This is a genomic window from Stutzerimonas degradans (assembly GCF_024448505.1).
Taxonomy (GTDB): Bacteria; Pseudomonadota; Gammaproteobacteria; order Pseudomonadales; family Pseudomonadaceae; genus Stutzerimonas; species Stutzerimonas degradans.
Window position 1 is genome coordinate 106,149 of the sequence record NZ_JAMOHV010000003.1, and the last position, 54,883, is coordinate 161,031.

58 protein-coding genes (1 of these 58 running past the window's edge) are annotated in these 54,883 nt (G+C 63.6%); 27 read left to right on the forward strand and 31 right to left on the reverse strand.

Annotated elements, in window-relative coordinates; translation table 11 throughout:
• Positions 1–1,565: the 5' portion of a carbon starvation CstA family protein gene (locus NAV27_RS05625; protein ID WP_102827666.1), read on the reverse strand. It extends 493 nt beyond the left edge of the window; 1,565 of the gene's 2,058 nt are visible here — the first part of the coding sequence; the start codon lies at positions 1,563–1,565; the stop codon falls past the left edge of the window.
• A gap of 213 nt (positions 1,566–1,778) precedes the next feature.
• On the opposite strand from NAV27_RS05625, the gene NAV27_RS05630 reads away from it, so the two are divergent.
• From NAV27_RS05630 to NAV27_RS05645, 4 genes are all read left to right on the forward strand, one after another.
• On the forward strand, positions 1,779–3,128 hold the full coding sequence (locus NAV27_RS05630) for a cache domain-containing protein (RefSeq protein ID WP_102827665.1): 1,350 nt from the start codon (positions 1,779–1,781) through the stop codon (positions 3,126–3,128).
• Positions 3,129–3,161: 33 nt separating this feature from the next.
• A complete protein-coding gene (locus NAV27_RS05635) occupies positions 3,162–3,794 on the forward strand; it encodes a response regulator (RefSeq protein WP_102827664.1) in 633 nt (210 codons plus the stop codon).
• 73 nt (positions 3,795–3,867) lie between these two features.
• A complete protein-coding gene (locus NAV27_RS05640; RefSeq protein ID WP_102827663.1) occupies positions 3,868–4,329 on the forward strand; it encodes a methyltransferase family protein in 462 nt (153 codons plus the stop codon).
• A 58-nt stretch (positions 4,330–4,387) separates the two neighbouring features.
• Positions 4,388–4,756: a PilZ domain-containing protein gene (locus NAV27_RS05645; RefSeq protein WP_008567455.1), complete on the forward strand. Its 369-nt coding sequence runs from the start codon at positions 4,388–4,390 to the stop codon at positions 4,754–4,756.
• A 3-nt stretch (positions 4,757–4,759) separates the two neighbouring features.
• Here the strand turns inward: NAV27_RS05645 and radA are convergent, their stop codons facing one another.
• Positions 4,760–6,121: a DNA repair protein RadA gene (gene radA, locus NAV27_RS05650; protein ID WP_077682600.1), complete on the reverse strand. Its 1,362-nt coding sequence runs from the start codon at positions 6,119–6,121 to the stop codon at positions 4,760–4,762.
• 116 nt (positions 6,122–6,237) lie between these two features.
• Here radA and NAV27_RS05655 point away from each other — a divergent pair, with 116 nt between their 5' ends.
• Entirely contained in the window at positions 6,238–6,672 is a 435-nt protein-coding gene (locus tag NAV27_RS05655; RefSeq protein WP_043298011.1) for a CopD family protein, read from the forward strand.
• A 57-nt stretch (positions 6,673–6,729) separates the two neighbouring features.
• Here the strand turns inward: NAV27_RS05655 and NAV27_RS05660 are convergent, their stop codons facing one another.
• Entirely contained in the window at positions 6,730–6,999 is a 270-nt protein-coding gene (locus NAV27_RS05660; protein ID WP_008567452.1) for an HP1242/YdcH family protein, read from the reverse strand.
• A gap of 219 nt (positions 7,000–7,218) precedes the next feature.
• Here NAV27_RS05660 and mscL point away from each other — a divergent pair, with 219 nt between their 5' ends.
• Positions 7,219–7,635, forward strand: a complete 417-nt coding sequence (gene mscL, locus NAV27_RS05665) for a large-conductance mechanosensitive channel protein MscL (RefSeq protein WP_077682601.1) — start codon at positions 7,219–7,221, stop codon at positions 7,633–7,635.
• A 58-nt stretch (positions 7,636–7,693) separates the two neighbouring features.
• Here the strand turns inward: mscL and NAV27_RS05670 are convergent, their stop codons facing one another.
• The 6 genes from NAV27_RS05670 to NAV27_RS05695 form a co-directional block, all read right to left on the reverse strand.
• A complete protein-coding gene (locus tag NAV27_RS05670; protein WP_102827662.1) occupies positions 7,694–9,706 on the reverse strand; it encodes a nitric oxide reductase activation protein NorD in 2,013 nt (670 codons plus the stop codon).
• Positions 9,706–10,527 (reverse strand): CbbQ/NirQ/NorQ/GpvN family protein, encoded by an 822-nt coding sequence (locus NAV27_RS05675; protein ID WP_284692205.1) that lies wholly within the window; start codon positions 10,525–10,527, stop codon positions 9,706–9,708. Before NAV27_RS05675 ends, NAV27_RS05670 begins: the two co-directional genes overlap by 1 nt.
• A 5-nt stretch (positions 10,528–10,532) precedes the next feature.
• Positions 10,533–11,903, reverse strand: coding sequence for a cbb3-type cytochrome c oxidase subunit I (locus NAV27_RS05680; protein WP_043298007.1), 1,371 nt, complete (start codon positions 11,901–11,903; stop codon positions 10,533–10,535).
• A gap of 42 nt (positions 11,904–11,945) precedes the next feature.
• Positions 11,946–12,815, reverse strand: coding sequence for a c-type cytochrome (locus NAV27_RS05685; RefSeq protein ID WP_043298006.1), 870 nt, complete (start codon positions 12,813–12,815; stop codon positions 11,946–11,948).
• A 190-nt stretch (positions 12,816–13,005) separates the two neighbouring features.
• A complete protein-coding gene (locus tag NAV27_RS05690; RefSeq protein WP_232249073.1) occupies positions 13,006–13,341 on the reverse strand; it encodes a cupin domain-containing protein in 336 nt (111 codons plus the stop codon).
• Positions 13,342–13,473: 132 nt separating this feature from the next.
• Positions 13,474–14,502 (reverse strand): cytochrome-c peroxidase, encoded by a 1,029-nt coding sequence (locus NAV27_RS05695; protein WP_102827659.1) that lies wholly within the window; start codon positions 14,500–14,502, stop codon positions 13,474–13,476.
• Between the two features lie 268 nt (positions 14,503–14,770).
• On the opposite strand from NAV27_RS05695, the gene NAV27_RS05700 reads away from it, so the two are divergent.
• The 4 genes from NAV27_RS05700 to bamJ all read left to right on the forward strand — a co-directional run bounded on the left by NAV27_RS05700 (position 14,771) and on the right by bamJ (position 19,069).
• Positions 14,771–17,209, forward strand: a complete 2,439-nt coding sequence (locus NAV27_RS05700; protein ID WP_102827658.1) for a Lon protease family protein — start codon at positions 14,771–14,773, stop codon at positions 17,207–17,209.
• 169 nt (positions 17,210–17,378) lie between these two features.
• Positions 17,379–17,720, forward strand: a complete 342-nt coding sequence (locus NAV27_RS05705) for a PA4575 family protein (RefSeq protein ID WP_043298002.1) — start codon at positions 17,379–17,381, stop codon at positions 17,718–17,720.
• Between the two features lie 162 nt (positions 17,721–17,882).
• Positions 17,883–18,371 (forward strand): TIGR00645 family protein, encoded by a 489-nt coding sequence (locus NAV27_RS05710; RefSeq protein ID WP_008567437.1) that lies wholly within the window; start codon positions 17,883–17,885, stop codon positions 18,369–18,371.
• An 80-nt stretch (positions 18,372–18,451) separates the two neighbouring features.
• Positions 18,452–19,069, forward strand: coding sequence for a BamJ family beta-barrel-assembly machinery protein (bamJ, locus tag NAV27_RS05715; RefSeq protein WP_043298001.1), 618 nt, complete (start codon positions 18,452–18,454; stop codon positions 19,067–19,069).
• A gap of 33 nt (positions 19,070–19,102) precedes the next feature.
• Here bamJ and NAV27_RS05720 read toward each other — a convergent pair whose 3' ends face one another.
• Positions 19,103–19,330 carry a PA4570 family protein gene (locus NAV27_RS05720; RefSeq protein WP_102827657.1) on the reverse strand — a complete coding sequence of 76 codons (228 nt, stop codon included), beginning with the start codon at positions 19,328–19,330 and terminating at the stop codon, positions 19,103–19,105.
• Between the two features lie 141 nt (positions 19,331–19,471).
• Positions 19,472–20,440 (reverse strand): polyprenyl synthetase family protein, encoded by a 969-nt coding sequence (locus NAV27_RS05725; RefSeq protein ID WP_102827656.1) that lies wholly within the window; start codon positions 20,438–20,440, stop codon positions 19,472–19,474.
• Between the two features lie 242 nt (positions 20,441–20,682).
• On the opposite strand from NAV27_RS05725, the gene rplU reads away from it, so the two are divergent.
• The 5 genes from rplU (at position 20,683) to NAV27_RS05750 (ending at position 24,349) form a co-directional block, all read left to right on the forward strand.
• Positions 20,683–20,994 carry a 50S ribosomal protein L21 gene (gene rplU, locus NAV27_RS05730; protein WP_003288024.1) on the forward strand — a complete coding sequence of 104 codons (312 nt, stop codon included), beginning with the start codon at positions 20,683–20,685 and terminating at the stop codon, positions 20,992–20,994.
• Positions 20,995–21,029: 35 nt separating this feature from the next.
• A complete protein-coding gene (gene rpmA, locus NAV27_RS05735; RefSeq protein WP_008567431.1) occupies positions 21,030–21,287 on the forward strand; it encodes a 50S ribosomal protein L27 in 258 nt (85 codons plus the stop codon).
• Between the two features lie 153 nt (positions 21,288–21,440).
• Positions 21,441–22,658, forward strand: coding sequence for an Obg family GTPase CgtA (gene cgtA, locus NAV27_RS05740; RefSeq protein ID WP_102827655.1), 1,218 nt, complete (start codon positions 21,441–21,443; stop codon positions 22,656–22,658).
• 100 nt (positions 22,659–22,758) lie between these two features.
• Positions 22,759–23,877, forward strand: coding sequence for a glutamate 5-kinase (gene proB / locus NAV27_RS05745; RefSeq protein ID WP_102827654.1), 1,119 nt, complete (start codon positions 22,759–22,761; stop codon positions 23,875–23,877).
• Between the two features lie 7 nt (positions 23,878–23,884).
• Positions 23,885–24,349: a CreA family protein gene (locus tag NAV27_RS05750; protein WP_102827653.1), complete on the forward strand. Its 465-nt coding sequence runs from the start codon at positions 23,885–23,887 to the stop codon at positions 24,347–24,349.
• Positions 24,350–24,432: 83 nt separating this feature from the next.
• Here the strand turns inward: NAV27_RS05750 and rpsT are convergent, their stop codons facing one another.
• Complete coding sequence (rpsT, locus tag NAV27_RS05755; protein ID WP_003288018.1) at positions 24,433–24,711, reverse strand: 30S ribosomal protein S20; 279 nt, start codon at positions 24,709–24,711, stop codon at positions 24,433–24,435.
• A 221-nt stretch (positions 24,712–24,932) separates the two neighbouring features.
• Here rpsT and murJ point away from each other — a divergent pair, with 221 nt between their 5' ends.
• The 6 genes from murJ (at position 24,933) to ispH (ending at position 32,351) form a co-directional block, all read left to right on the forward strand.
• The gene (murJ, locus tag NAV27_RS05760; RefSeq protein WP_102827652.1) at positions 24,933–26,480 is read left to right on the forward strand and encodes a murein biosynthesis integral membrane protein MurJ; all 1,548 of its coding nucleotides are present in this window, start codon (positions 24,933–24,935) and stop codon (positions 26,478–26,480) included.
• Between the two features lie 83 nt (positions 26,481–26,563).
• A complete protein-coding gene (gene ribF, locus NAV27_RS05765; RefSeq protein ID WP_102827651.1) occupies positions 26,564–27,517 on the forward strand; it encodes a bifunctional riboflavin kinase/FAD synthetase in 954 nt (317 codons plus the stop codon).
• Positions 27,514–30,345 carry an isoleucine--tRNA ligase gene (ileS, locus tag NAV27_RS05770; protein WP_102827650.1) on the forward strand — a complete coding sequence of 944 codons (2,832 nt, stop codon included), beginning with the start codon at positions 27,514–27,516 and terminating at the stop codon, positions 30,343–30,345. Before ribF ends, ileS begins: the two co-directional genes overlap by 4 nt.
• 21 nt (positions 30,346–30,366) lie before the next feature.
• A complete protein-coding gene (lspA, locus tag NAV27_RS05775; RefSeq protein WP_102827649.1) occupies positions 30,367–30,870 on the forward strand; it encodes a signal peptidase II in 504 nt (167 codons plus the stop codon).
• Complete coding sequence (locus NAV27_RS05780) at positions 30,863–31,300, forward strand: FKBP-type peptidyl-prolyl cis-trans isomerase (RefSeq protein ID WP_043297990.1); 438 nt, start codon at positions 30,863–30,865, stop codon at positions 31,298–31,300. Before lspA ends, NAV27_RS05780 begins: the two co-directional genes overlap by 8 nt.
• 106 nt (positions 31,301–31,406) lie before the next feature.
• Positions 31,407–32,351, forward strand: coding sequence for a 4-hydroxy-3-methylbut-2-enyl diphosphate reductase (gene ispH, locus NAV27_RS05785; protein ID WP_102827648.1), 945 nt, complete (start codon positions 31,407–31,409; stop codon positions 32,349–32,351).
• A 76-nt stretch (positions 32,352–32,427) separates the two neighbouring features.
• On the opposite strand, the gene NAV27_RS05790 is transcribed toward ispH, so the two are convergent.
• The 7 genes from NAV27_RS05790 to NAV27_RS05820 form a co-directional block, all read right to left on the reverse strand.
• Positions 32,428–32,868, reverse strand: coding sequence for a type IV pilin protein (locus NAV27_RS05790; RefSeq protein WP_102827647.1), 441 nt, complete (start codon positions 32,866–32,868; stop codon positions 32,428–32,430).
• A complete protein-coding gene (locus tag NAV27_RS05795; protein WP_232249069.1) occupies positions 32,865–36,617 on the reverse strand; it encodes a pilus assembly protein in 3,753 nt (1,250 codons plus the stop codon). Before NAV27_RS05795 ends, NAV27_RS05790 begins: the two co-directional genes overlap by 4 nt.
• Before the next feature lies 1 nt (position 36,618).
• Positions 36,619–37,134, reverse strand: a complete 516-nt coding sequence (locus tag NAV27_RS05800; RefSeq protein WP_102827646.1) for a pilus assembly PilX family protein — start codon at positions 37,132–37,134, stop codon at positions 36,619–36,621.
• Positions 37,131–38,219: a PilW family protein gene (locus NAV27_RS05805; RefSeq protein WP_102827645.1), complete on the reverse strand. Its 1,089-nt coding sequence runs from the start codon at positions 38,217–38,219 to the stop codon at positions 37,131–37,133. The genes NAV27_RS05800 and NAV27_RS05805 overlap by 4 nt, the downstream gene beginning before the upstream one ends.
• Positions 38,216–38,689: a type IV pilus modification protein PilV gene (gene pilV / locus NAV27_RS05810; protein WP_102827644.1), complete on the reverse strand. Its 474-nt coding sequence runs from the start codon at positions 38,687–38,689 to the stop codon at positions 38,216–38,218. Before pilV ends, NAV27_RS05805 begins: the two co-directional genes overlap by 4 nt.
• On the reverse strand, positions 38,686–39,174 hold the full coding sequence (locus NAV27_RS05815) for a GspH/FimT family pseudopilin (protein ID WP_102827643.1): 489 nt from the start codon (positions 39,172–39,174) through the stop codon (positions 38,686–38,688). Before NAV27_RS05815 ends, pilV begins: the two co-directional genes overlap by 4 nt.
• Before the next feature lie 102 nt (positions 39,175–39,276).
• On the reverse strand, positions 39,277–39,801 hold the full coding sequence (locus NAV27_RS05820; RefSeq protein ID WP_102827642.1) for a GspH/FimT family pseudopilin: 525 nt from the start codon (positions 39,799–39,801) through the stop codon (positions 39,277–39,279).
• Between the two features lie 68 nt (positions 39,802–39,869).
• On the opposite strand from NAV27_RS05820, the gene thiO reads away from it, so the two are divergent.
• The 3 genes from thiO (at position 39,870) to speA (ending at position 43,516) form a co-directional block, all read left to right on the forward strand.
• On the forward strand, positions 39,870–41,015 hold the full coding sequence (gene thiO / locus NAV27_RS05825; protein ID WP_305128244.1) for a glycine oxidase ThiO: 1,146 nt from the start codon (positions 39,870–39,872) through the stop codon (positions 41,013–41,015).
• A 101-nt stretch (positions 41,016–41,116) separates the two neighbouring features.
• On the forward strand, positions 41,117–41,488 hold the full coding sequence (locus tag NAV27_RS05830) for a translation initiation factor Sui1 (RefSeq protein ID WP_102827640.1): 372 nt from the start codon (positions 41,117–41,119) through the stop codon (positions 41,486–41,488).
• Positions 41,489–41,605: 117 nt separating this feature from the next.
• Positions 41,606–43,516 carry an arginine decarboxylase gene (gene speA, locus NAV27_RS05835; RefSeq protein ID WP_102827639.1) on the forward strand — a complete coding sequence of 637 codons (1,911 nt, stop codon included), beginning with the start codon at positions 41,606–41,608 and terminating at the stop codon, positions 43,514–43,516.
• Positions 43,517–43,522: 6 nt separating this feature from the next.
• Here speA and NAV27_RS05840 read toward each other — a convergent pair whose 3' ends face one another.
• From NAV27_RS05840 to NAV27_RS05850, 3 genes are all read right to left on the reverse strand, one after another.
• Positions 43,523–43,981, reverse strand: a complete 459-nt coding sequence (locus tag NAV27_RS05840) for a DUF2214 family protein (RefSeq protein WP_102827638.1) — start codon at positions 43,979–43,981, stop codon at positions 43,523–43,525.
• Position 43,982: 1 nt separating this feature from the next.
• The gene (locus NAV27_RS05845) at positions 43,983–45,362 is read right to left on the reverse strand and encodes an MATE family efflux transporter (RefSeq protein WP_102827637.1); all 1,380 of its coding nucleotides are present in this window, start codon (positions 45,360–45,362) and stop codon (positions 43,983–43,985) included.
• 89 nt (positions 45,363–45,451) lie between these two features.
• Entirely contained in the window at positions 45,452–45,745 is a 294-nt protein-coding gene (locus tag NAV27_RS05850) for a hypothetical protein (protein ID WP_008567406.1), read from the reverse strand.
• 245 nt (positions 45,746–45,990) lie between these two features.
• Here NAV27_RS05850 and NAV27_RS05855 point away from each other — a divergent pair, with 245 nt between their 5' ends.
• Positions 45,991–46,920 (forward strand): SdiA-regulated domain-containing protein, encoded by a 930-nt coding sequence (locus tag NAV27_RS05855; protein ID WP_102827636.1) that lies wholly within the window; start codon positions 45,991–45,993, stop codon positions 46,918–46,920.
• A gap of 6 nt (positions 46,921–46,926) precedes the next feature.
• Here NAV27_RS05855 and NAV27_RS05860 read toward each other — a convergent pair whose 3' ends face one another.
• The 5 genes from NAV27_RS05860 to NAV27_RS05880 form a co-directional block, all read right to left on the reverse strand.
• A complete protein-coding gene (locus tag NAV27_RS05860; protein ID WP_054093514.1) occupies positions 46,927–47,376 on the reverse strand; it encodes a DMT family transporter in 450 nt (149 codons plus the stop codon).
• An 89-nt stretch (positions 47,377–47,465) separates the two neighbouring features.
• Positions 47,466–48,026: a DUF4136 domain-containing protein gene (locus NAV27_RS05865; protein ID WP_008567403.1), complete on the reverse strand. Its 561-nt coding sequence runs from the start codon at positions 48,024–48,026 to the stop codon at positions 47,466–47,468.
• A gap of 88 nt (positions 48,027–48,114) precedes the next feature.
• Entirely contained in the window at positions 48,115–48,747 is a 633-nt protein-coding gene (locus NAV27_RS05870) for a DUF4136 domain-containing protein (RefSeq protein ID WP_102827635.1), read from the reverse strand.
• Between the two features lie 16 nt (positions 48,748–48,763).
• Positions 48,764–49,513, reverse strand: a complete 750-nt coding sequence (locus NAV27_RS05875) for a methyltransferase domain-containing protein (protein ID WP_054093516.1) — start codon at positions 49,511–49,513, stop codon at positions 48,764–48,766.
• Positions 49,510–49,815 (reverse strand): nucleotide pyrophosphohydrolase, encoded by a 306-nt coding sequence (locus tag NAV27_RS05880; protein ID WP_054093517.1) that lies wholly within the window; start codon positions 49,813–49,815, stop codon positions 49,510–49,512. The genes NAV27_RS05875 and NAV27_RS05880 overlap by 4 nt, the downstream gene beginning before the upstream one ends.
• 145 nt (positions 49,816–49,960) lie before the next feature.
• Between NAV27_RS05880 and NAV27_RS05885 the strand changes: the two genes are divergently transcribed.
• Positions 49,961–50,278, forward strand: a complete 318-nt coding sequence (locus tag NAV27_RS05885) for a TraR/DksA family transcriptional regulator (protein WP_008567394.1) — start codon at positions 49,961–49,963, stop codon at positions 50,276–50,278.
• Between the two features lie 21 nt (positions 50,279–50,299).
• On the opposite strand, the gene NAV27_RS05890 is transcribed toward NAV27_RS05885, so the two are convergent.
• The gene (locus NAV27_RS05890; RefSeq protein ID WP_102827634.1) at positions 50,300–50,608 is read right to left on the reverse strand and encodes a hypothetical protein; all 309 of its coding nucleotides are present in this window, start codon (positions 50,606–50,608) and stop codon (positions 50,300–50,302) included.
• Between the two features lie 68 nt (positions 50,609–50,676).
• Positions 50,677–52,260: a peptide chain release factor 3 gene (locus tag NAV27_RS05895; protein WP_102827633.1), complete on the reverse strand. Its 1,584-nt coding sequence runs from the start codon at positions 52,258–52,260 to the stop codon at positions 50,677–50,679.
• Positions 52,261–52,653: 393 nt separating this feature from the next.
• Here NAV27_RS05895 and NAV27_RS05900 point away from each other — a divergent pair, with 393 nt between their 5' ends.
• Positions 52,654–53,817, forward strand: coding sequence for a type III PLP-dependent enzyme (locus tag NAV27_RS05900; RefSeq protein WP_008567391.1), 1,164 nt, complete (start codon positions 52,654–52,656; stop codon positions 53,815–53,817).
• Positions 53,818–53,899: 82 nt separating this feature from the next.
• Here the strand turns inward: NAV27_RS05900 and NAV27_RS05905 are convergent, their stop codons facing one another.
• Positions 53,900–54,097, reverse strand: coding sequence for a hypothetical protein (locus NAV27_RS05905; protein WP_008567390.1), 198 nt, complete (start codon positions 54,095–54,097; stop codon positions 53,900–53,902).
• A gap of 52 nt (positions 54,098–54,149) precedes the next feature.
• Positions 54,150–54,833 carry a Crp/Fnr family transcriptional regulator gene (locus NAV27_RS05910; protein ID WP_008567389.1) on the reverse strand — a complete coding sequence of 228 codons (684 nt, stop codon included), beginning with the start codon at positions 54,831–54,833 and terminating at the stop codon, positions 54,150–54,152.
• Positions 54,834–54,883: the final 50 nt, after the last annotated feature.

Genomic DNA, 54,883 nt, shown 5'->3' on the forward strand with positions numbered 1-54,883 from the left:
GCCACGCAGCCGGCGGTGGCGACCACGTTGGCCGTCCAGGAGTCGGTGCGCTTGAGCGCCGGGATGAAGTTGCCGAGCAGGTCCTGCAGCATGAAGCGCCCGGCACGGGTGCCGGCGTCCACCGCGGTGAGGATGAACAGCGCCTCGAACAGGATCGCGAAGTGGTACCAGAACGCCATGGTGTTCTCGCCTGGCAGCACCTGGTGGAGGATCTGCGCGATACCCACGGCGAGCGTCGGCGCGCCGCCGGCGCGGTTGAGGATGCTGCTCTCGCCGATGTCGCGGGCCACGCCTTCCAGCGCTTCCGGGGTGATGGCGAAGCCCCAGTTGCTGACCGCCGCGGCCACGCTGGCGACGTCGGCACCGACCACTGCCGGCGGGCTGTTCATGGCGAAGTACACGCCCGGCTCGATCACCGAGGCGGCGACCATGGCCATGATGGCGACCATCGACTCCATCAGCATGCCGCCGTAACCGATGTAGCGGGCATGGGTTTCGTTGGCCAGCAGCTTGGGCGTGGTGCCCGAGCTGATCAGCGCGTGGAAGCCGGAGACCGCGCCGCAGGCGATGGTGATGAACAGGAACGGGAACAGCGCGCCCTTCCACACCGGGCCGGTGCCGTCGGTGAACTGGGTCAGCGCCGGCATCTTCAGTTCGGGGGCGAGGATCAGGATGCCGACGGCCAGCGCGACAATGGTGCCGATCTTGAGGAAGGTCGACAGGTAGTCACGCGGCGCGAGGATCAGCCATACCGGCAGCACTGCGGCGACGAAGCCGTAGCCGACCAGCATCCAGGTGATCTGCTCGCCGGTGAAGGTGAACACGCCAGCCCAGTACGGATCGGTGGAAATCTCCCCGCCGAGCCAGATCGAGCCGAGCAGCAGCGCCACGCCGATGATGGAGATCTCGCCGATACGGCCCGGACGCAGGTAGCGCATGTACACGCCCATGAACATGGCGATCGGGATGGTCGCCATCACCGTGAACATGCCCCACGGGCTGTGCGCCAGCGCCTTCACCACGATCAGCGCGAGCACCGCGAGGATGATGATCATGATCAGGAAGCAGCCGAACAGCGCGATGGTGCCGGGGATGCGCCCCATCTCCTCGCGCACCATGTCGCCCAGCGAACGGGCGTTGCGGCGCGTGGAAAGGAACAGAACCATGAAGTCCTGCACCGCACCGGCCAGCACCACGCCGGCGATCAGCCAGAGCGTGCCGGGCAGGTAGCCCATCTGCGCGGCGAGTACCGGGCCGACCAGCGGGCCGGCGCCGGCGATGGCGGCGAAGTGGTGGCCGAACAGCACGTGCTTGTTGGTCGGCACGAAGTCCAGACCATCGTTGTTGAGCACGGCGGGGGTGGCGCGGGTGGGGTCCAGCTGCATCACCTTGGTGGCGATGAACAGGCTGTAGTAGCGGTAGGCGACCAGATAGATCGCCACGGCGGCGACCACGATCCAGAGTGCGTTGATGGCTTCGCCGCGACGCAGTGCGACGACACCGAGGGCGACGGCGCCCAGCACTGCGAGGGCGAACCAGGCGAGCTGGCTGACCAATCGGTTCATAGAGTTTTCTCCCGCCGTCGACTGTAGGGTCTGCGGCGTCATTGTTATTGGGCATGGTGAATGCGCGCGCCTCGGGCGAGCCTTGCTACTATCGCCACAACCTGCAATCGCCGGTATTCGCAGTACTACTCAGCGTGGCTACGTAGATTTACGTAGGCGCGTCGCGAGCCCCCGACCCAGCGCATCCGCGCATTCCGATTCGCGAGACGTCCCATGCAGCTCAAGCACAAGATCGTTGCCCTCGGCATCCTGCCGCTGTTGCTGGCGGTGGCGATCATCTGCGCGCTGGTGCTGCTGCAGAACCAGCGGCTCGGCGAGCAGCAGGTGCAGCTGATCGAGAGCGCCATCCTGTCCAGCAAGCAGGCCGAGCTGAAGAACTACGTGGCGATGGCGCTGAGCGTGATCGCACCGCTGCACGATGGCGGGCGCGGCGACGCCGCGGCGCAGAAGCAGGCGCTGGATGTGCTGGGCAAAATCAGTTTCGGCGAGGATGGCTATCTGTTCGTCTACGACGACCGCGGCCGCAACCTGATGCATCCGCGCCAGGCGGAGCTGGTCGGCCGCGATCTCTGGCACATGACCGACATCCACGGCCTGCCGGTGATCCAGGCGCTGCTCAAGAGCGCCATGAGCGGCGACGGTTTCCAGCGCTACTCCTGGCGCAAGCCATCGAGCGGGCAGGAAACCGACAAGCTGGCCTACGTGACCATGCTTGACGGCTGGGGCTGGATGGTCGGCACCGGCATTTATCTGGAAGACATCGAGCGGGCCACCCGGCAGGTGCGCTCGGAGGTGGCCAGCGGTATCCGCGCGACGATGATCGCCATCGCCGGGGTCACGCTGATCGTGGTGCTGGTGGTGTTCATCGGCAGCCTGATGCTGAGCATCAAGGAGCACCGTCTGGCCGACCGCAAGCTGCAGGCACTCAACCAGCGCCTGCTCAGCCTGCAGGAGGACGAGCGCTCGCGGGTGTCGCGCGAGCTGCACGACGGCATCAGCCAGCTGCTGGTGTCGATCAAGTTCCAGTTCGAGCTGGCCGCCCACCAGCTGCAGCGCGGCGCCAGCGGCGGGCTGGACAGTCTTGAGCAGGCCATCGAACGGCTCGGCGGCGCCATCGGCGAGGTGCGGCGCATCTCCCACGATCTGCGTCCCTCGCTGCTCGACACCCTCGGGCTGTCGGCGGCCATCGGCCAGTTGGCCACGGAATTCGAGCAGCGGTGCGGATTGACGGTGGTCTGCCGTCAGCAGCTGGGCGATGCGCCGCTGCCCGACGCGGTGGCGGTGGCGCTGTTTCGCATTGTTCAGGAAGCGCTGACCAATATCGAACGGCATGCCCGCGCCAGCCTGGTTCAGATCGACCTTGCGCCGAGCGTCGATGGCGTGCAGCTGCAGGTGCGCGACGACGGCATCGGCTTCGACCCGCGCACCATCGAGCGCATGCCCGGCGGCATCGGCCTGCGCAACATCCGCGAGCGGATCGAGCACCTCGGCGGACAACTCAGTCTTTCGTCCAGCTCTGAGGGCAGCGCGATGCATGTAGTATTGCCGGTCTCGGCGAGCTGAGCCGCGAGCCACCGCCTGCCAGAAGAGTCGCCCATGAATTCCGGCACCCCGATCCGCATAGCCCTCGTCGATGACCACACGCTGGTGCGCGACGGCATTCGCGCGCTGCTGGCCGTGATGCCGCAGATCGAGGTGGTCGGCGAGGCGGACAGCGGCGCCGCGGCGCTCGAACTGCTCGAACAGGTACAACCGGACCTGCTGCTGCTGGACATCGGCCTGAAGGACACCAACGGCCTGGAGCTGACCCGGCGCCTGTGCCAGCTGTACCCGCGGCTGCAGGTGCTGATGCTGAGCATGTACGACAACCTCGAATACGTGCGCAGTTCGATCCATGCCGGTGCGCGCGGCTACGTTCTCAAGGATTCCTCCGCGCGGGAGATCATCGCCGCGATCGAAGCGGTTGCCGCCGGCGGCACCTTCTACAGCGCGGAGATCACCCGTCGACTGGCCGAACAGCGGCAGGACGCCGCCGCGCACAACCTCACCCCGCGCGAGGAGCAGATCCTGCAGATGCTTGCCCGCGGTCTGGACAGCAAGGCGATGGCGCGCGAACTGGCGATCAGCGTGCGCACCGTGGAAACCCACCGGCTGAGCATCCGCCGCAAGCTGAACATCGATGGCACGGCGGCGCTGATCCGGTATGCGCTGAGCATCGCCCCGCGCTAGGCATCAGGCGCCGCACAGCGGTGCCCCGGCGAACCGCGTAGACTGCAGCGAACCGCCCGCCCCGGAGCCTTCCATGTTCAAACGTGCCAACGGCGTCCTGCTGCCACCTCCGCTGATCTATCTGCTGTTCCTCGCCGCCGCCTGGGCGCTCGACGGGTTGCTGCCGCTCGGGCTGCCGCAGACGCTGTGGACGCACTACCTCGGCTGGGGGCTGATTGACGCCGGTGTGGTGCTGATGCTCTGGGCCGGCTTGCTGATGCTCTGGCGGCGCACCACGGTCAATCCCTACGGCACGCCGGCGAAGCTGCTGGAGGAGGGGCCGTTCCGCGTCTCGCGCAATCCGATCTACCTGGCCGACAGCCTGATCTACGCCGGCATCGCGTTGCTGTGGGGCACGCTGTGGCCGTGGCTGCTGTTGCCGCTGCTGATCCTCACCATGCAGCGCGGGGTGATCGTCCACGAGGAGCGCCTGCTGAACGAGCTGTTCGGCGATGCTTACCGCGACTATTGCCGGCGCGTGCGCCGCTGGTTGTGACGACGTGCGCCGGCGCGGCTGTCTATAGTGATTCCAGGTTTTGCGGAGTGATTTTCTGATGACTGATTCCCCCAGCGATCGTCGGCGCTTCCAGCGCATCGAGTTCGACGCCACCACCGAGCTGCGCCAGGGCGAGCGGTGCTGGCCGGTGGAGCTGCATGATCTGTCGCTCCGTGGCCTGCTGGTGCGCCGGCCGCAGCAGTGGGACGCCGACGCCGCGCAACCGTTTCAGGCGCGGGTGCGGCTGTCCGGCGACGCGGAGGTGCGCATGGAGGTGACGATGGCCCACGAGGAGGGCGAGCTGATCGGCTTCGCCTGCCAGCACATCGACCTCGACTCGATCGCCCACCTGCGCCGGCTGGTCGAACTCAACCTCGGCGACGAGACGTTGCTGGAGCGCGAGCTGGCGGCGCTGGGCGGTTTCTAGCTGTCACTCGAACAGCGCGTCGAGCGCCTGTTCCAGACGCGTCACTGCGATGATCTGCAGCCCGGTCGGCGCCTCCTTCGGCGCGTTGCCCTTGGGGACGATGGCGCGCTTGAAGCCGTGCTTGGCGGCCTCCTTCAGGCGCTCCTGACCGCTCGGCACCGGGCGGATCTCGCCGGACAGGCCCACCTCGCCGAATACCAACAGATCGGTATCCAGCGGCCGGTTGCGCAGGCTGGAGATCACCGCGGCCATCAGCGCCAGATCCGCCGCGGTTTCCAGTACCTTCACGCCGCCGACCACGTTGATGAACACGTCCTGGTCGTAGGTCGGGATGCTGCCATGGCGATGCAGTACGGCCAGCAGCATGGCCAGGCGGTTCTGGTCGAGGCCCAGGGTGACGCGGCGCGGGTTGGCCAGGTGGCTGGTGTCGACCAGAGCCTGCACCTCCACCAGCATCGGCCGGGTGCCTTCCCAGGTGGCCATCACCACGCTGCCCGGCACCGCCTCCTGGGCGCGGGTGAGGAATATCGCCGAGGGGTTGGTGACTTCCTTCAGGCCCTTGTCGGTCATGCCGAACACGCCGAGTTCGTTCACCGCGCCGAAGCGGTTCTTCACCGCGCGCAACAGGCGCAGGCGGCCGTCGGACTCGCCCTCGAAATAGAGCACCGTGTCGACCATATGCTCGAGCACGCGCGGCCCGGCCAGGGCGCCTTCCTTGGTCACGTGCCCGACGAGGAAGATCGCCGTGCCGCTCTGCTTGGCGTAGCGCACCAGCAGCGCCGCGCTCTCGCGCACCTGGGCGACGCCGCCGGGCGCGGACTGCAGCTGCTCGGTGAAGATGGTCTGGATCGAGTCGATCACCATCACCTTGGGCTTTTCCAGCCGGGCGGTGGCGATGATCGACTCGATGCAGGTTTCGGTCATCACCTTGAGTTTGTCCTGCGGCAGGTCCAGGCGGCGCGCGCGCATCGCGACCTGCTGCTGGGATTCCTCACCGGTGACGTACAGTGCCGGATAGCGCTGGGCGATGGCGCACAGGGTCTGCAGCAGGATGGTCGACTTGCCGATCCCGGGGTCGCCGCCGATCAGCACCACCGAGCCGTCCACCAGGCCGCCGCCGAGCACGCGGTCCAGCTCGCCGGAGGCGGTGGAGAAGCGCGGCACTTCCTCGACGCTGACTTCGGCCAGCGTCTTGATGTTGGCCTGATCACCGGCCCAGCCGGCACGCCCCGACGCTGCGGGAGCGGCCTCGACGACGGTTTCCACCAGCGTGTTCCAGGCGCCGCAGTCGCCGCATTGGCCGGCCCACTTGGGGAAGGTCGAGCCGCATTCGGTGCAGCCATACATGCGCTTGGCCTTGGCCATGGGAAACTCCGCGTGGGGCAAATGGAGTCGCATGATAACGGCTGACTTGATTGCCATCAGCCACAAGCGGCGCAGCAGCCGTCAGACTGTAAACAAATCGAACGGGAGTGAGCGCCATGCGTCATCTGTTGTTTCTGCACCTGCTGGGCGCCAGCGTCTGGGTCGGCGGCCATCTGGTGCTGCTGTTCGGCGTGTTGCCCAAGGCGCTGCGCCAGCGCGACCCGCAGCCGGTGCGCAACTTCGAGCAGATCTACGAGCGTATCGGCATTCCGGCGCTGCTGATTCAGATCGTCACGGGCTTGTGGATGGCCAGCCTGTGGCTACCGCATGCGCAGTGGTTCGGCGCGACGCCGGCGGCGCAGCTGATCCAGGCCAAGCTGGTGCTGCTCGGGCTGACCGCAGTGCTGGGCGTGCACGCGCGGCTGGCGCTGATTCCCAAACTCGACGCGCAACGTTTGCCGCAACTGGGCGCGCATATCGTGCTGATCACGCTGACAGCCGTGGCATTCGTCTGGGTTGGCGCGGGATTCCGCTTCGGCGGGCTGTTCTGACCGACGGCAGAAACAAAGAAGCCCGCGAATGCGGGCTTCGTGACGATCTGTCGGGCTTCAGCCGCAGCAGCCGCCGCAGCAGCTGCCACCGGCGCGCTTGAGGTCGCGGGCGATGTCGTCTTTCAGATTCACACGCTCCTGCTTGAGGGCGTTCAGCGCGGCATCGTCGAGGGTTTCGACGCCGTCTTCGACGCGGCAGATGCGCTTGTCCAGCGCTTCGTATTCATCGGCCTTGCGGGCGAAAACCGGATCTTCCTGACGCAGTTTCTGCAGCTGCTCGCGCTTTTCGGGGAAATCCTTGACCAGGGGGTGGTGTTCAACGTGCATGGAACTGCTCCGGGATGTACAGGGAAGTGCTACCTTAGCCGCGCCTCCGTGTTACTCGGTTGACGGCGATCAAGCGATTGCCGCGGCGCTGGCGACGCGCGACGAACGCGCGGTTGGTGTGGTCGACTCCCGACCGAACGCCTATGCTCTAGGACGGGCCTCGGCCGTCGCGGAGCGGCGCGCATGCTGGCACTTCTTCCTCAGCTAAGGATTTCTCATATGAGCCTGATCAGCGAATTCAAGGCGTTCGCCATGCGCGGCAATGTGATCGACATGGCCGTCGGTATCATCATCGGCGCCGCGTTCGGCAAGATAGTCTCCTCCTTCGTCGACGGAGTGGTCATGCCGCCGCTGGGGCTGCTGATCGGCGGCGTGGATTTCTCCGATCTGGCGATCGTGCTCAAGGAGGCGGTCGGCGAAACCCCGGCGGTGCTGCTGCGCTACGGCGCGTTCATCCAGACGGTGGTGGATTTCCTGATTGTCGCCTTCGCCATCTTCCTGGCGATCAAGGCGATGAACTCGCTGCGTCGCAAGGAGGCTGAAGCGCCCGCCGCGCCGCCGGCGCCGACCAAGGAGGAGCTGCTGCTCACCGAGATCCGCGACCTGCTGCGTGAGCAGAACCGCAACCAGCCCTGAGCGCATTCGCGCTGACCGAACGCCCTGCACCTGCAGGGCGTTTTCGTTTTAGCACCGCTCAGGCGGCGATCAGTCGCCTGAGCCAGTCCAGCAGCACGCGTGGCAGCAGCTCCGGCTTGGGCAGCAGGGCGTACTGGTGCACGCCGAACACGGCCGGCAGGTAGCTGGCGGCCTGACGGTCGATGGTCAGGCAGAACGGCCGGATGCCCTGCAACCGAGCCTCGGTGATCGACTGGCGCAGGTCCTCGACGCCATAGCGGCCTTCGTATTCGTCGACATCGTTGGGCTTGCCATCGGAGAGCAGCAACAGCAGCCGGTGCGTCGCCGGCTGCTGCATCAGCAGGCTGCTGGCGTGGCGGATGGCGGTGCCGGCGCGGGTGTAGTGCTCCGGTTCCAGCCCGGCAATGCGCCGGCCGACGCTTTCGCCGTAGCGCTCGCCGAAGGCCTTGAGGCTGCGCACCGTCACTGCGTTCGGTCCCTGACCGGAGAAGCTCTGCACGCTGTAAGGCTCGCCCAGCCCGTCGAGCGCCAGGCACACCAGCAGCAACGCCTCGCGCTCGACGTCGATGACCCGGCGGTGATTGCTCAGCCAGCCGTCGGTGGAGCCGCTGGCATCGACCAGCAGCATGATCGCCAGGTCATGCTGCTGCAGTCGCTGCGTCTGGTACAGCGCCTGCGGCATGCTCAGGCCGGCGCGGGCCTCGGCGAGGCCGTCGAGGTAGGCGTCCAGATCCACCTCGTCGCCATCCAGCTGACGGCGCAGACGCAGGCGCCGTGCGCTGAGCTGCTCGAACTGGCGGCGGATGGTCGCCAGCATGCTGCGATGGCGTTCGAGCGTCTGTTCGATCCACTGCTGCGGTCCGGGCGGCGCCGGCAACAGCAGCACCTGCGCGCCGGGATGGCGGTAGCTGCGGCTGCGGTAGTCCCACTCCGGGTAGCGCAGGGCGGCGGTGGCGTTCGGTGTGTCGCGCGTGCAGCGCGCGCGCGGCTCGGGTGGATCGTCGGACAGCAGGACTTCCTTCGGGCTCCCGGGGCTGACCACCAGTCGCGCCTCGTTGAGCTCGCTGAGCGAGTCGGCGAAGTCCTCGGCCGCGGTCGCCTCGTCGCGATCACTGGGGCGCTGCATGCCGAGCGGGTCCTCGGCATGTTCCAGCGGAGGCGAAGGCTGCACCATCCAGATGCCCGGCTGAGTGTCGTCGTCCTCGTCATCGGCGGCCTCGCGCACCTGCGGCCGACGCGGCAGGCGAGCGCTGCGCGGTGGTGCGGCGGCGGGGTCCGGTGCGGTCGTCGTCGCATCGAGCGGATCCAGCCGGGACGGTGCGCGCAGCTCGCCGGTCCACAGGTCGGGCAGCAGCGTGGCGCCAGCCGGTTCGCCGTGTGGATAGAGACGGGCCGCCAGCCGTGCCGCTAGCTGCAACGCCTGATGGCCGTCGAAGCATGTGGGCAGCTCGTCGGGCGCAGCGTCGCTTGGCGACTGCAGCAAGCGGCGCAGGAATGCTTCCAGCGGCTGGCGCGCGGCACTGAAGCGGGCCAGCGGCGGCCGCGCGGCCAGCAGCTGGTTGCGCTGCTGCTGTATGGCAGCGCGCAGGCCCGGCAGCTGCGCGATCAGGTGCGTATCCGCCGCCCAGGCTTCGAGCAGCACGAACAGGCTGCGCTGCAGCGGAGATTCGATGCGTTGCACAAGCGCCGCCGCGCCGCGCCGCGCGCGCACTGCCTGTTGCAGGGCGAGGGTGCGGTACAGCGTGCGGGCGTCGGCCGGATCGGCCGTGTCCAGGCGTGCCGGCAGCCAGATCGTGCGGCCATCGGTGGCCGGCACGGCGTGCTGTAGATAGGGCGCCTCGACGCGGCGGAACAGTTTCTCCAGCAACGTAGGTGGCGCCGGCGGCTGCGCCGCGCGCAGGGTGAAGCGTTGGCCGAGGCTGGCATGCAGCAGCAGGTCGAGGTGGTCGGCGACGTCCGCCAGGGTCGGCCGCGCCGGTGCCGCCGATTCACGCCGCCGGCGCCAGAGCGCCTGAACGTAAACGGTGGCGTGGCGGGCAACGTCGGTTACGACGTCTTCGGCTTCGGCCATCAGACGAACGTCAGCTCGACCAGCTCGCGCATGGCGCCGACCAGCGCGGGGTCGTCCGACAGCGGGGCGATCAGCGCGACATTGCAGGCGCTGCGCAACGCGACGCCGCTGCCGATCAGGCGGGCCGTGGCGATCAGCAGGCGGGTGCTGGGCAGCTCCGCCAGGCCGCGATCCTGCAACGCGCGCAGGCGCCCGGCGAGGCTGACCAGCGCGCGTGCGGTAGGCGCGTCGATAGCGCCTTCGCGCTCGACGATGGCGGCCTCGCGGTCGGCATCGGGAAAATCGAACTCCAGTGCGACGAAGCGTTGACGGGTGCTGGGCTTGAGGTCCTTGAGCATGCGCTGGTAGCCCGGGTTGTAGGACACCACCAGTTGGAAGCCTGGCGCCGCCTCGAGGGTTTCGCCGGTCTTGTCCAGCGGCAGGATGCGCCGGTAGTCGGTCAGTGGATGCAGCACGACAATGGTGTCCTGGCGCGCCTCGACCACTTCGTCGAGGTAACAGATCGCGCCCTCGCGCACCGCGCGGGTCAGTGGGCCGTCGATCCAGCGCGTGCCGTCAGTGCCGATGAGGAAGCGTCCGAGCAGATCGCTGGCGGTCATGTCGTCGTGGCAGGACACGGTGATCAGCGGCCGGCCGAGGCGCCAGGCCATGTGCTCGACGAAGCGTGTCTTGCCACAGCCGGTCGGCCCTTTGAGCATCACCGCCAGCTGGCGCGCGTGGCACTGCTCGAAGACCTGCACCTCGTCGGCATTCGGTTGGTACCAAGGCTCGGCGGTCGGAAACGGGAGGCGTTCGCCGCGCGGCATGGGCGAGACATTCATGTCGGTCACAGTACGTGCCGCGCCGGAGCGTTGGTCGGCTGCACCTCATTCGTCTCGACCTCGATCCGTCGCGGGTGGCGGAAGAAGTCATAGATGAACAGGCCGACGCCGGTGGCGAAGATCGAGGCGGTGGCCACCAGCATGAGGAAGTGGATCTGGATCTTCAGCTGCGTATCCAGATACCCCATGCCGAGGATGCGTTCCAGATAGACCTGGCCGATGCCGGCAGTGGCGAACGACAGGGTCATGCCGAACATGCCGGCCAGCTGCAGCCAGAACGCCCAGTAGCCGATGGTGCCGCCTTCCTCTTCGCGGCCGCGGGTCAGCGACGGCAGGGCATAGACGATCATCGCCATCACGATCATCGCGTAGGCGCCGTAGAACGCGGCATGGCCGTGCATGGCGGTGATCAGCGTGCCGTGGGTCCACTTGTTGACGCTGGGGAAGGTGTGGGCAAAACCCAGCAGGCCTGCGCCGAACAGGGTGAACACCGCGCTGCCGAGGGTCCAGTGCAGCGCCAGCTTGTTCGGATGCGCCAGGCCCGAGCGGCGCATGGCGTAGTAGGCGTACATCGCCATGCCGATCAGCGCCAGCGGCTCCAGCGCGCTGAAGAAGCCGCCGAGCGGCAGCCAGTAACCGGGTACGCCGACCCAGTAATAGTGGTGCGCGGTGCCGAGTATGCCGGCGATGAACACCAGGCCGACAATCACGTACAGCCACTTCTCCATCACCTCGCGATCGGCGCCGGACAGGCGGATCAGCAGGTAGGCGAGGAAGCCGCCCTGGATCATCTCCCACACCCCTTCGACCCACAGGTGAATGGTCCACCAGCGGTAGTAGATCGACACCGTGTAGTTCTCGTAATGCAGCAGGGCCGGCAGGTAGAGCACCGCGGCGCTGGCCAGACCGAGCAACAGCACGCCCTCGGTAGTGGTGAAGCGGCCGGACTTCTTGATCGTCATGCCGATGTTGTAGAGGAAGATCAGCATGCAGATGACGATGACGATCTTGTGCGGCAGTGGCTGCTCCAGCAGCTTGTTGCCGGTGCCGAAGCGGAACAGGTAGCCGATGATGGCGCTGACGCCCATCACCACCCACAGGCCGAGCTGGATGTAGGCCAGCTTGGTGCTGTGCAGCTCGCTGCGCGATTCGTCCGGGACCATCCAGTAGGTGGCGCCCATGAAGCCGGTGAGCACCCAGACGATCAGCAGGTTGGTGTGAATCACCTTGGTGACGTCGAAGGGCAGCAGGTTCAGCAGCGGATCGGGGCCCAGGTATTTCGCTGCCGAGAGCAGGCCGAATACCAGTTGCAGGCCGAACAGCACCATTGCGACGGCGAAATACCAATAAGCGACGGACTGTGATTTGTAGCGCATAGCCTGACCTCTACAAGTGTCGTCCCGCGGCAGCTGCCGCTGTTATTTGAATGTCGCGAGGTACGCGACCAGTTGGTCGAGCTGCTCGTCGGTGAGCGACTGGGCGTAGGTATTCGGCATGAACGAGGTGCCGCCCGCCGAATACATGTCGCCCGGATGCAGATAGGTGCTGGGGGAGACGATGGACTCGCGGATGTACGCCTCGATGCTGTCGGCGCTGCCTTTGTAGTCCGCCGAGGCCATCGTCTGTTCGGCTCGCGAGGCGAGGCCCGCCAGCGTCGGCCCGGCCAGGTTCACCCCCGGCGCGATGGAGTGGCAGGCATTGCAGGCCGGGCTGGCGGTGCGGAACAGCGCCTCACCCTTGGCGATCGGATCCTCGGCGCCGCCGATCGGGCGTGCTCCCGGCGGCAGCGCGGCGTCGGCCTTGCCGGGCCCGGAAGCGTCCTGCTGCGCCAGCGTCAGGTCGGTGCCGGGAATCGACGAGCCGGTGACCAGAATCGGTCGCGGCGGCCAGCCTTGGTTGTCGACGTTGGCGACCCAGTCGAAGAAGGCGATCAGCGCGGCGATTTCCTCGTCGCTGAGGTTCTGGTTGGGCATCAGCCGGCGATGGCGCTGTTCGTCGTAGAACCTGCCTGGGTCCTTGAGAAAGGCGGTGAGGTAGGGCGCGCCGCGCAGCTGGGAAATCTTCGTGAGGTCTGGCGCGTAATAGGCGCCTTCGCCAAACAGGGTGTGGCAGTTGATGCAGTTCTTCGCGTGCCAGACGTCCTTGCCGCGAGTCACCTCGGGGGTGATGGTCTCGGCGTTGGTCAGCTTGGGAAACTGCCGGTGGCTGTCCACCGTGAGGCCGAGGAAGACCACCGTGGCGATGGCGGTGGAGATGACGGCGAAGGAGCGGGTTTGTCGTTTGTTCATTGAGATGCCTCAACGGCCGTCACACGCCGATGCCTGTCCAGTGGGTGATACCGATGCCGCCGGCGTACAGAATGGCAACCAGCATCAGCGCGAGGACCACGAAGCTGAGTATCCGTAGAGCTCTTTCCAAGGCCGCATTCCTCTGTGGAGTGACGTGGTGGGGGAAGTCCGGTGCTTGCGGCCGACGCGATCAGGGCGGTGCCGGCACGCGCAGGATGGTCACCAGCGTGACCGTATCGGTGATGGCCTGTAAGGCATGCTCGGCCTGGCCGGCCAGATAGATCATGTCGTTGGCGTGCAGCGTCTGCCGGCGCCCGTCGGCCTGGACCTCGATGCTGCCTTGCAGGCAATGGATGGTGATGGAGCCCGCCACGGCGTGGCTGGGAACGAGATGCCCGGCATTGAGCACCAGACGCATGACCTCCAGCTCGGGCGTACTGACGAGGGCTTGTGACTTGAGTTCGGGAAGCTGGTCTGCGCGCAGCAGATGGATCACTTCACCGGATCGGGCATGCTTCAGAGCCATGAGCGACATTCACTTTGGTCATGTCTTGCTCGAGGCTAGTAGAGGTATCCGGGGTTGTCCAACCAGCCGGACGAGGGGTGCCGTTGCGCCCAGGGCGATCCCGATGCGTCTGCGTCGGGATCGCAGAGCCGCTTACTCGGGCTTCGGTGTGCTGGCGGTGCTTGCCGGCAGCAGCGGATAGGCGACTTGCGGCTGCTCGCCGGTGAGGCTGTGGAGGAAGGCGGTGATCGCACCGACCTCATCTTCGGAGAGCTGGCGGCCGAGCTGGCTGTCGCCCATGATCGCCACCGCCTGTTCCAGTTCCCAGACCTCGCCACTGTGGAAGTACGGCGGCGTCAGGGCGATGTTGCGCAGTGGCGCGGCGCGGAACACGTATTCGTCGTTGGCGGTGTTGGTCACGGCGAAGCGGCCCTTGTCGCCGGTCGGCAGGATCTCCGCACCCGGCTTCTTGATCACGCCGAACGGGAAGTAGCTCTGGCCGCCCAGGTTGACGCCGCTGTGGCAGGCGCTGCAGCCGACGTCCATGAACAGCGCGAGGCCTTTCTTCTGCTGATCATCCAGAGCCTTGTCCTCGCCCTTGAGGAAGCGGTCGAACGGCGAATTCGGCGTGGTCAGGCTGACCTCGAAGGCCTCCAGCGCGTAGGCCATGTTGTCGAAGCTGACCGGGTCTTCGTCGTTGGGGAAGGCCTTGCTGAACTCGGCGACATACTCCGGGATGCTCTTGAGCGTGGCGACGACGCGCTCGGGCGTGCTGTTCATTTCGACGCTGGCTTGCACCGGGCCCTTGGCCTGTTCCTGCAGGTCCTTGGCGCGTCCGTCCCAGAACTGCGCGGCGTTGAATACCGCGTTGAGCACGGTCGGCGAGTTGCGCGGGCCTTTTTGCCAGCCGTGGCCGATGGAGGTCGGCACGTTGTCGCTGCCGCCGATGCTGAGGTTGTGGCAACTGTTGCAGCTGATGATGTGACTGCTGGATAGGCGCGGATCGAACCACAGCTTGTGGCCGAGCAATGCCTGGTTCTCGCTGACGGTCTTGCCGCGAACTTCGGTGACCTTGGCTGGAATCGGCTTGAAGACGGCGTTGGCGCGCTCGCGCAGCTCGTCGGCATGCGCCGCGGCGGAAAAAAGTAGGCTGCTAAGCAACAGGGCGTGAGAGGGACGCATCACGATAGGTCTCCTTGTTTGGGAAGGCTCTAGCAAGCCCCTTTCAGCGGCGCGGACGGTTGACCTGAATCAAACCGACGGGGACATACGGCTGCGACCAAGTGTGTCGGCGTGTGACAACGTGGTTCGGGTTCGCCTGTTCGTGCGATCGCGGACGCGGCTCGGCCCGAAGCACCGACGCTGCAGCCGGCAGCCTTGCGGCGTGTCCGTGGCGACGCCAGAATGGCGGCATCAATCGTGGCCCGCGTGCCATCCTCAAGGATTCCCGATGTCTGAAAATATCGCGGCCGGGCTGCGCCTGGCACCCGATGCGCTGACCCGTCCGTTCGACCCCAGCCAGTTCAACTTCACCAACACCGACGAGCTGGAGCCGTTCCTCGGCGTGCTTGGCCAGGAACGGGCCGTCGAGGCGTTGCAGTTCGGCGTGGCGATGCCGCGCCCCGGCTATAACGTCTACGTCATGGGCGAGCCGGGCACCGGTCGTTTCTCCTTCGTGCGCCGCTATCTGCGCGCCGAAGGCAAGCGCCTGCAGACGCCGGCCGACTGGCTGTACATCAACAATTTCGACGAACCGCGCGAGCCGCGTGTGCTCAAGCTGGAGCCGGGCAGTGCGGCGGCCTTCATCGCCGACATCAACCAGCTGATCGACAACCTGCTGGCGACCTTTCCGGCGGTGTTCGAGCACCCGAGCTTTCAGCAGAAGAAGAGCGCCATCGATCGCGCGTTCAATCAGCGCTACGACAAGGCGCTGGACATCATCGAAAAGCTCGCACTGGAGAAGGAGATCGCGCTGTACCGCGATGCCAGCAATATCGCCTTCACCCCGATGAAGGATGGCAAGGCGCTGGACGAAGCCGATTTCGCCCTGCTGCCCGAAGCCGAGCGCGAGCGCTACCACAACGATATTTCCGCGCTGGAGGTACGCCTGAACGAGGAGCTGGCCAGCCTGCCGCAGTGGAAGCGCGAGTCGACCAATCAGCTGCGCCTGCTCAATGACGAAACCATCAGCCAGGCGTTACAGCCGCTGCTGGCGCCGTTGTCGCAGAAGTATGCGGAGAACGCCGGGGTCGAGGCCTATCTGCAAGCGGTGCAGGTCAACCTGCTGAAGACGGTGGTCGAGCAGTTGGTGGACGAGAATCGCCCGGAAGCGCAGAGCCGGGTGCTGCTGGAGGAGCAGTACAGCCCGAGTCTGATGGTCGGCCACAGCCTCGACGCCGGTGCGCCGGTGGTCTTCGAGCCGCATCCGACCTACGACAACCTGTTCGGCCGCATCGAATACAACACCGATCAGGGCGCGCTCTACACCAGCTACCGGCAATTGCGCCCTGGTGCGCTGCATCGCGCCAACGGCGGCTTTCTCATGCTCGAGGCGGAGAAACTGCTCGGCGAACCCTTCGTCTGGGAGGCGCTCAAGCGTGCCCTGCAGTCACGCAAGCTGAAGATGGAGTCGCCGCTGGCCGAGCTCGGTCGTCTGGCCACGGTGACGCTGACGCCCGAAGTGATTCCGCTCAACGTCAAGGTGATCATCATCGGCTCGCGGCAGCTGTACTACACGCTGCAGGACCTGGACCCGGACTTCCAGGAGATGTTCCGGGTGCTGGTGGACTTCGACGAGGACATCCCGCTGGCCGAGGACAGCCTCGAGCAGTTCGCCCAACTGCTCAAGACCCGCACCTCGGAGGAGGGCATGGCGCCGCTGAGCGCCGCCGCGGTGGCGCGGCTGGCGACTTACAGCGCGCGGCTGGCTGAGCACCAGGGGCGGCTGTCGGCGCGTATCGGCGATCTGTTCCAGCTGGTCAGCGAGGCCGACTTCATCCGTCAGCTGGCCAAGGACGCGGTGACGGACGTCGGCCACATCGAACGTGCGCTGAAGGCCAAGGCGACGCGCACCGGCCGGGTGTCGGCGCGCATCCTCGATGACATCCTCGCCGGCGTGATCCTGATCGACAGCGAAGGCGCGGCCATCGGCAAGTGCAACGGGCTGACGGTACTGGAGGTGGGCGATTCGGCGTTCGGCATGCCGGCGCGCATTTCCGCCACCGTCTATCCAGGCGGCTCGGGCATCGTCGACATCGAGCGCGAGGTTAACCTCGGCCAGCCGATCCACTCCAAGGGCGTGATGATCCTCACCGGCTATCTCGGCAGCCGCTATGCGCAGGAGTTTCCGCTGGAGATCTCGGCGAGCATCGCGCTGGAGCAGTCCTATGGTTATGTCGACGGCGACAGCGCCTCGCTGGGCGAGTGCTGCGCGCTGATTTCCGCGCTGTCGCGCACGCCGCTCAAACAGTGTTTCGCCATCACTGGCTCGATCAACCAGTTCGGCGAGGTCCAGGCGGTTGGCGGGGTCAACGAGAAGATCGAGGGCTTCTTCCGCCTCTGCGAGGCGCGCGGGCTGACCGGCGAGCAGGGCGTGATCATTCCTTTCGCCAACGTCGCTACGCTGATGCTCGACGAGCGGGTACTCGAGGCGGTTCGCTGCGAGCGCTTCCACGTCTACGCGGTGCGTCAGGTCGATGAGGCGCTGTCGCTGCTGGTCGGCGAGCAGGTGGGCGCAGCGGACGAGCAGGGGCGCTTTCCGTCCGGCAGCGTGAATGCGCGCGTGGTGGAACGGCTGCGCGATATCGCTGCCATCGATCTGGAAGATGACGACAAGCCGGAAGAGGGTCGCCCGGCTGGCGCGAAGGCGCCGGAGGAAGAAGGCAAATAGATGGCACTTTTCGCCTAACAAGCGGAACGATAGCGCAGGCGGCGGGTCTACCGGGCAGGCTCCATTCACCGTCCATCCACAGGTTTATCCACAGCCGGTGGGGATAAGCAGGCTGCCTGGCAGCGCTGGCCTTCGGCGTTGCGGCAGCCAGGTTGCGAGGACCGCCGCCATGTCGCACGCGCTATGCCTGAATCGTCAATGCCTGGGTCTGGTGACCCGTATCGAATGCATGATCCGCCCGCTGGCGGGCGGTAACGGTCTGTGGACGCTGCTCTGTGCGGCCGGTCTGGCCGATTCGCAGCCCACAGCGATAAAGGTGCAGGGTCCGTTCCGCGGACCGCGCATGGCCGAGTCGGTGCTGGAGATGATCGCCAGCAACCTGCAGGGGCAGGGCTATTGCCCCTCCGAGGATCCGGCCATCTGGCAGTTGCACATGCAAGCCGAGCTGCGCCGGGTCAACGCCAATCAGGCGCGCTTCCTGGGCGGGTGGGAGTCCCAGCCGGAGAGATGACACGCCGTGCGGGTCATGCTCGCGCAGCGGCGGCGCCTGAACAGTGTCGGTTCTTTCGGGCTGTTATCCACAGCGTAATATCGCGGCACATCCTCGACTTGTCCGTCATTTCGTGCTGCGTATACTCGCCAGCCGAATTTCCTCCCTGGTTGTGAGAGCCTCATGGAACGCTTTCTTGAAAACACCATGTATGCGGCGCGCTGGCTGCTGGCGCCTATCTATTTCGGTCTGGCGTTTGCGCTGTTGGCGCTGGCGATCAAGTTCTTCCAGGAAATATTTCACATCCTGCCGGCGATCCTCGCGCTCAGTGAGGCCGAACTGATCCTCAAGCTGCTGTCGCTGATCGACATGGCGCTGGTTGGCGGTCTGCTCGTGATGGTGATGATTTCCGGCTATGAGAATTTTGTGTCCCAGCTGGATATCGCCGAGGGCAAGGAGAAGCTCGACTGGCTCGGCAAGATGGACTCCGGCTCGCTGAAGATGAAGGTCGCGGCGTCCATCGTCGCGATTTCTTCGATTCACCTGCTGCGCATGTTCATGGACGCCCAGCAGCTGGAGAGCGAGAAGCTGATGTGGTACGTGATCATTCATCTGACCTTCGTGCTTTCGGCGTTCGTCATGGGCTACCTGGACAAGCTCACCAAGCACTGACGTCGTCTGGGTCGCAGGCGCGGAGAGGGCGGCGAGCTGTGCTAGGCTAGCGACCCTTTTTCGCCTTTCGGAGCCTCGGCATGACCGAACTCAACCTCTCTACCGACGAAACCCGCGTGAGCTACGGCATCGGCCGCCAGCTGGGCGATCAGCTGCGCGACAACCCGCCGCCGGGGGTCAGCCTGGATGCGGTGATCGCCGGTATTCGCGATGCGTTCGCCGGAGCTGCCAGCCAGGTCAGTCCGCAGGAACTCAACGCCAGCTTCGCCGTCATTCGCGAGCGCATGCAGGCCGAAGCGCAGCAGAAGGCCGAGGCGGCTGCTGCCGAGGGGCGCGCCTTCCTGGCTGAAAATGCCCAGCGTGACGGCGTCACGGTGCTGGCGTCCGGCCTGCAATACGAAGTGCTCGTGACCGGTGAGGGCGCTCGACCGACTCGCGAAGACAACGTGCGCACGCATTACCATGGCACCCTGATCGATGGCAGCGTGTTCGACAGTTCCTACGAGCGCGGCCAGCCGGCCGAATTTCCGGTCGGTGGCGTGATCGCTGGCTGGACCGAGGCTCTGCAGCTGATGAATGCCGGCAGCAAATGGCGCCTCTACGTGCCCAGCGAACTGGCCTACGGTGCCCAGGGCGTCGGCAGCATCCCGCCGCACAGCGTGCTGGTGTTCGATGTCGAGCTGCTCGACGTGCTCTGATTCGCAGGCGGCAGTTCCTGCCGCCTCGCTTCGCTACGGGCGCAAGGCCCGGGCATAGCTGTACAGGAACAGGTTGCGTACCTGTTCCTTGAGCACACAGGGTTCACTGGTGCTCAGCTCGTGCAGATCCAGGTCTCCCTGCTCGCGCAGTTCCTCCAGAGCTTCGCCTTCCAGCGATACGCAGACTGTTCCCGTTTGCCGGTTGAGTATGCGCAGGTAGGGTTGTGGTCGGTCCAGCCAGGCATCGATCAGATAAGTCATGCGGCACCTCCAGTTGAATGTATTAATGAGAATAATTGTTATTCGCAGGAGTGCAAGCGCAGAAAGACCACCGTGCGAAGGGTGGTCTGGAAAAGGAGGGATTGGATTTCGCTAGCGCCGACTGGCGCGAAGGTGGCTCGCTTAGTGAGTGCGGGCGATGGCGAAACGGCTCAGTTCCACCAGCGCGTCGCGGTAGTGGTTGGCGGGAATGAGTTCCAGGCAGCCAATGGCGCGCTCGACATGGTTGCGTGCCAGCTGTGCGGTATAGGCCAGTGCACCCGAGGCTTCGACCGCGCTGCGGATGCTTTCCAGATCTTCGACGCCGCCCTTCTGAATTGCGCGACGAACCAGTTCGGCCTGTTCAGCGGTGCCTTCGCGCATGGTGTAAATCAGCGGCAGCGTTGGTTTACCTTCGGCCAGATCGTCGCCGACGTTCTTGCCCAGGGTTTCCGCGTCGCCCTGGTAGTCCAGCAGGTCATCGACCAGCTGGAAGGCGATGCCGAGCTGGTCGCCGAAGGTGCGCAGGGCTTCGCATTGCTCTGCAGTCGCGCCCGCCAGAGTAGCAGCACTATGGGTGGATGCTTCAAAGAGCATCGCGGTCTTGCCGCGAATCACTTCCATGTAGATGGCTTCGGTCGTGCTGGCGTCGCGAACCTTCGACAGTTGCAGCACTTCGCCTTCGGCGATCACGCGGGTCGCCTGGGAAATGATGCGCATCACCGGCATCGAGCCGAGTTCGACCATCATTTCGAACGAGCGGGCATAGAGGAAGTCGCCCACCAGTACGCTCGGCGCATTGCCCCAGAGGGCATTGGCCGTCGAGCGGCCACGGCGCATGCCGGACATGTCGACTACGTCGTCATGCAGCAGTGTTGAGGTGTGCAGGAACTCGATGATTGCCGCCAGCAGACGCAACTGATCGCCCTGATGCCCCAGCGCGCTGCCGCTGAGCAGCACGAGCAGCGGGCGCAGACGCTTGCCGCCCGCCGAGGTGATATAGTCCCCGATCTTTTCCACCAGCGGAACGCGCGAGGTCAGTTGCTTGCGAATGATGCCGTCGACAGCGGCAAAATCGTCGGCCACTACCTGGTAGAAAGACTGGGGTTGCATCAGGGACTCCTCGCAGATTGCGCGGCATGCTATGAGCCGGCTCTGGCACTGTCAAGGCGAGCGCCACCGGGCCTTGCGTCACCCCTGTCGCGTGCGTACAATCGCGGACCCTGAACTTTCCCCACGGGCATTTCCCTGCCTTACGCAATTGCACGGGCGTCTCATCCGGCCCCATGCAGCCATGCCAGCTACCAATACCTTCTATAAAGCGCTGGGTGAGCAGGATTAACGGAGATACACAGATGTACGCAGTTATCGTGACCGGCGGCAAGCAATACAAGGTTGCCGAAGGCGAATACCTCAAGATTGAAAAACTCGAAGTTCCGACTGGCGAAGCTGTCACTTTTGACCGCGTTCTGCTGGTTGGCAACGGCGACGACGTGAAGATCGGCGCTCCGGTGGTCGATGGTGCCAAGGTTACCGCCGAGGTGGTTGCCCAGGGTCGCCATGACAAGGTCACCATCATCAAGTTCCGTCGTCGTAAGCACCACATGAAGCGTCAGGGCCACCGTCAGTGGTTCACTGAGGTCAAAATCACCGGTATTCAGGGCTAATCGGGCCTGAATCCCCCTACAGGAGTATTGAACTCATGGCACACAAAAAAGCTGGCGGTAGTACCCGCAACGGTCGCGATTCTGAAAGCAAACGCCTTGGTGTGAAGATGTTTGGTGGCCAGGTCATCAAGGCCGGCAACATCATCGTTCGCCAGCGCGGCACCCAGTTCCACGCCGGTTATGGCGTTGGCATGGGCAAGGATCACACGCTCTTCGCCAAGGTCGAAGGTGTGGTCAAATTCGAAGTGAAGGGCGCTTTTGGCCGTCGCTACGTGAGCGTCGTCGCAGCCTAACTGCGGCGTTGCTGGAAAAGCCCTGTCATGCGACGGGGCTTTTTTGTTTCTGTATCCTGTGAGGCTCTTGCAAAGGGCTGTGTGGCTCAGGCGTTTTTGCAAGATCCTTACGTTTCTGTTTCCTAAGCCCGTCCTGTGACGGGAGGCGTTCCCATGAAATTCGTCGATGAAGTATCGATTTTTGTAAAGGCCGGCGACGGCGGCAACGGCATGATGAGCTTCCGGCGTGAGAAGTTCATCGAAAAGGGTGGCCCCAACGGCGGCGATGGCGGTGATGGTGGCTCAATCTACCTGGAGGCCGACGAGAACCTCAATACGCTGGTGGACTACCGCTACACCCGTCGCTTCCATGCGCAGAACGGGCAGAAGGGTGGCAGCACCGACTGTACCGGTGCGAAGGGCGAGGATCTGATCCTGCCGGTGCCGGTGGGCACCACGGTCATCGATGCAGCGACCCAGGAAATCATGGGTGATCTGACCAAGGCGGGCCAGCGTCTGCTGGTGGCGCAGGGCGGCTGGCACGGGCTGGGCAATACGCGTTTCAAGTCCAGTACCAATCGTGCGCCGCGGCAGACCACGCCGGGCAAGCCGGGCGATGCGCGTGATCTCAAGCTGGAGCTGAAAGTGTTGGCCGATGTCGGCCTGCTGGGGCTGCCGAACGCTGGCAAGAGCACCTTTATTCGCTCGGTTTCCGCGGCCAAGCCGAAGGTTGCCGACTACCCGTTCACCACTCTGGTGCCGAATCTCGGTGTGGTCAGCGTGGGACGCTACAAGAGCTTCGTGATCGCCGATATTCCCGGATTGATCGAGGGGGCGGCAGAGGGCGCCGGGCTTGGCATTCGCTTCCTCAAGCACCTCGCGCGCACCCGTCTGCTGCTGCATCTGGTCGATATGGTGCCGCCGGATGGCAGTGATCCGGCCGATGCCGCCGAGATCATCCTGCATGAGCTGGAGAAGTTCAGTCCGGCGCTGATGCAGCGTGATCGTTGGCTGGTGCTGAACAAGGCTGATCAGCTGCTCGACGAGGAGCGCGAAGAGCGCATGCGTCAGGTGGTCGAGCGCCTGGACTGGAAGGGGCCGGTGTTTGTGATCTCGGCGCTGGAAAGCGACGGTACCGAGGCGTTGGCTCAGGCCATCATGCGCTATCTCGATGAGCGTACGCTGCGCATCGCGGAGGACCCGCAGTATGCTGAGGCGCTGGCCGAACTCGATCGTCAGATCGAGGACGAGGCGCGTGCGCGTCTGCAGGAGCTGGATGACCAGCGTGCGCTGCGTCGCGCGGGGGTCAAGGCGGCAGACGAGGTCGATGATGACGACTTCGATGACGACGATGATGGCGAGGGTGGTGCCGAGATCTTCTACGTGCGCTGAGTTCGGGCGCACGGCAAGCAGGTTCGGGTGAGAAGTCGGGAAGGCGTGCTCATGCGCGGCCGCCCCGGAAAGGTTTTGGCCGAATGACAAGGCGGGAACGATGCGGGACAAGGTGAGCGGTGCGCGGCGCTGGGTGGTGAAGATCGGCAGTGCGCTGCTGACCGCCGATGGGCGTGGTCTCGATCAGGCGGCAATGGCCGTCTGGGTGGATCAGATGGTGGCCTTGCGTGCTGCCGGTGTCGAGCTGGTACTGGTGTCGTCTGGCGCGGTGGCTGCCGGCATGAGCCGTCTGGGTTGGGCGGCGCGGCCGAAGGCGGTGCACGAGTTGCAGGCGGCTGCGGCGGTCGGGCAGATGGGCTTGATCCGTGCGTGGGAGTCGAGTTTTGCGCGTTGCGATCAACAGACTGCGCAGATTCTGGTCACTCATGACGACCTTTCCGATCGCAAGCGCTACCTGAATGCGCGCAGCACGCTGCGCACGCTGATCGATCTCGGTGTGGTGCCGGTCATCAATGAGAACGATACCGTAGTCACCGACGAAATCCGCTTTGGCGACAACGACACGCTTGCTGCGTTGGTGGCCAATCTGGTCGAAGCCGATTTGCTGGTCATTCTTACCGATCGCGACGGCATGTTCGATGCTGATCCTCGGACCAATCCTGATGCCAATCTCATCAGTGAGGCGCGTGCCGACGATCCGGCGCTGGATGCCGTTGCCGGTGGTACCGGGGGTGCGCTGGGGCGCGGCGGCATGCAGACCAAGTTGCGCGCGGCGCGACTGGCGGCGCGCTCCGGTGCGCATACCGTGATTGTCGGCGGGCGCATCGAGCAGGTGCTTGCGCGGCTCAAGTCTGGCGAACGCCTGGGTACGTTGCTCGCGCCGGAGTGCAGTCGGCATGCGGCGCGCAAGCAGTGGCTGGCGGGGCACCTGCAGACGCGCGGTACTCTGACGCTGGATGAAGGGGCCGTGTATGCGCTGCGCCAGGGCAATCGCAGCCTCCTGCCGGTTGGCGTGAAGGCGGTGCAGGGCAGTTTTCGTCGCGGTGAGATGGTGGTCTGTGTCGGTCCGCGGGGCGAGGAGGTTGCGCGCGGGCTGGTGAATTACAGCGTTGCCGAGGCGCAGCGAATCCTCGGGCGCCCATCGGATGAGATCGAAAAGTTGCTCGGCTATGTCGATGAGCCGGAGCTGGTGCATCGCGACAACATGATTCTGGTCTGAGGTGGCTATGCGTGCGGCTTTCGTGGGGCTGGCGGCGGGGCTGGCGTTTTCGGGTCTGGCAATGGCGGAAGAAATCGGTTCGGTCGATACGGTATTCAAGTGGCTCGGGCCGAATCACAAGATCGTGGTCGAGGCTTTCGACGATCCTAAAGTTGCGGGTGTGACCTGTTATCTGTCGCGCGCAAAAACCGGCGGAATCAAAGGTGGACTCGGGTTGGCTGAGGATCGGGCCGAGGCCTCGATCGCCTGTCGTCAGGTCGGGCCGATTCGCTTTGCCGAGAAGCTCGAGGATGGTGAGGTGGTCTTCAAGGAGCGGACGTCGCTGGTGTTCAAGACCATGCAGGTGGTGCGCTTCTTCGATGAGTCCCGCAACACTTTGGTGTATCTGGTCTATAGCGATCGCGTGATTGAGGGTAGCCCGCAGAATGCGGTGACGGCGATCCCTGTGCTGCCCTGGCCGACTGCCCGTTGATTGGGCTGGCGGCGCCTAAGACAAAAGCGAAGACATGAAAAAACCGGCGCTAGGCCGGCTTTTTCAAAGAACTTGCAGCGTAATCAGGCTGCAGCAGCTTCGCCGAGGGCCTTGATGTGGCCGTTCAGGCGGCTCTTGTGACGAGCAGCTTTGTTCTTGTGAATGATGCCTTTGTCGGCCATGCGGTCGATGACCGGTACGGCTGCGGTGTAGGCTGCGCGGGCCTTGTCCAGGTCTTTGGCGTCGATGGCCTTGACCACATTCTTGATGTAGGTGCGGACCATGGAGCGCAAGCTGGCGTTGTGGCTGCGACGCTTCTCAGCCTGAATTGCGCGTTTTTTGGCGGAAGGGCTGTTGGCCACCGTCGAACTCCTCGAAAACGTGGGGATTGCAAAGCAAATAAGGCCGCGAATCATGCCGATGCGTCGCGCGCTTGTCAAGCCTATGTCGTAGAGGTCGCGAGGCTGGTCGGACAGGTGGGCGGCGGCTAAACTCGCCGCCTCGTTGCGTGTCGTATCTGGCCAACGAACCGGCTGACGCGCCGCGCCATGCCGAATACCCGCTGCGATTCCAGGAAAGACTGATGTCCGAAAACAACGGCAAGGGCGGATTGTTGCGCTCCAGCGCGGTGGTCAGTGTCATGACGCTGCTGTCGCGCGTGCTGGGCATGGTACGCGATATGGTCGTGGCCAGCTATTTTGGCTCCGGGGCGGCGGCGGATGCCTTCTTCATTGCCTTCAAGATTCCCAACTTTCTGCGCCGGCTTTTCGCCGAAGGAGCCTTCGCCCAGGCGTTTGTGCCGGTGCTTTCGGAGTATCGCGCCAAGCGCTCCCTGGCGGAGGTCAAGCAGCTGGTCGATCGCACGGCTGGCATGCTCGGTCTGGTGCTGACCGGCCTGACCGCCGTGGGCGTGCTGTTTGCGCCCTATGTGGTGATGGTATTCGCGCCGGGCTTTCATGACGATCCGGCGAAGATGCAGCTGGCCGGCGAGCTGTTGCGAATCACCTTTCCCTATCTGCTGTTGATTTCGCTGACCGCTTTCACTTCCGGCGTGCTCAACAGCTACGGGCATTTTGCTGTACCCGGCTTCACTCCCGTGCTGCTGAATGTCTGCATGATCGTGTCGGTGGTGTTCCTGACGCCGTATTTCGATCAGCCGGTGATGGCGCTGGCCTGGGGGGTATTCATTGCCGGCTTTGCCCAGCTGACGTTCCAGTTGCCTTACGTGGCGAAGCTGGGATTGCTACCCCGGCCCAGGTTCAAGCCGGGCGACGAAGGGGTACGGCGGATCATGTTGCTGATGGTGCCGGCATTGTTCGGTGTGTCGGTCAGCCAGATCAACCTGTTGCTGGATACTGTGCTGGCCTCTTTCCTGCAGACCGGCAGTGTCTCTTGGTTGTACTACGCCGACCGCCTGTCCGAGTTGCCGTTGGGCGCGTTCGGTATCGCCATCGGTACGGTGATTCTGCCCAGTCTGTCGCGTCAGCATGCCAGTGACGATCCGCAGGCGTTCTCCTCCACGCTCGACTGGGCGCTGCGGATGGTCCTGCTGGTGGGCGTGCCTGCCGCGCTGGCGCTCGGCATCCTTACCGAGCCGATGATCGCCGGGCTGTTCTTTTACGGGGCGATGACAGAGGAAGCCGTGGTCCAGTCGGCTCGCGCGTTGCAGGCGTACTCGCTCGGCGTGCTGGCATTCATGCTGATCAAAGTGCTGGCCCCGGGATTCTTCGCTCGTCAGGATCTGAAGACGCCGGTGCGCGTGGCGATCATCTGCATGGTCGCGAACATGGTGATGAATCTGATCCTGATCTGGCCGCTCAAGCACGTCGGTCTGGCGCTGGCGACCTCGCTGTCGTCGATGCTGAACGCGTTCCTGCTGTTCTGGGGGCTCTACAAGATCGGCGTCTATCGACCCGCCGCCGGGTGGTGGCTGTTTGCGCTGCGCCTGGCTGGCGGCTGCGCCGCTATGGTGGCGGTGGTCTGGTGGCTCAATGTGCCCTCGTCAGAATGGTTCGCCTGGGGTTGGCAGCAGCGGGCGCTGCGTCTGACGCTGCTGATTTGTGCCGGGTTGGCGGCGTTCGTCGCCGGCCTGGTGATGCTCGGTCTGCGACCGCGGCATTTTCGCCACTGATCGCACCGGGCGGTGGGGAGCAAACCTGTCCGGGATGCTCCGCACATGCGTATAATCGGCCACTTTTCAAGCAAGAAGTGCGTATGCAGCTGGTTCGAGGCCTTCACAACCTGCGCCCCCGGCATCGGGGTTGCGTCGCCACCATCGGCAACTTCGACGGCGTGCACCGGGGGCATCAGGCCATCCTGGCGCGTCTGCGCGAGCGTGCGGCCGAATTGGGGGTGCCCAGCTGCGTGGTCATCTTCGAGCCACAGCCGCGTGAGTTCTTCGCCCCGGACAAGGCGCCGGCGCGCCTGACCCGTCTGCGCGAAAAGCTCTGCCTGCTGAGCGAGCAGGGCGTCGACCGGGTGCTGTGCCTGGCCTTCAATCGGCGCCTGCGCGAACTGAGTGCCGCCGAGTTCGTTCATGCCACGCTCGTGCAGGGCCTGGGCGTGCGTCATCTGGAGGTGGGGGACGACTTCCGCTTCGGTTGCGACCGCGCCGGCGACTTCGATTTTCTGCGCAAGGCCGGCGCTGCCGAGGGCTTCACCGTCGAGGCGGCCACCACCATCGAGGTGGATGGCGAACGGGTCAGCAGCACGCGCGTGCGTCAGGCATTGGCTGACGGCGATCTGGAGGCGGCCGAGGCGCTGCTGGGCCGGCCGTTCAGCCTGGGTGGACGGGTCATGCATGGGCAGAAGCTCGGCCGCCAGCTCGGCGCGCCAACCGCCAACATCCAGCTCAAGCGCCGCAGCACGCCGCTGAACGGGGTGTTCGTGGTCAGCCTGGAGCTGGAAGGCCAGCAACTGACCGGCGTTGCCAACATTGGCACGCGTCCCTCCGTCGAAAGCGATGGCAAGCCGCATCTGGAAGTGCATCTGCTGGACTACCAGGGCGACCTGTACGGCCGGCGGGTATGCGTAACCTTTCATCGCAAGCTGCGCGACGAGCAGCGTTTCGCCTCGCTGGAGGCACTCAAGACGGCGATAGATGCGGATATCGCTGCCGCCCGTGATTATTGGCGGGCTTCACTCACCCACGAGTCAGGACTGAAATGACCGATTACAAAGCGACCCTCAATCTGCCGTCCACGGCATTTCCGATGAAGGCCGGTCTGCCACAGCGCGAGCCGGAGATTCTGCAGCGCTGGAACAGCATCGACCTGTACCGGAAGCTGCGGCAGATCGGCGAAGGTCGCCCGAAGTTCGTCCTGCACGATGGCCCGCCCTACGCCAACGGCAACATCCACATCGGCCACGCGGTGAACAAGGTAATCAAGGACATGATCGTCCGTTCGCGCACCCTGGCCGGCTTCGATGCGCCTTACGTGCCCGGTTGGGACTGCCATGGCCTGCCTATCGAGCACAAGGTTGAGACCACCTTCGGCAAGAACCAGCCGGCGGACCTGACCCGCGAGCGCTGCCGCGCTTACGCCGCTGAGCAGATCGAGGGGCAGAAGGCCGACTTCATTCGTCTCGGCGTGCTCGGCGATTGGGACAACCCCTACAAGACCATGGATTTCGCCAACGAAGCCGGCGAGATCCGCGCCCTGGCGAAGATGGTCGAGGGTGGCTTCGTCTTCAAGGGGCTGAAGCCGGTCAACTGGTGCTTCGATTGCGGCTCGGCGCTGGCCGAGGCGGAAGTCGAATACCAGGACAAGAAATCCGATGCCATCGACGTTGCCTTTGCTGTCGAAGATGCCGACAAGCTCGCCGCTGCCTTCGGTGTTGCTGAGCTGGCCAAGCCGGCCAGCATCGTGATCTGGACCACCACGCCCTGGACCATTCCGGCGAACCAGGCGCTCAACGTTCACCCCGATTTCATCTATGCGCTGGTCGATACCGGCGAGCGGCTGCTGGTGCTGGCTGAGGAGCTGGTGGAATCCTGCCTGCAGCGTTACGGCCTGAGCGGCGAGATCGTCGCTCGCTGCGGAGGGCGCGCGCTGGAGCTGATCCGCTTCCGCCATCCGTTCTACGAGCGCTTCTCGCCGGTCTACCTGGCCGAGTACGTGGAAACCGGTGCGGGCACCGGTATCGTTCACTCCTCGCCGGCCTATGGCGAGGATGACTTCCGTACCTGCAAGCACTACGGCATGGAGAACGACGACATTCTCAGCCCGGTGCAGAGCCACGGCGTCTACGTCGCGGACCTGCCGTTCTTCGGCGGCCAGTTCATCTGGAAGGCCAACCCGGCCATCGTCGAGAAGCTGCGTGAAGTCGGTGCGCTGCTCAAGCACGAAGCCATCCAGCACAGCTACATGCATTGCTGGCGGCACAAGACGCCGCTGATCTACCGCGCCACCGCGCAGTGGTTCGTCGGCATGGACAAAGTTGCCCACGATGGCAGCTCGCTGCGCCGCCGCGCACTGGATGCCATCGAGCAGACTCAGTTCGTTCCCGCCTGGGGCCAGGCGCGTCTGCACGGCATGATCGCCGGTCGCCCGGACTGGTGCATTTCGCGTCAGCGCAACTGGGGCGTGCCGATCCCGTTCTTCCTGCACAAGGAAAGCGGCGAGCTGCATCCGCGCACGGTCGAACTGATGGAGCAGGTCGCCCAGCGCGTCGAACGCGAGGGCATCGAGGCCTGGTTCAAGCTCGATCCGGTCGAGTTGCTCGGCGACGAGGCCGCGCAGTACGAGAAGACCAACGACACGCTGGACGTCTGGTTCGACTCCGGCACCACTCACTGGCACGTGATGCGCGGTTCGCATCCGATGGGCCACGACGAAGGCCCGCGCGCCGATCTCTATCTGGAAGGCTCCGATCAGCATCGTGGCTGGTTCCATTCGTCGCTGCTGACCGGCGCCGCCATTGATGGTCACGCGCCATACCGCGGCCTGCTGACTCACGGCTTCACCGTGGACGAGAACGGCCGCAAGATGTCCAAGTCTCTCGGCAACGTCATTGCCCCGCAGGAAATCACCGACAGCATTGGCGCCGATATCCTGCGCCTGTGGGTTTCGGCCACCGATTACTCGGGCGAGATGGCGGTGTCCACGCAGATCCTGCAGCGCAGCGCTGATGCCTACCGGCGCATCCGCAACACCGCGCGCTTCCTGCTTTCCAACCTCGACGGCTTCGACCCGACGCAGCACATGGTGGCCAACGACCAGCTGATTGCCCTGGACCGCTGGGCCATCGACCGTGCCCTGTTGCTGCAGCGTGAAATCGAGGAAGCCTACGAGACCTACAAGTTCTGGAACGTCTACCAGAAAGTGCACAACTTCTGCGTGCAGGAGCTGGGCGGTTTCTACCTGGACATCATCAAGGACCGCCAGTACACCACCGGTGCCGACAGCCTGCCGCGGCGTTCCTGCCAGACTGCGCTGTACCACATCGCCGAGGCACTGGTGCGCTGGATCGCGCCGATCCTGGCATTCACCGCCGAGGAAATCTGGCAGTACCTGCCGGGCGAGCGCAACGAGTCGGTGATGCTCAACACCTGGTACGAGGGGCTGACCGAGCTGCCGGAAGGCTTCGAGCTCGATCGCGCATTCTGGGACAAGGTCATGGCGGTCAAGGCCGCGGTGAACAAGGAACTGGAAAACCAGCGCAACGCCAAGACCATTGGCGGCAACCTGCAGGCGGAAGTCACGCTATACGCCGAAGAGTCGCTGGCGACCGAGCTGGCCAAACTGGGCGACGAACTGCGCTTCGTGCTGATCACCTCGGCGGTCGAAGTCGCGCCTCTGGCGCAGGCACCGGCCGCTGCGGTGGACAGCGAGCTGGCCGGCCTCAAATTGGTGGTCCGCAAGACGGAATACGCCAAGTGCGGGCGCTGCTGGCATCACCTGCCGGACGTCGGCACCCATGCGGCGCATCCGGAAATCTGCGGCCGCTGTGTGGAAAACATCGAAGGTGCCGGCGAGGTGCGTCACCATGCGTGATGCGTTTTCGGAGACCCGGCAATGACCAGCCGTTTCGGCAAGCTCGCCTGGCTCTGGCTCAGCGTGCTGGTGATCGTCGTCGATCAGGTCACGAAGCACTGGTTCGAGGCCAATTTCAGTCTGTACCAGAAGGTCGATGTCATCCCCGGCTATTTCGCCTGGACGTTGGCCTACAACACCGGAGCAGCCTTCAGTTTTCTGGCCGATCACAACGGCTGGCAGCGCTGGCTGTTCGCCGTGATCGCCATTGGCGTGAGCGTCGTGCTGGTGGTCTGGATGAAGCGGCTGAAGGCCAGCGAGACCTGGCTGGCAGTAGCGTTGGCGCTGGTGCTGGGCGGTGCGCTGGGCAATCTCTACGATCGCGTGGTGCTGGGCCATGTGGTCGATTTCATCCTGGTGCATTGGCAGAACCGCTGGTATTTCCCAGCCTTCAATATCGCCGATAGTGCCATCACCGTGGGCGCCCTGATGCTGGCGCTGGACATGTTTAAGGGCAACAAGACCGGAGAATCCGCACATGACTGAACAGCGCATCGGGCCGGACAAGGAAGTCACCCTGCATTTCGCGCTCAGCCTGGAAACAGGCGAGCTGGTCGACAGTACGTTTGATAAGAAGCCTGCCACCTTCAAGGTGGGCGACGGCAACTTGCTGCCTGGCTTCGAGCAGCAGCTCTACGGTTTCAAAGCCGGTGACAAGCGCACCTTGCAGATTGCCCCGGAACAGGGCTTCGGTCAGGTCAACCCACAGAATGTGCAGGTGATGCCGCGCAGCCAGTTCGAGGGCATGGAGCTGTCCGAGGGCCTGATGGTGAGTTTTCAGGACGCCGCACGCACCGAACTGCCGGGCGTGGTGAAGGCGTTCGACGAGCGCCAGGTCACGGTTGATTTCAACCATCCGCTGGCCGGCAAGACGCTGACCTTCGAAGTCGAGATCATCGACGTTCGCCCGGTCTAACCTGGTCAGGGCTGGCGGGCATCCGCTGGCCACTGTGATTGCAGGATTAGCTGAGCTGTAGTGTTACTCCTCCTTCGTTTTCAAGCTCCGCGCGCCGAGACCCACTATGCAAATCAAACTCGCCAACCCCCGCGGCTTCTGTGCCGGCGTCGACCGTGCGATCGAGATCGTCAACCGTGCGCTCGAAGTGTTCGGCCCGCCGATCTACGTGCGCCACGAGGTAGTGCATAACAAGTTCGTGGTGGAAGACCTGCGAGAGCGCGGCGCGGTATTTGTCGAAGAGCTGGATCAGGTTCCGGACGACGTCATCGTCATCTTCAGCGCCCACGGCGTTTCCCAGGCGGTTCGCCAGGAGGCAGACAAGCGCGGTTTGAAGGTCTTCGACGCGACCTGTCCGCTGGTGACGAAGGTGCATCTGGAAGTGGCCAAGTACAGCCGGGAAGGGCGTGAGTGCATCCTCATCGGCCACCAGGGACACCCGGAGGTCGAAGGTACGATGGGCCAGTATGACGCGCGCAACGGCGGTGCGATCTATCTGGTCGAGGATGAGGCGGACGTCGAGCGGCTACAGGTGCGCAATCCCGAGGCACTGGCGTTCGTCACCCAGACCACGCTGTCGATGGACGACACCAGTCGGGTCATTGATGCGCTGCGTAGCAAGTTCCCCAGCATCGGCGGGCCGCGCAAGGATGACATCTGCTACGCCACGCAGAATCGCCAGGATGCGGTAAAGCAGCTGGCCGACGAGTGCGATGTGGTGTTGGTGGTCGGCAGTCCCAACAGCTCCAATTCCAACCGCCTGCGCGAACTGGCCCAGCGCATGAACACGCCGGCATATCTGATCGACGGTGCCGAGGATCTCGAGCGTGAGTGGTTCGAGAATGTCCAGCGCATCGGCATCACTGCCGGCGCCTCCGCCCCGGAAGTGCTGGTGCGCGGGGTCATCGAGCGATTGAAGGCGTGGGGCGTCGACGGCACGGACGAGCTGGAAGGGCGCCCGGAGAACGTGACGTTCTCGATGCCGAAGGAGTTGCGGGTAAAGGCGCTCTAGCTGAGTAAGAAAGCGCCCTTACGGGCGCTCTCTGCTTTTAAAACAGCGCTCTTGGGTAAAGAGGGCTTGTTGTTCGTTATTTCTTCCAGCATTTGCTTGCTGTCGCTTCGGCATCCTGACCTTTGGCCCCCGTATTGGCCAAGGTAAGCGTGCCACATTCATCATTCGTCATGGATGCCTTGGGAACTGCCTGTAGCGTATAGCTGCTGGCTGTGGCGCCGGCCAGACTGAGATCGTAGCTCTTGCTGGCTCCGTCACGGGGGGCCTCGGTGAATGGCAGATCGGGGCCGTCCCCAGCGGCATCGACATAACGGCCGTTGCTCGTGTAGTAGCGCTCCATGAACTGTGCAAGCTCCATTAGTGCCGTCTGTGCATCAGCACGCTTGGCGCTGCGGACGTGTTCTTGGTAGCTCGGATAGGCAATCGCCGCGAGCACGCCAATGATCGCGATGACGACCATCAGTTCGATCAGCGTGAATCCCCGGATTAGCCGTTGGTGCGGTACGAATGTCTTCAAAGACTGTTCCTCACTTCGTTCCAAGACAGACGGTTAGAATCGTTGTTGTCGCCCATTACTTCGATACAGACAGGTACCACGCCATTGGCATCGGTGCTTGCCGCCGAGCTGGCATAGCATAGGTAGCGTTTGCCGGATTCGCGGTCGTTCAGTCCGATAGTCCCTTTGACAGCTCCCTCATCCGGGTCGGCGACGCCGCTGACCGGAATCGGATCCTGATCATCGCCAATCTCGATATAGTCGTCCTGATCGATCTTGCCGTCGCCGTTGTAATCGAAGTAGGAGTAGGCGAGACGACCCCCGGTTGCCAAGTCTAGGCTCATGATCCAGCTCGTACCCCCTGCATCGCACGGATCGGCCGAGGGAATCAGCGAGCTAAAGGTCACTCTGTTTCCGCCAAGCTGTGCCTGCGAGATGACCCGCTCACCTTTCGCTCCGGGGCCGCCATTGCTTGCCTTCCACGATAAGTCGAGATACCAACCATTGTGTTGATCACTCATCTCCTGCTGGCTGATGCCCCGGCCGCTAAGGTTTTCGCTGCTGACCTCGATCAGAATCTCTTGTTCGAGCAGATTCTGCCGACCGTCAATTTGCGCGCCCGCGTCGATTACCCCATAGAACGATTGGATTTGTGGGGAGTCGGGAATCTCATTGTCGGTGGTCTGGTAGAAACTGCCGGTCCCGAACACCAGCATGATTTCTCGGTCCTTGGTATAGGCGGCATTCAATGGCGCGGTAATTGGTTGCCTTTCTCCGCCGCCGTCTTTGGCGATAAAAAGAGGGGCGATGCTATCACCACTTCGAAGCGCTGTTGGCGCATCCCAGTCACTTGCGCTATTTCCAGTCAAGTCGAGACGCCACACGTTGCCTTTGGTGTCGCCTGCGTAAACTCGATCAGCGACGCGGTCATTGTCCAGATCCACGGCGAGCGGGGCCCCCAGATCACCGGCGTCCGGCAGGTCGAAACGCTTCATGACACTGCCGTCGGTAGCGCTAAGAATCCATACGTAGCCTGTGCTGGTTTCTGTTGGGCGATCGTAACCACTGGTGACGATTATTCCGAACGTACCATTGGCCAAGGGGACCAATGCCGGTCGGCCCAGCGTGTAACCGAGCTCTGGATGTTTGAACTCCCACATGACACTGGAGCTGGTCATATTCTCCGGATCGGTAATGTCTAGTGCGAAGATGCTGCGACCACCGGCTCCGGAAGAGCCTACCACCATCGTTTTCCAGGCATTACCGACCCAAGCGTCGCCGATTCGTGGAGTGCCATCCACGTAATAGCGATGCGAGTAGATCGGATCGGTCAGATGGTACAAATCATCAATCAGGTCGTTTGGCACGTACGCAAAGAGCTCGTTGCCGCCTGAGGCCGTCAGGCGTGCGTCAAATCCGTGGAGCATGCCATCGTTCGCGCCGACGATCACAAGCGGTGGGCGATTCTGATAGCTTGAAGACGTGCGGAAAGTGGTGTAAGCGCTCTTCGTGGCGGCTGTGAAGCCGGCGCTTTCCGGAAGCTGTGCATAGCCGAAGTTCTGCTTATAGATGTATTGCGGATCCGAGTTGGCGATATCACCCAACCGGCTGCCCCTCTGGCGGAACGGGTTGTTCGGTGAGGCGTCCGTGCGCTCCTGGCTGCGATTGCCACGGATGAAGTTCAGGCGATCTTGCCCGAGCTGCTCATCAGCCAATGTCCCGCCGATGGTCTGGCGCAGAGCCTCCTTCTGATCGGTACTTAGCTCGGTCCAAGTAAAGTCTCGTCCCGTAGTCGAGCGCAATGCCTCCGTATCGGCATCCGCGACCGGTGGCGCCGAGGTGAATATTTTGCGCGTGGACATTTGTGCATTGCTCAGCGCATCCAGTTTCTGCGCGGCGCGCCAGCTCGGTGTCGCGCTGACAGTGCCATCACTGTCGACGGCTTTGGCAAGAAGGTTCCCGCTCCAGTCTGAGCTGTCGAGCATGGATTGAAAGACCACCGTGTCCGTATCAAGGCGAGTGGAGTTCGTCGACAACGCTGCCGTGGTGCTGCGCACATCTTTGGCGATGTTGGCAAACGCCAACTTCAAGCTTTCGACCATCTTGGTGGCGTCGCTGGCTACATAGAAGTTGTCTGGGCGCTTGTTGCCTGTGGAAAGCGTTTCGTTATTCGTCCACCACCAGGATTGCTGTAGAGGATCGCCGAATTCGTAATCGTCCGGGGCCTTGAAGCCACCGTATTTAGCAGCAAGCCAGTATTGGTTGGACGCCTTGGCTTCTAGTGTCTGGTTTTCCCGAACGTCAACCCAATGCGTGGAAAGAGTCTGCTTGCCGCTCCGATCTTCTCGCAGATCGCTGGTGTTGGCGAAGTAAGCCAGACCTGCGATGTGAGCGGAGTTGCCGCGACCAGTAAAGACATCAGCTGCACTCTTCGATATGCCTTCTAAGTCGAATACCTTCTGTGTCCACTGTTGTACGTTGAGATCATCGTCAGTGACGGGAACGTTGCGATCTTCGTGTGTGTATACATCTCCGATGCCGAGAATGACATTCTTCTGGCAAGAGTACTGGATCGGGTCGGCCCAGTTCGTGATGACAGGGAATTTGTCCCGCTGTGCTTCATTCGTGATACTGGAGTAGGCCGCAACGTTACCGAGGTTCCGGAAGTAGCGAAGCGCGGCATAATATAGCTCGCTGACCGGGTCGTTCGATTTGTGGCTGTTAGTCAGCTCGCCGAATTTGTTGATGTAATTGATTACGCCGCTGTTACCGATACTGTCATCGTGCGGATTAGTATAGAGAATCCCCGTTTCGGGAGACCATTCCTTGAGTTCGTTATCGAGTTCATTGGGGGTGCCGGGTTCGCGTTTGGTCTGGCCGACATATCCTTGCGCGGATCTTAATATTCCGCCGTTACGAGTGTTGCCATCTTCGTTGAGATAACTGAATACGCTGTAACGGATGTCCTTGGCGTATTGCTGAAGCAATCCCTCGGGTTTCCAAAGATGTTCGCCATACTTCGCGCAGTCGCTTTCCAGAAGCCCCTCTTTACAGACTTCAACGCGTACTGTGTGGAACTTCGTAATTGTCTTTCCACCAGAAACATAGCTGAAGCGCACCGCCTTGTTTTTCTGAAAGTCAGTGCCCTGATACAATGAGCTAGTTACCGAAACACTCCCGAAAGGCGTCATCTTTCCAGCGTTGGCGCTGGAGAGGGTACGGTCGGGAAAGTAGCTGTTTCGTCCGGCCCGAGTTGCTTTCTCCAGAATGGTTTTGGAGGTGGTGTCGACGACACGGTAGCCGCCTGTCAGCGCCTTGCGGAATGGATCGATGGTCTGCGTCGTCGCCCAATTCAAGTAATTTCCGCCCCAGCGCCCCGCGCAGTCGCGATCCGTGCTGCTGGTGTAGGCGACCGGTGTGAAGTAACCACCACCGCTCGCGACCGTCACCGCGCCGAACAGGGGGTGATCGAACTGTTCCTCGATAAAGGAATAGCACTTGTTGGGATCGAAATATCCCGTGTAGGTCGTTGCGTTGTTGTAATCCCCTAGATTGGCCAGACTGATAACAGTTGGAAACTCTACAGACGGTACCAATGCCAAGTTGCCCGGTACATTTCCTCCACCGAGCAACAGCGGGGTCTGAGAAATTTCAGCGGCGGCGTATCCGGTGCTGAGGGTCCAGAATAAGGCGAAGCCGGCTAACATTACTTTTCGCCACTTGACGGTCGTTCCTTTGGCCACGGTGTGGCAATTATCGAGCGGCATCATGTCACTCCTCGACGAAGTATAGGGATCGAAGGGTGACCTTCGAATCGGAGCTCATACCGGTGCCAGTGCTTTCGATACGCACCAGCACGAAATCCAGAATCAGCGATTCACCCGCTTCCAGCGATCCCCCCCCTGCCGTTTCTGCATTGACCATGTCCTGCATGTTCAGCGGGCCCGGGTGCGGTAGGCGGGTAACCGTGTAGCTTGGTTTAGAGGCAACATCGCCCGTGAATCCGCTGAATTCAACGGCATCCGGCGTCGGATCGTTGATCGGATAAAGCGTGTCGCTGATAAGGTTGTCGTACTGATTCTTGAGTGACTGTTCAGCGAAGCGCAGACCGGCCTCGGCCGCCTGAAGCGCTAGATTGTGATCGCGCATATTGCCCGCCATCTTTTCCTGCAAGTTGGTATCGCGCATGGCCGCAATTCCAAGAATGGTGAGCAACAGGAGCATAACCAGCGCAACGAGGAGCACTGCGCCACGTTGTCCGGCGTGGCTAAAGTGTTGGCAGTTCATGGCAGTCGATTCCGGATTGCAACAGTAGTGGTGAAGGCTTGGGCGATGCGGTTGTTCTTGATGGTCACGGTTCCGTCGTCGTAAATGGCGAATTCGTCTTCCTTGGTGATCCCGCTGGCGGGCGGGTAGGCGAATACCTGGGGCTCTTCCAGCGCATTGGTTTCCGCGCTCAGTACGAGTAGCGAGATGCGGGCCGAGACCACCTTCGTCCAGTCGCCCTCACCGGTTGCCGACAGATTGTTCGTGCCGGCCTTTACGTACTCATCGGCCTGCCGGTCGCCGTCCCGGTCCAGGCCGTAGGTGACCTGCATATCGATCACCCCCTCGACCATTTCTTCGTGATGGGGAGAGGGAGTTAGTGATTTGCGCACGAGTGACGGCAACCGCCCGGTGTTGTTACGGATGTAATAGGTGTGGCTGCGCAAGATGTAGGAGGTTAGGCGATTGGTGTATTGCTGGCTCCAGTCCTGGTTGATATTGCCTGGTGTAACGTTGCCTCCAGCTTTCTGGAATGTACTAGCGCTCGCGTTATTGGCGTTCTGGAACGTATCGCAACCCGTCGAGTTCGCCAGAATGACCAATTGGCCAGCGTAGGCACCGGTTCCTTGGCTATCGCCGTTTGCGAGGGAAACTCCGAGGCTGGGTGTTTGGATGTTGTTGGTTCCCTGTGCCTGGAATTCCTTGCCATCGCTGGCGTACTTGACAATGAAGGCGTCTGTGGCTGCTCGCGTTGATTCGCTATTGGAAAAGATCACCGGCTTGCTGTTGTCCCAACCCTGAATCGGCGGCGTGGTGCTGTAGGCGTTACGCTCGTCCATGCTAAGGCCGTTCATGCTTAGATGCTTGGTCGGCTCGTTCAGACATTCACCTTTGAAGCCAGCCTGCCTGACATCAAAACTAATGAACTCGGTGGCGAAGCGCCCGGCTTCCTGAAGTCGTGCAATCGCCGTGTTGGTCTGGTAAAGCTCCTTGCTGGAAAGAAATACCTGAAGCACGCCGCCAAGCAGCAACAGACTGATGAGCATTGCAACCATCAGTTCGATGAGCGATAGGCCCCGTTGGGAGAGTGGTAGCGGCTTGTTCATAGTTGAGTCCGATAGACGAAGGTTTCCCGGTCATTGGCATCGGCATCTTCGATCCGGCCCCGGTTATCGTTCCATTCGATGGAAACGGTGAACTGTCGCCCGTTGCGTTGAACGCTACCCTGGGCGTCTGGCGAGAGCAGGCACGACAGCGAATTGAGCCACTCGGCCATGTCGCGTTGAGCGAGCGAGCCGCTCGGTGCGAGTTCGACGTCACACTCCGTGTTCTTCAATACTTGGTCGTATACGCCATTTAGTGCATCTGCACGATTGGCTCGCATGCGATCGGTGATGTCATATGCAAGGAGAGTCGCTTGGGAGCGGTAATAAGCGCTGTGGTTGCTCTTGGTTGCGGTCATCTGCAAACCCGCCAAGCCTAGGAGTCCAACGGAAAGCACCAGGAGAGCAACCAGTACCTCGATGAGAGTCGCGCCTCGGACGTGGATTGGTGTGCCTGGTATGGGAAGAGTCATTCGCAGTTTCCTTTCGAGCTTGAGACGCGTCCCGTCGCACTCAGGGCAATGGTGTACTGAGGCTGGTTCGAGCAGTCGGTGATCGATACGACGAACTCTTCGTTGTCGTCCAGCGCATTGGCGAGCAAACCGTTCGGCCTGAACGTGAGTGTCTCGGCCGGACCGGTGACGGTGGTGCCGTTAGCGGTCGCGTCCCAGACTTGCAGCACATCACCGCCGCTAATTTTCACCAGCCAGCCGTCGCCCCAGGTCGTGGCGTTGGCGCAGGCATTTCCGTTGCGCCGACAGATTTGTGTGGCGACTCCGCGCTTGATTGCTTCCGAGCGGGCAAATTGCAGCGCGCCAGTAAGATTATTTGCGGCCGTCTGTGTTCGGTTGTTTTCAATCAAAGATCGGAACGAAGGAACCGCCAGCCCGAGCAGAATGGCCAGAATGGCTACGGTCACCAGCAGTTCGATCAGGGTGAAACCGCGGTTGTGATGCATAACTGCGCTCGCTGCCTGGAGGGAAGGAAAATGATGCGGTTTCGTCGCCGACCTTCCACTTTCTGTCGGATGTTCGGTCGGATTAATCCGCTGTGTGGCATCTTAACGACATCGACTATCATCGTCCGGCAGATCAAGTCTCATGCGGCCTGTGATATTGATCACAATGGTTCGTAACGCGCTGGTATCCCGACAAAGGGTGAAGGTACCGTTCAAGCTATGGGTAGTGCCATCGGGGGCGAAACTCATATGGGGCTGGTTGCGAAAGTTCGACCAAGACCACTCCAGGCTCGTCGACAGTTCTGATATCTGTACCAGGTCATCTCCTGCGTCGAATTGTCCGTTCTGATTTGCGTCGAGGAAGATCAAGATGCGCCCCGACCAGCGAGGCGAGCCATTACAAGCCTGCTCGCCGGCGCACAAAGTAATCATTCGGCCGCGGGTGATCGCGTGGGAGCGTGCGAAATTTAGATCTGCCACCAGCTGGTTCACCGATGTCAGCTGGCGGCTGCTGGCTACCGCTTTGCCGAAAACGGGTACGCCGATGCCCAGCAAAATAGCCAATACAGCAAGCGCCACCAAAAGCTCGATAAGAGTGAAGCCGTCATGGGCAGTATTATCCGTCATCGCGTGAATCCCTTTACACATGATCGATTGCCGTCCTGGCGGGCTTCTTTTTAGCCTCATAGTCCCTAATGTCAAGACTTGCGGCTTCGTTTGGGAGATTAAATGTGGGACAGGTAACAGTTGTGGTCGGGGCTGGCGTAATCGGCCTCTTGAGTGCGCTGCGGCTGGCTGAAGCGGGCGGACAGGTAGTAATCGTCGAAGCAGGAATGAGCGGCAGCGAAGCCTCCTGGGCTGGTGGCGGGATTGTCTCGCCGCTTTATCCGTGGCGCTACAGCCCGGCGGTGACAGCGCTGGCGCATTGGTCGCAGGATTTCTATCCGCAGCTGGGCGAGCAGTTGCTGGCGCAGACGGAGATCGATCCCGAGGTTTACGAGACCGGCCTCTACTGGCTCGATCTGCAGGATGAGGACGACGCGCTCGCCTGGGCTCGGCAGCATGGAAGGCCGTTGCAGTCCGTGCCGATGGCGCAAGTGCATGCCGCCGTGCCGGCGCTGGGTCCAGGGTTCGAGCGGGCGGTTTACATGTCCGGGGTTGCCAACGTGCGCAACCCGCGTCTGCTGCAGGCGCTGCGGGCTGCGCTGCAGCAGTTGCCGAACGTGCGGCTGATCGAGCAGTGCCCGGTGACCGGCTTCGTGTGCGAGGGCACGCGGGTCGTGGGCGTCTGCACGACGCAAGGCGAGATGCGTGCCGAACGGGTGGTGGTTGCGGCGGGCGCCTGGAGTGGCGATCTGCTGCGGACGCTGGGGCTGGAGCTGCCCGTCAAGCCGATGAAGGGCCAGATGATCCTGTTCAAATGTGCCGAGGACTTCCTGCCGAGCATGGTGCTGGCCAAGCGGCGCTACGCGATTCCGCGGCGCGATGGCCACATCCTGGTCGGTAGCACACTGGAGGATGTCGGTTTCGACAAGGTGCCGACCGAAGATGCGCTGCAGAGCCTGCGCAAGACCGCTGTCGAGTTGCTGCCGGCGCTCGCCGATGCGCCGGTGGTGAAGCATTGGGCCGGCTTGCGGCCTGGTTCGCCGGATGGCGTGCCGTATATAGGTGCGGTGGACGGCGTCGACGGGTTGTGGCTGAACTGCGGGCACTTCCGCAATGGTCTGGTGCTGGCGCCGGCGTCCTGCCAGCTGCTGGCCGATCTGATGCTGGATCGTGAGCCGATCATCGATCCGCAACCCTATGCACCGGGTGCGCGTCTCCAGGAGGCAACCGCGTAGGCTGGTCGTTGCCGGAGCTGCGGTCCGGCGTGCTTTGCTGCTAGATTCTGCGCATCGCAGCCCCGGCATGCCGGGGCTGTTTCTTTTGCGACGAGGTATGCGTGGCCAAGAAAACCACATCACTGGCCGGTCTGGGCGGGCTGGTCTATTCCACCGACGCCGGCCGGCATTGTCCCGACTGTGCACAACCGCTGGATGCCTGCATCTGCAAGCAGAGCGCTATTCCCGAGGGTGATGGCATCGCCCGGGTACGGCGCGAGAGCAAGGGGCGTGGCGGCAAGACCGTCACCACCATTACCGGTGTACCGCTCGCCGAGGCCGAACTCAAGGAGCTGGCCAGCGCGCTGAAGCGCCGCTGCGGCACCGGCGGCGCGCTCAAGGATGGCGTGATCGAAATCCAGGGCGACCACGTCCAGCTGCTGCTCGACGAGCTGACCAAGCGCGGCTTCCAGGCCAAGAAGTCTGGTGGCTGAGCATCGGCGCCCGGCCGAACATTTGCGCGATTTTATGTATCAGGCTGTCCAAGCCGATTAGCCCTTGCGCCGGCCAGCACGAGCCGCGCGGCACGCAACCATTTCAGGGAGACTCCGATGCCCGTACGACGCACACGTAAAGATGACGGCAGCCAGTGGACCGCCGCGGACAGCCGCAGCATCTATGGGATTCGCCATTGGGGCGCCGGCTACTTCGCGATCAACGACGAAGGCGGCGTCGAAGTACGACCGCAGCGCGACGGCGCGCCGATCGAGTTCAATCGGCTGATCCACCAGCTGCGCGAGGCGGGGCTGTCGCTGCCGCTGCTGGTGCGCTTCCCGGACATCCTGCAGGACCGCGTGCGGCGTCTGACTGGCGCCTTCGACGCCAACATCGAGCGGATGGAGTACGCCGGCAGATACACCGCGCTATACCCGATCAAGGTCAATCAGCAGGAAGCGGTGGTGGAAAACATCATCGCTACGCAGAACGTTTCCATTGGTCTGGAAGCAGGCTCCAAGCCGGAGCTGATGGCCGTGCTGGCGCTGGCGCCGAAGGGCGGCACCATCGTTTGCAATGGCTACAAGGACCGTGAGTTCATCCGCCTGGCGCTGATGGGACAGAAGCTCGGCCACAACGTGTTCATCGTCATCGAGAAGGAGTCCGAGGTCGGCCTGGTGATCGAGGAGGCCAACGAACTCAAGCTGATGCCGCAGATCGGGCTGCGCGTGCGGCTGTCCTCGCTGGCCTCGTCCAAGTGGGCCGATACCGGCGGCGAGCGCTCCAAATTCGGCCTTTCCGCCGCGCAACTGCTCTCGGTGATCGAGCGCTTCCGCGTCGCGGGTATGGATCAGGGCATCCGTCTGCTGCACTTTCACATGGGTTCGCAGATTGCCAATCTGGCCGACTACCGCCAGGGCTTTCGCGAGGCCATCCGCTATTACGCCGAACTGCGCGCGCTGGGCCTGCCGGTGGACTACATCGACGTCGGCGGCGGACTGGGCGTCGATTACGACGGCACCCATTCACGTAACGCCAGCTCGATCAATTACGACATGGACGAGTACGCCGGCACCGTGGTCGGCATGCTCAAGGAATTCTGCGACCGCCAGGAGCTGCCGCACCCGCATATCTTCTCCGAGAGCGGCCGGGCAATGACCGCGCACCACGCGGTGCTGGTGATGCAGGTAACCGACATCGAGCGGCACAATGACGAGGTGCCGCAGATCGACAACTACGACGAGCTGCCGGAAATCGTCCAGTCGCTGGTCGATCTGCTCGGTCCGACCGACCCGGAAATGGTCACCGAAACCTACTGGCGCGCCACCCACTACATGAGCGAGTCCGGCGCGCAGTATGCGTCCGGCAAGCTGACCCTGGCGCAGAAAGCGCTGGCCGAGCAGAGCTACTTCGCCATCTGCCGCCGTCTGTACAACCAGCTCAAGGCACGCCAGCGCTCGCATCGTGCGGTACTCGACGAACTCAACGACAAGCTCGCCGACAAGTACATCTGCAACTTCTCGGTGTTCCAGAGCCTGCCGGATACCTGGGCCATCGACCAGATCCTGCCGATCGTGCCGCTGCAGCGGCTGAGCGAGGAGCCGGTGCGCCGCGCCGTGCTGCAGGACCTGACCTGCGACTCGGACGGCAAGATCAAGCACTACGTCGACGAGCAGAGCATCGAGAGCAGCATGCCGGTGCACGAGGTCGCGCCGGGCGAGGAGTATTTCCTCGGCGTGTTCCTGGTCGGCGCCTATCAGGAGATCCTCGGCGACATGCACAACCTGTTCGGCGACACCGACTCAGTGAACGTCTACCAGCGCGAGGACGGCAGCTACTACCACGCCGGCATCGAGACCCACGACACCATCGAGGACATGCTGCGCTACGTGCACCTGTCGCCGGAGGAGCTGATGACCTATTACCGCGACAAGGTCGCCAGCGCCAAGCTCAGCGCCAAGGAACGCACCCAGTTCATCGATGCGCTGCGCCTGGGCCTGACCCGCTCGTCCTACCTCACGCCCTGAGCCGGCTCAGTCGGTCAGCACGCCGAAGCCGCGCGCCATCAGCGCGGCCAGCAGCGGAATGACCAGCAACAGCAGCAGCTCCAGACGGATCACCCAGGTCAGCCAGCGTGCCGTGGGGGCGCTGATCGCCGGCACCTGGCGGTTGCGCAGCGCGCTGCGCCAGCCAAGGAAGGTTACGGTCGGATAGATCGACAGCACGGCAACGGCCACGAACAGACCGACCTTGGCGTGGAACAGGCTGTTCTGCAGGTAATAGTCGGCGCCTTTGCCATACCAGCCGGCGCGCGCGACGCCGCTGACCAGCGCCGCCCCGGCGACGATGCCGAACAGCAGATCGGTGCGAAACAGGCTGCGGGCGCGGGCGAAACTCAGCGGCCGCCGCAGCAGCTGGTGTTCCAGCAGCAGCAGCGCAAACAGCAGGAAGACCGCCAGGAAATGCAGGTAGGCGGCGATGGCGTAGGCCATGTCAGTGTCCTTTGGCTGGATGTCCCGAAGGTGTGCCGTGGATCGGCGCGAGCCACGCCTGGCGTGCCTGCAGGCGCCACGCCAGGCCGCCGAGGCAGACTCCGCGCAGCAGCATGAAGCAGAGGAACGCCAGCCACAATCCGTGATTGCCCATGTCCTGCAACAGCCAGCCCAGCGGCAGGCTGAGCGCGACGGCGAGCAGCATGCTGTCGCGCATCTCGCGGGCGCGGGTGGCGCCGATGAACAGGCCATCGAGCAGGTAGCTCCAGACGGCGATCAGCGGCAGCGCGGCGAGATAGGGCAGATAGCTCCAGGCCAGCTGGCGCACCTCGGGCATATCGGTCTGCAGACGGATGAACAACTCACCGCCGAGCAGGAAGAACACCGCGAAGGCGAGGCTGGCCAGCAGCGACCAGCCGCCGGCGACCACCAGCACCCGGCGCAGCGCCAGACGGTCGCGCGCGCCGATGGCATGGCCGCAGAGCGCCTCCACCGCATGGGCCAGGCCGTCCAGCGCATGGGCGGTGAGCAGCATGCCGTTGAGCAGCAGCGCATTGGCTGCGACGGTGGCATCGCCCAAGCGGGTGCCCTGCACCGTCACCATGAAGAACACCAGCTGCAGTGCCAGCGAGCGCAGGAAAATGTCACGGTTGACCGCCATCAGCGGTCGCCAGCTGGTCCAGCGGCGCAACTGCGCGTAATCGATCTGGCCCGGATGGCGGTGTAGAGCGCGTGCCGCCAGCGCCAAGCCGAGCAGCGCGCCGCTCCATTCGGCGATCACCGAGGCGCGTGCGGCGCCGAGCACTCCCCACTCCAGACCGAGCACGAACCACAGGTCCAGTACGACGTTGAGCAGGTTGGTGGTGAGCAGGATCGCCAGCGGCCCGCGTGCGTTCTGCGCGCCGAGCAGCCAGCCGATCAGGGCATAGCTGGCCAGCGCGGCCGGCAAGCCGAACAGGCGGGTATGGAAGTAATCGCGGGTCAGTGCATCGAGTTCCGCCGAAGGCTGCATCAGCTGCAACGCCAGGCCTTTGAGCGGCACCGCCAGCAACCCGAGCAGCAGCCCGAAGCCCAGCGCCAGCAATAGCCCCTGCAGCAAAACCTGGCGCAGCGCACTGCCGTCGCGGCGGCCGCTGGCCTGGGCGGCGAACCCGGTGGTGCCCATGCGCAGAAAGCCCATCAGCCAGACCAGCAGGGTGTACAGGCTGCCGCCAACCGCGACCGCAGCCAGCTGATGCGCGTGCGGCAGATGGCCGACCACTGCGCTGTCCACCAGCGTGACCAGCGGCACGGAGAGGTTGGACAGGATCATCGGCGCGGACAGGCTCCAGACTCGGCGATGAGTCGGAGCATGGCGCCAGGCAGCGAACAGCCGGGACATCACGTGAGAACTCCAGAACAGCCCGAAACTATACGTGTCCCGGACGTCGAACGCAGCTGCGGAGGGCGGAGCCGGTCACGGCCGGCGACTCAGCGGATCAGCCAGCTCAACAGCCACAGGCCGAGGAACAGCCAGACCAGACCGCTGATGAATGCTCGCCGAAAGAACGCACGTACCGCTGCCACCAGCAACAGCAGCCCGATCACCAGCGCCGCCAGGCTGAGCAGCGAGCGGTCCATGCCCAGCGTGCGCGACAGCCCTTCGAGAAAATCGTGTCCCGCGGTGACGAAGAATCCGAAGAAGCCGCTGAGTGCTTCGACGATGTAGCGAATCACCGTTCCGAGAACCTGGCCCAGCCATTCGAAAACGCCTTCCACCCGCATGCTGTTCTCCCACCCCGTTGAAATGGCGGCGTGCCATAGCCGCCGCCGACCTCGCTTTGGCCGCGGAGACGGCCGGCGAGTTCCGTCAGCTTAAACGGTGCGCCATGGAACCTCGAGCGCCGATGGCAGTCGGACGCTGGCTTGGCTATTCGCGTGTCGGTGATCGGGGCGTGTTGTCAGCGTCATCCAATTGCAACGGCTTTGCCGCAAGGTGCGGGCAGGCCAGAACGAACGAGAGCCAGCCAATGCCTGCAAGTTCCAGACGCCTGCGCCTGACCGGCGGCGTGCGTCCGCAGATGTGGATCGCCGGACTGCTTCTGCTCTGCGGTTATGTCAGCACCACCTTTCACCTCGATGAGCGTCTGTTCTTTTCGCTGAGTACCGCCTTGCACGAAAGCCGGTTGAGCGAACGCAGCCTCTGGCTGCCGGAATACCGCGTGCGCACCGAGGCGGCGCCGGTGGCGGGCGTGGCGAACAATCTGTCCGGCCTCACCTACGACGGGCAGCGCGACCAGTTGTGGGCGGTCGTCAACAATCCGGAGGAACTGCTTGCCCTGGATACCGACGGCCGCCTGCTGGCGCGCTACCGGCTCGAGGGATTCAGCGATGTCGAGGGCGTGACCTACCTCGGTGATGACCTGCTGGTGATAGCCGAGGAACGCAGCCAGACGCTGGTCATCGTGCCACTGCCGACCGCGGACGGGCCGTTGCGGCGGGCCGACTACCAGGCGATCAGCCTCGGCCTGCACGCACCGGACAACAGCGGCTTCGAAGGTGTCGGCTACGATCGCGCCGGCGATCGGCTGTTCGTCGTCAAGGAACACTCGCCGCGCAAGCTCTACGAAATCCAAGGCCTCAAGCGCAGCCTGGGCGGCACGATGGCGCTGAAGGTCATCGACCGCGAGGCGTGGATCGAGGACAAGGACATGGCCAGCGACCTGGCGTCGGTGCATTTCGACGAGCGCACCGGGCATCTGGTGCTGCTCAGCGACGAAGCGAAGATGATGCTCGAACTGGATGGCAAGGGGCGGATGGTCAGCTTCCGCTCGCTGTGGAGCGGTTTTGCCGGACTGGAGCGCAGCGTGCCGCAGGCCGAGGGTATGACCTTCGACGCGCGTGGCAATCTCTATCTGGTCAGCGAGCCGAATCTGTTCTACGCCTTCGACCGCGACTGATCGGCGTCAGCTGCGGCGGATCAGCCAGACACCAGCGACGATCAGCAGCAGGCCGGCGACCTTGCCGAGGCTGAGCGGTGCCGGGCGAAAGCCCGCCCAGCCGAAGTGATCCAGCAGCAGCGCCATGCACAGCTGGCCGGCCAGCACCAGCGCCATGAACAGCAGCGCGCCGGTACGCGGTGCGGCGAAGGCGGCAGTGGCGATGAAGAACGCGCCCAGCAGGCCGCCGCTCCAGTGCCACCAGCTCAAGCCCTTGAGCGTCTGCAGCGCCGGCAGGTCGCGCTGCGCCGCGACCACGCACAGCAACGCCAGCGTACCCACGGCGAAGGAAAGCAGCGCCGCACCCATCACGCTGCTCAGCTGACGCGCCAGCTGGCCGTTGATCCCGGCCTGCAACGGCATGAAGGCTCCGGCAATAAAGGGCAGGGCGAGCAGCCACCAGGCTACAGCAGACATGCAGCGAATCTCCGCGGATGAACAGGCGCGACAGTATGGGCAGTCCGGCGCGGGCTGGCCAGGGCCGGGCACCGTCGGCGAGGCACAGCTCAGCGCGGCGGATAGTGCGCCAGCAGCTGGGCCACGGTTTCGCGCAGCATGCGTTCGCGCTCGGCGGGCGTTCCGGCGTTCCTCGGCAGGATTCGCTCGGTACTGCCGCGCCAGACCAGCTTGCCGTCGGCGGCGTCGTAGAAGTCGATCTGCAGCGTGCCGACCTGATAGTCCACGGTGCGCGTGTCGGCATACATCGGCGCGCCCCAGAAACCGGACCAGGGCCCGCCCCAGGCGCCACCGGACATGCTGGTGTAAGTCTGCGTGCGTTGTTCGACGATCAGCCAGGCCTGCACCAGCACCTGCGCCGGCGCGCTGGCGGTGCTCGGGCGCAGCCCGCGCTGCTCGAGTTGCTCGGCGAGGGCGTTGCGCACGCGTTGTTCGGTGAGATCGCTGCGAATGCGCGGGTCATCCGGGCGGTATTGCAGCGCCGGTTCCTTCCAGCCCCAATTGCGATAGCGGCTGAAGTCGCGGTCGGGATCGAAGTCGCGCTGCAACGGCGCGCTCTGGCAGGCGACAAGCAGGACCAGCAGTGGAATCAGCAGCAGATGGCGGTACATGAGCGGTCTCCGATGCGGCATATATCTGAGTGTATGCCCGCGCGCGCCGGTTGGCGTGCGAACGCATGCCGCGGTGCCGGCCATTTGCTCAGCGCGGCGGATAGTCCGCCAGGGCGCGGTCGACGGCGTCGCGCAGAGCGTCACGTAACTGGCTGCGGTCGCCGCCCTGGCGTGCCTGCGCCTGGTTGCTCCAGACCACGGCGGCGCGGCGCGGGTCGAACAGCTCGAGGTGAACCACCAGTACGGTTTCCTCGTAGGTCCGCACCAGCGGTGCGTGCCCCCACATGCCGTAGTCGCTGCCGTAACGGCCGCGCCCGTAATAGCTGCCGTAACGGCCGCGCCCGTAATAGCTGCCGTAGTCGTCGTAGACCTGCCGCAGGCGGGTCTCGCTGCGCACATGGGCGGTGATCTGCAGGTCGGCCGCACCGCCTGGCGCTGGCGGGCGCAGGCCGCGCTGATCGAGCGCGCTGGCGACGATCTCCTGCAATTCTTCGGGCGTCAGCGAGCCGGTGCCGGCCGGCGGATTGCGCCAGCTCCAGGTGCGATAGCTGGAAAACTCCACCGGTGCTGCCGGATAGGCGCTGCGGTCGGGCGTGGCGACGCTGGTCGGCGGTGCATCCGGGATCGGTGCGGCTGCGCTGGTGTAGGGGTTGTCGTGCTGGCAGGCGCTCAGGCCCAACGTCAGCAGGCAGAGGGTGAGGCGTGCGAACGAGCGTGCCATGAATATCTCCTCGCCGTCAGTGCGGCCGGCACAGCCAGTGCAGGTAGCGCCCGAGACCGGCAAAGGTCGGGTGGCGCCGGTAGACCAGCTCCATTTCCAGCAGCTCGGCCGGCTCGGTACGCGCCTGGAATTCGGGCGGCATGTAGTCGTGGAACACGCGCACGCCGCTGCTGTGTTCGACCTGCCACAACGGGGCGAGTTGCGTCGCCAGCTCGCGTGGATCGAGCGGCTGCTGCGGGGTAAGGCTCTGCCGTTCGCCGGCGAACGATTGCGCGCGCAGCTTCTTGAAATGTCCCTTGAGCAGGTTGCGGTAGATCAGCGCGTCGCGGTTGTAGAAGGCCAGCGACAGCCAGCCATCGGCGGCGGTCAGGCGATGCAGCACCGGCAGGATCGCCTTTGGCTCGGCGAGCCACTCCAGTACCGCGTGGCAGATCACCAGATCGAAGCGACCGTCGACGCGTGCCTCGACGTCCTGCCAGGGCGCCTGAATGAACGTGGCCTGCTGGCCGGCTTCGGCGAAGCGCTCGCGCGCGCCCTCGAGCATCGGCGCCGCGGGCTCGGCGAGCGTGACGTCATGCCCCTGCTGCGCCAGCCAGAGGCTCATGTGGCCGAGCCCGGCGCCGATGTCGAGCACGCGCAGCGGGCGCCGCGCCAGCACCTCGGCAAGATCGGCCTGCAGCACGGCGAGGCGGATCGCGCCCTTGGCGCCGCCGTAGATCTTCTCGGCGAAGCGCGCCGCGAGTTCGTCGAAGTGGCGATCGCTCATCGGGCAAAGCGCCTCTCGTTGTCGGCCAGCTTGCTCAGCAGCGCCTGCTCCATGTCGATGCCCAGCTCGCTGCACATCAACAGCAGGTACATGAGAATGTCGCCGACTTCCTGGCCTGCGTGTTCGAGCCGCTCGGCAGGTAGCTGCCGCGATTCGTCCTCGCTGAGCCACTGGAAGATTTCCACCAGTTCGGCCATTTCCACGCTGGCCGCCATGGCCAGGTTCTTCGGACTGTGAAAACGCTGCCAGTCGTTGCGATCACGGATCGCGTGCAGGCGCTGGGTGATGGCTTGGATGTTCATGAAGGTCACGAGCTACGGGAAGGCGGCTAGCTTCCGCCACTCCTCGCCGGCTCGCAAGGGGCTGGCGGGTGCAGCGGGATTGACGGCCATCAGTGCGCGATTCCTGGAACGGGCCACACTCAAATCATTATCCAGGAGGCGAGCCATGTCCCGATTCGAACCGCATGAAGAACTCGAGCGCCTGTCCAGCGAATACCTGCAGCGCGCAGCCGCGCTGCGTCGTGATCTGGCGAAGGCTCACGACCCGGATTTCGCCGAGCAGGCACAGGAGCGGCAAAACGATGATGTTCTGCGCAGCCTGCTGATCGAGGCCGAAGAAGAGTTGCGTCTGGTCGGCCTGGCGCGCCAGCGACTGGCGCAGGGCCGCTACGGCGAATGCCAACGCTGCGGCGAGCCGATCGACGAGGCGCGTCTGCGGGCGAAGCCAGCGGCGGAGTTCTGTCTGCAGTGCGCGGCTAGCTGAACTCCGCTGCGCTGAGCCCAGTCAGCAGGGCCGCCCGTTGATCGGACGATCACTGCTGGGTTCGACGCACCGCTGCTCGCCGTGCTGTTCGATGCGGGGGGACTTGCCGCGTAGGCTCGAGGTCAGGCTGTTCATGAACTTCCCCGCCTGCGCCGGATCGTCGAAGCGCCGGGCGCCGTTCAGCGAGCCCGTATAGCCAGCATTGCTGGAGGCATAGCAGCGTGGGTTGTTCGGGCAGTCCAGGGCGATCACCCAATAGGGACTGTTGATCAGTACCCCCGCCTGGGCGGCAGGGGCAAGCAGGGCGAGAAGAATCAGCAGGCGTTGCACGAGGTTTGCTCCGGAAGTTGAGCGCCGGAGCATAGTCGATCGTTCACGCATCGCCTGCGGGGCGGGTCTCAGTGATGCTCGCGGGTGGCGCGGAATTTCACATCCGGCCAGCGCTCTTCCATCAGGCTGAGGTTGACCCGGGTCGGCGCCAGGTAGGTGAGGTGGCCGCCGCCGTCGATGGCGAGGTTCTCGTAGGCCTTGTCCTGGAATTCCTTGAGCTTCTTCTCGTCGCTGCACTCGATCCAGCGCGCCGACCAGACGTTGATCGCCTCGTAGGCGCACTCGACCTTGTATTCCTCCTTCAGACGACTGGCGACCACGTCGAACTGCAGCACGCCGACCGCGCCGAGGATGATGTCGTTGTTGCGCTCGGGGAAGAACACCTGGGTGGCGCCTTCTTCGGCCAGCTCCTGCAGGCCCTGGCGTAGCTGCTTGGACTTCAGCGGGTCCTTCAGGCGCACGCGGCGGAACAGCTCCGGGGCGAAGTGCGGGATGCCGGTGAAGCCCAGCACCTCGCCTTCGCTGAAGGTGTCGCCGATCTGGATGGTGCCGTGATTGTGCAGGCCGATGATGTCGCCGGCATAGGCCTCTTCCAGCATTTCACGCTCGCTGGAGAAGAAGGTCAGCGCGTCGGCGATCTTCAGATCCTTCTTGATCCGCACGTGGCGCATCTTCATACCCTTCTCGTACTTGCCGGAGCAGATGCGCATGAAGGCGATGCGGTCGCGGTGCTTGGGGTCCATGTTCGCCTGGATCTTGAACACGAAGCCGGAGAACTTCTCTTCGACCGGTTCGATCACCCGCTCGTGGGCAGCGCGCGACAGCGGCATCGGCGCCCAGTCGACGATGGCGTCGAGCACTTGGTCGACGCCGAAGTTGCCGAGCGCGGTGCCGAAGAACACCGGCGTCATCTCGCCCTCGAGGAAGGCCTGCTCGTCGAACTCGTGGCAGGCGCCCTGGACCAGTTCGAGTTCCTCGACGAAACGCTGGTACATGTCGCCCAGGTGGGTGCGCGCTTCGTCCGAATCCAGCTTGTCGATCACCCGCTTCTCGGTGCGCTCGTGGCCATGGCCGGGCACGTAGACGATGATCTTGTCTTCGCGCAGGTGATAGACGCCCTTGAAGTCGCGGTAGCAGCCGATCGGCCAGGTGATCGGCGCGGCCTTGATCTTCAGTACCGCCTCGATCTCGTCGAGCAGCTCGATGGGGTCGCGAATGTCGCGGTCGAGCTTGTTGATGAAGCTGACGATCGGCGTGTCGCGCAGGCGGCAGACTTCCATCAGCGCGATGGTGCGCGGCTCGACGCCCTTGCCGCCGTCGAGGACCATCAGCGCGCTGTCCACGGCGGTCAGAGTGCGGTAGGTATCTTCGGAGAAGTCCTCGTGACCGGGGGTGTCGAGCAGGTTGATCATGTGCTCGCGGTAGGGGAACTGCATCACCGAGGTGGTGATGGAGATGCCGCGCTGCTTCTCCATCTCCATCCAGTCGGAGGTGGCGTGGCGGTCGGACTTGCGCGACTTCACCGTGCCGGCGACCTCGATGGCCTTGCCCATCAACAGCAGCTTCTCGGTGATGGTGGTCTTGCCCGCATCGGGGTGGGAAATGATGGCGAAGGTACGGCGCTTCGCGACTTCGGCGGCCTGAGTGGTCATCGGAATAAAGGAACCCGTCGACGAGTAGTCGGTCTGTCAGAAAAGGCGGCGATTATAGCGGCAAATGCCTCGGACTGCGGTTCGCCGGACGCCGGAAAATCGCTGTTTGTGCAGTTTCTGGGACGCTTTGTTTTGAATCGAGAACAAGCCTGAAATGGATGCGTGGCGAGGGTGTTTTTTTGATTGATCTATGTCCCCCTTGGTCCTAAAGTTCGCGCCCGAACGTCCATGCTGGCAACGATCCATCCGGCTCAAGTACTGACGACGAGAGATCGCGCCCGCGATACTCGGCGACATGCCTTGGGAAGTAGGCGAACCAAAGTGGGGAAACTGATCAGGCGTTCTGTTTTTCATCCCTAATCCGACTTTCGTTTCCCGTTTTGGAGTTCAGGCATGACCGTCAAGATCGAAGACTATTTCCCCCGCGCGACCTTCCAGAAGATGAAGGCCTTCGCCGACCAGCAAGAAACCCCCTTCGTCGTCATCGACACCGACACCATCGCCAAGGCCTATGACGACCTGCGCGCCGGGTTCGAATTCGCCAAGGTCTACTACGCGGTCAAGGCCAATCCGGCGGTGGAAATCATCGATCTGCTGCGTGACAAGGGTTCGAACTTCGACATCGCCTCCATCTACGAGCTGGACAAGGTGATGGCGCGCGGCGTCGGCCCGGAGCGCATCAGTTACGGCAACACCATCAAGAAGGCCAAGGACATCCGCTACTTCTTCGAGAAGGGCGTGCGCATGTTCGCTACCGATTCCGAGGCTGATCTGCGCAACATCGCCAAGGCCGCGCCGGGCTCCAAGGTGTACGTCCGCATCCTCACCGAAGGCTCGACCACTGCCGACTGGCCGCTGTCGCGCAAGTTCGGCTGCCAGACCGACATGGCGATGGACCTCCTGATCCTTGCCCGCCAGCTGGGTCTGGTGCCGTACGGTCTGTCGTTCCATGTCGGCTCGCAGCAGCGCGACATCTCCGTGTGGGATGCCGCCATCGCCAAGGTCAAGGTGATCTTCGAGCGCCTGAAGGAAGAAGACGGCATCGAGCTGAAGATGATCAACATGGGTGGCGGCTTCCCGGCCAACTACATCACCCGCACCAACAGCCTGGAAACCTACGCCGAGGAAATCATCCGCTTCCTCAAGGAAGATTTCGGCGACGACCTGCCGGAAATCATCCTTGAGCCGGGCCGTTCGCTGATCGCCAACGCCGGCATCCTGGTCAGCGAAGTGGTGCTGGTAGCGCGCAAGTCGCGTACCGCCGTCGAGCGCTGGGTGTACGTCGATGTGGGCAAGTTCAGCGGCCTGATCGAGACGATGGACGAGTCGATCAAGTTCCCCATCTACACCGAGAAGAAGGGCGAGGTGGAGGAAGTGGTGATCGCCGGTCCGACCTGCGACAGCGCCGACATCATGTACGAGAACTACAAGTACGGCCTGCCGCTGAACCTGGCCATCGGCGACCGCCTCTACTGGCTGTCCACCGGTGCCTACACCACCAGCTACAGCGCGGTGGAGTTCAACGGCTTCCCGCCGCTGAAGGCCTTCTACATCTAAGTCGGATGCTACGAAGCAACGCCCCGCTCAGTCGGGGCGTTTTCGTTGGTGCTGCAGAAAGCGGCGTGCGAGCCGGGTGGCTTCAGCCGAAGATGCTGCCGCGCGGCAACCAGACGATCATCACCGCGCAGAAGATAGTCAGTGCGATGCAGAACCACAGGAAGCGCCGCTGACGCCGCTCGCCGGCGCCGTCGGCCCGTGCCGGCAGCGGCATGCCGCAGTTCAGGCAGTCGGCCTGGTACGGTGGGTTTTCCTCCTGGCAGTAGAGGCATTTGGGCATGGTCGATGCTCCTGTAGCTACGGATGCGGCAGGGCGATGGGCCCGCGTCGGCTCATTCGAACTGCTCCAGCCGCTGGCGATCGAGGATGCTGATCAGCCGGCCTTCCTGAGCGATGATTTCCTCGTCGATCAGGCGGCGGATGATCCGCGAGAAGGTTTCCGGCTGGATCGACAGGTGCCCGGCCACCAGCTGCTTGGCCATCGGTAGCTCGAAGCTGGTGCTGCCGTCTTTGACCCGCGCCAGCTGGGTCAGCAGATAACGCACCACCCGGTGGGTGGCGTTCTTCAGCGACAGCGTTTCGATCTCGTTGATCCGTTGGTGCAGGCGCACGCTGAGTTTGCCGAGCAGGGCGAAGGCCAGGCGCTGGTTGGCTTCCAGCAGGCGCATGTAGGCCGTGTTGGAGAAGCGGTAGACCTGCGACGGGCACACCGCCTGCGCCGAGGCGACGTAGTTGGGTGTGTCCATCAGCATCATGGCTTCGGCGAAGGTCTGCCGGTTGCCGATGACCTCGAAGACCTTCTCCTGACCATCAGGCGTCAGGCGGTAGATCTTGATGGCGCCGGAAATCACGAAGTAGAACGAATGCGCCGGCTCGCCCTGCAGGAACAGGTTGTCGCCCTTGTCGAGATTGAGCAGCTGGCTGGCATTCATCAGCTCGTCCATCTGTTCGTCGTTCAACGGCTCGAACAGGTGGTGGCTGCGAAGAATCTGGTGATGTACGCGATGAAGCACCATGCAAGGCATTCCTGAGTTCTTGATGTGAGGAGCGCGAGCTCGACCGCTCA

Coding starts and splice junctions, on each gene's coding strand:
- NAV27_RS05680 (WP_043298007.1), bottom strand. CDS start 11,903: ATGCGCTACAAATCACAGTCCGTCGCTTATTGGTATTTCGCCGTCGCA.
- NAV27_RS05840 (WP_102827638.1), bottom strand. CDS start 43,981: ATGGCCTACGCCATCGCCGCCTACCTGCATTTCCTGGCGGTCTTCCTG.
- rpmA (WP_008567431.1), top strand. CDS start 21,030: ATGGCACACAAAAAAGCTGGCGGTAGTACCCGCAACGGTCGCGATTCT.
- NAV27_RS05750 (WP_102827653.1), top strand. CDS start 23,885: ATGCGTGCGGCTTTCGTGGGGCTGGCGGCGGGGCTGGCGTTTTCGGGT.
- NAV27_RS05795 (WP_232249069.1), bottom strand. CDS start 36,617: ATGATGCCGCTCGATAATTGCCACACCGTGGCCAAAGGAACGACCGTC.
- NAV27_RS05695 (WP_102827659.1), bottom strand. CDS start 14,502: ATGCGTCCCTCTCACGCCCTGTTGCTTAGCAGCCTACTTTTTTCCGCC.
- lspA (WP_102827649.1), top strand. CDS start 30,367: ATGACCAGCCGTTTCGGCAAGCTCGCCTGGCTCTGGCTCAGCGTGCTG.
- mscL (WP_077682601.1), top strand. CDS start 7,219: ATGAGCCTGATCAGCGAATTCAAGGCGTTCGCCATGCGCGGCAATGTG.
- NAV27_RS05655 (WP_043298011.1), top strand. CDS start 6,238: ATGCGTCATCTGTTGTTTCTGCACCTGCTGGGCGCCAGCGTCTGGGTC.
- NAV27_RS05880 (WP_054093517.1), bottom strand. CDS start 49,815: ATGAACATCCAAGCCATCACCCAGCGCCTGCACGCGATCCGTGATCGC.
- NAV27_RS05675 (WP_284692205.1), bottom strand. CDS start 10,527: ATGAATGTCTCGCCCATGCCGCGCGGCGAACGCCTCCCGTTTCCGACC.
- thiO (WP_305128244.1), top strand. CDS start 39,870: ATGTCAAGACTTGCGGCTTCGTTTGGGAGATTAAATGTGGGACAGGTA.
- NAV27_RS05905 (WP_008567390.1), bottom strand. CDS start 54,097: ATGCCCAAATGCCTCTACTGCCAGGAGGAAAACCCACCGTACCAGGCC.
- pilV (WP_102827644.1), bottom strand. CDS start 38,689: ATGACTCTTCCCATACCAGGCACACCAATCCACGTCCGAGGCGCGACT.
- NAV27_RS05895 (WP_102827633.1), bottom strand. CDS start 52,260: ATGACCACTCAGGCCGCCGAAGTCGCGAAGCGCCGTACCTTCGCCATC.
- NAV27_RS05635 (WP_102827664.1), top strand. CDS start 3,162: ATGAATTCCGGCACCCCGATCCGCATAGCCCTCGTCGATGACCACACG.
- NAV27_RS05700 (WP_102827658.1), top strand. CDS start 14,771: ATGTCTGAAAATATCGCGGCCGGGCTGCGCCTGGCACCCGATGCGCTG.
- NAV27_RS05875 (WP_054093516.1), bottom strand. CDS start 49,513: ATGAGCGATCGCCACTTCGACGAACTCGCGGCGCGCTTCGCCGAGAAG.
- rplU (WP_003288024.1), top strand. CDS start 20,683: ATGTACGCAGTTATCGTGACCGGCGGCAAGCAATACAAGGTTGCCGAA.
- NAV27_RS05710 (WP_008567437.1), top strand. CDS start 17,883: ATGGAACGCTTTCTTGAAAACACCATGTATGCGGCGCGCTGGCTGCTG.
- NAV27_RS05660 (WP_008567452.1), bottom strand. CDS start 6,999: ATGCACGTTGAACACCACCCCCTGGTCAAGGATTTCCCCGAAAAGCGC.
- NAV27_RS05845 (WP_102827637.1), bottom strand. CDS start 45,362: ATGTCCCGGCTGTTCGCTGCCTGGCGCCATGCTCCGACTCATCGCCGA.
- NAV27_RS05805 (WP_102827645.1), bottom strand. CDS start 38,219: ATGAACAAGCCGCTACCACTCTCCCAACGGGGCCTATCGCTCATCGAA.
- bamJ (WP_043298001.1), top strand. CDS start 18,452: ATGACCGAACTCAACCTCTCTACCGACGAAACCCGCGTGAGCTACGGC.
- NAV27_RS05865 (WP_008567403.1), bottom strand. CDS start 48,026: ATGTACCGCCATCTGCTGCTGATTCCACTGCTGGTCCTGCTTGTCGCC.
- cgtA (WP_102827655.1), top strand. CDS start 21,441: ATGAAATTCGTCGATGAAGTATCGATTTTTGTAAAGGCCGGCGACGGC.
- NAV27_RS05630 (WP_102827665.1), top strand. CDS start 1,779: ATGCAGCTCAAGCACAAGATCGTTGCCCTCGGCATCCTGCCGCTGTTG.
- NAV27_RS05820 (WP_102827642.1), bottom strand. CDS start 39,801: ATGACGGATAATACTGCCCATGACGGCTTCACTCTTATCGAGCTTTTG.
- NAV27_RS05720 (WP_102827657.1), bottom strand. CDS start 19,330: ATGACTTATCTGATCGATGCCTGGCTGGACCGACCACAACCCTACCTG.
- ribF (WP_102827651.1), top strand. CDS start 26,564: ATGCAGCTGGTTCGAGGCCTTCACAACCTGCGCCCCCGGCATCGGGGT.
- ispH (WP_102827648.1), top strand. CDS start 31,407: ATGCAAATCAAACTCGCCAACCCCCGCGGCTTCTGTGCCGGCGTCGAC.
- NAV27_RS05815 (WP_102827643.1), bottom strand. CDS start 39,174: ATGCATCACAACCGCGGTTTCACCCTGATCGAACTGCTGGTGACCGTA.
- NAV27_RS05900 (WP_008567391.1), top strand. CDS start 52,654: ATGACCGTCAAGATCGAAGACTATTTCCCCCGCGCGACCTTCCAGAAG.
- NAV27_RS05670 (WP_102827662.1), bottom strand. CDS start 9,706: ATGGCCGAAGCCGAAGACGTCGTAACCGACGTTGCCCGCCACGCCACC.
- speA (WP_102827639.1), top strand. CDS start 41,606: ATGCCCGTACGACGCACACGTAAAGATGACGGCAGCCAGTGGACCGCC.
- NAV27_RS05725 (WP_102827656.1), bottom strand. CDS start 20,440: ATGCAACCCCAGTCTTTCTACCAGGTAGTGGCCGACGATTTTGCCGCT.
- NAV27_RS05855 (WP_102827636.1), top strand. CDS start 45,991: ATGCCTGCAAGTTCCAGACGCCTGCGCCTGACCGGCGGCGTGCGTCCG.
- NAV27_RS05780 (WP_043297990.1), top strand. CDS start 30,863: ATGACTGAACAGCGCATCGGGCCGGACAAGGAAGTCACCCTGCATTTC.
- murJ (WP_102827652.1), top strand. CDS start 24,933: ATGTCCGAAAACAACGGCAAGGGCGGATTGTTGCGCTCCAGCGCGGTG.
- NAV27_RS05690 (WP_232249073.1), bottom strand. CDS start 13,341: ATGGCTCTGAAGCATGCCCGATCCGGTGAAGTGATCCATCTGCTGCGC.
- ileS (WP_102827650.1), top strand. CDS start 27,514: ATGACCGATTACAAAGCGACCCTCAATCTGCCGTCCACGGCATTTCCG.
- proB (WP_102827654.1), top strand. CDS start 22,759: ATGCGGGACAAGGTGAGCGGTGCGCGGCGCTGGGTGGTGAAGATCGGC.
- NAV27_RS05640 (WP_102827663.1), top strand. CDS start 3,868: ATGTTCAAACGTGCCAACGGCGTCCTGCTGCCACCTCCGCTGATCTAT.
- NAV27_RS05645 (WP_008567455.1), top strand. CDS start 4,388: ATGACTGATTCCCCCAGCGATCGTCGGCGCTTCCAGCGCATCGAGTTC.
- NAV27_RS05860 (WP_054093514.1), bottom strand. CDS start 47,376: ATGTCTGCTGTAGCCTGGTGGCTGCTCGCCCTGCCCTTTATTGCCGGA.
- NAV27_RS05685 (WP_043298006.1), bottom strand. CDS start 12,815: ATGAACAAACGACAAACCCGCTCCTTCGCCGTCATCTCCACCGCCATC.
- NAV27_RS05800 (WP_102827646.1), bottom strand. CDS start 37,134: ATGAACTGCCAACACTTTAGCCACGCCGGACAACGTGGCGCAGTGCTC.
- NAV27_RS05910 (WP_008567389.1), bottom strand. CDS start 54,833: ATGGTGCTTCATCGCGTACATCACCAGATTCTTCGCAGCCACCACCTG.
- NAV27_RS05705 (WP_043298002.1), top strand. CDS start 17,379: ATGTCGCACGCGCTATGCCTGAATCGTCAATGCCTGGGTCTGGTGACC.
- radA (WP_077682600.1), bottom strand. CDS start 6,121: ATGGCCAAGGCCAAGCGCATGTATGGCTGCACCGAATGCGGCTCGACC.
- NAV27_RS05850 (WP_008567406.1), bottom strand. CDS start 45,745: ATGCGGGTGGAAGGCGTTTTCGAATGGCTGGGCCAGGTTCTCGGAACG.
- NAV27_RS05885 (WP_008567394.1), top strand. CDS start 49,961: ATGTCCCGATTCGAACCGCATGAAGAACTCGAGCGCCTGTCCAGCGAA.
- NAV27_RS05870 (WP_102827635.1), bottom strand. CDS start 48,747: ATGGCACGCTCGTTCGCACGCCTCACCCTCTGCCTGCTGACGTTGGGC.